We start from the raw sequence: 57,671 nt of genomic DNA, 5'->3' as shown, positions 1-57,671 counted from the left end.
GACCCAAGTGACCGTGATGCTGCCATTGACCGGGGAGGGGGGCAGGTCGTTGAACGATATGCTCCAGTCATCGGCGAACCCAATAATGCGGTTGTCGACTCCCTCAACCCTCGCATGTACGAACGCCCGCAGGGTGCCCCGGCCGTACCAGTCCTCACGGTCCAACTCGATACTGCCAGTCCACCGGGCTGGTGCATGGGGATCCCGATTGAGCGTGACCGCCTGCCGCGAGTTGGTTGCCCCGCAGTTGAGCTGGAGTGTCACGGCGGGCTTCTCCCACGGCTGACGGCCGGTGAGCTCACGCTCAGGCCCGGTGACGGCGACCTCGATGATCGCCTCTTCCCACTTCGCTGACTCGAGCCCGGCAAAATCGATCTCTCTGAGGTCCGGGTTGATGTAGTTCGTCGACAGCATGTTGCCGTCCATGAGAACCCTTGTGACCGACAGCCGAATGTCGCCAGTGAGGACGCCGTACGGAAAGATCGTCTTCACGAGGTGCTCCCCTTGTAGACCCGCACATCGACGAGAACTCGTGCCCAACGGGCGTTCACCGGGTGTGTGGAGGCGTCGGTGACTGCGCGAAAGCGGACACTGCGCGCACCCGTTTCGGCGACGATGACGTCACCGTCGGCGGCGCAGCAGCTCAGGCCGGTGAGGGACTCCCACATCACCGAGATGCCGGATCCCGTTTCGGTTCCGAATCGGATCGTCGGGCTGAAACGCCACGGCTCCTTACGCGGTGGAAGGGTCACGGTCGCCTCGACGATCCAGCGCCCTTCGTCGTCCAAGTTCCCCATCGCCGTCTTGACCCTCAGGCGCCTGGTCGTCGCCTCCGACGGCGGCGTGATACGCAGGAGTTCCTTGAGCGCGTCCGGTCCATCCGATAGATCCCGGTTCGGGCGCCCGACGATCTCGCGGATGGTCTTGCCGACCTCGGCGTAGAAGTCGCTGAGGGCCTTGTGGTACCCGATGCTGTACGAGCGAGACAAGTCCGGGGTGACCACCCAGTGGTTGTGCTCAGGGGGTTCAGCGGCGCGCAGGAAGCGCTCGGCGGCGCGATCGGCCGGTTCCGCGCCGGCCCCCAGCCCGGCAAGCACGACCGCATGGAAGGGGCGCGAGCCCATGGACAGCGGGCGGACAGGAACCTCCCTAATGATCATCTGACTGCCGCGTGTGTAGGCGACCCGATTGATCTCGGCGCTCTCCTCGTCGGCCTCGGCCACCAGTAGTACGGCCTCGTGCTGAAGATGGTCGTGGGCCCCCTCCGCCGTCCTGCGCGGCAGGTTCAGGGGGATGCTGCGCCGGACGACATCGCCGGGCGCTTCCAAGGTATCGACGGTGAGCTCGTCGAAATGCACTCGTAGCATGGCGACCTTCGCGGGATGGTAGGCGGCCGGGTCGACGACGTCCTCCCTGAGGATCCTGCCGTTGCGCTCCGAGCGCACCAGGGCTACCATCGGGGCTTGCTCGCCCTCGCCCGGCTCGGTCATCGCGGGCCAGAAGTTGTCGGCGAGGGCTCGACAAAGGCTGTCGTGCATCTCCTCGACCGTGGTCGACTCGCCGGACGGATCGTATGCGCCGACGATCAGGAAGGAGGTGCCCGACTGACCGTCTGGGCGATCCAGTAGAGCGTCCGCCGCGAGCGCCGGATTCCCCCAGTACGATCGCGTGCACTCTTTTTCGGGATCCCACTCGCCGTACCACGCCGGGCCTGCATAGTCCTTGTCCAAGCGGTGCCACGGCAGCTCCATGCGCGCAATGAACCGTCCCTCACGGCGACCGTCTTGGGATACGGAGAGCGTGGAGTTGATGAGGACCAACCCGAACTGCGAGCACGCCCACATGACGGACTTCCCGAGCCCATAGGACCCGCCGGCGTTCTCATCCTTGAACGAGTCCAGGATGTTGCGCACGACGGCCATGTACCTGCCGTTGTCGTACTCGGGCCCCACCAGCCCATTGGCGCCGAAGTCCTCGATCTTCAAAAGCACCAGGCGCTGATCGGCGTCGAGCGTCTCCAGCCCCTTCCTGATGACGGTGGCGACCTTCTGACGGCTTTGGCTCGCGGCCTCCAGGTGGTGGCGGACTTCGTCGAACTTGATCGTCGCCAGGAAGGAATCGAGCTGCGGGCCCGACAACTCCATCACGGTGTAGGTTGCCCTGACGGCCGGCTCGCCGTCCTTGCGCTCGTCCAGAATGTTCTGCCCGGTCTCACGGGCGAGCGTCGGGATGCCCCCCTCGAAGACGAATCCCGCCGCGCTGCCCAGTTCTCGTCCCTGATCATTCGGGGCTGAGCGGTAGTACCAGATGCAGTCGCGCTGGTAGGCGGCACGGTCCTTCTCGTTCACCGGACGGCTCGGAGCAGGATCGTCGCCAAACTGGAGCCAGGCAGGCGAAATGCTCAGCCACTCGCCGATCTTGATGACGTTCGCCACGCTGGGCTTCTTGGAACCCGCCCGCCACTGGGACACCGTGGCGGGCGACACCCCCACTGCTTCTGCAAGCGCTACCTGCGTCTTCCCCTGCCGCTGTAGTTCTTGATCCAGTCGCTCGCCGAGGCTCACCGCACCTCACCTTCGTAACCATTGGTTAACTAATGGCTAAAAAGGTACGACCCAGGGCAAGCAGTGTCAACCAATGGTTAATACTCGCAGCTGGTGGCATCTATGAGGGGGTGTCAGTTTGAACGTGTGGCTACGAGGCCAGGCGAGATACTGTGCGCGCTCCTGCGTCCACCAGTGGTGCGGCCTTTGAGGAACAACTCGACGTGCTCTCAGTCACACCCGGGCCGTCGAGCGTGGCACCGCTGATGAGGATCTCCCTGCCCGCGCCGACGCCGATGTAGCCCTTCTCGTAGAGGGCGTCGCAGCCGAGGATTTCTCAGTTCTAGCGGGCTCCGGCGTTCGTCCTCACGTGGCGATCAGCCGCGGACCGACTTCGCCGGCCCTTGCCACTGAGCATGAGGGCCGAGGTCCGCGCTTGCTAACGGGCGTGCTGACAACGCTCCTGGACGACCACGGACACTGATGGGACAGCCCCAAAGGCGGGAGGACGGGTTGAAGGATGGCGCCGCCACCTGTGGCCTGCCGGCTGCAGACCGGCAGTGAGCCCTCCACCCACAGGACCGTCGATAGGCTCTCTGCTATGAAGTCTTTGGACGAACTCTTGGCCATCGCTCAAGGTCTGCGAACGGACATAGCGAACGAAGCGGTGGGCAATGCGGAGGTAGCCGAACGCCTTGTCGTGGTATCCGACGGGACGGCCTCGGTTCTCCACTCCAAGGGACTTGAGACCTACGAAGGCGGTGGTGTGATCGCCTTCGTCAACGATTCCGGCATCCCCTTTGTCGAGCAGGCAGACCAGCTCATCGATCAGGCCGCCAGTCTCAAACCCCAAGCCGTTCTGCTTGGTGGATCGGCCCTCACCGGACGTCCGGGGAAGGGGTTTCGTCGCATTCTGGCCGTGCAGATGTTCTGTGTGCGGCCGGAGATCCGGACGGCATGGATTTCCGAGGTTACCGATGACAAGCGTTTGATCAGTTCGGTGGGCCCCTGGCGAGAGAGCAAGGCGGGTCCTCGCATTTGGGTCGAGGAGATTCTGTCACGTGCTGGCTGATGAGCGGCATGTCCGCAGACCTTCAGTGCGATGCCGGACGCGGATGCCAGCGTCTCCGTATTCGGTCGTGTCCCTGATGCTCAGGACTCCGTCCAAGAGCCGTACGCCAGCGCAGGTAGCCAACTCGAAGCATGGGCAATGCCGGTCGGCATGCCCTTGACTACGGCCAAGGACGACGAGCCCGCCGCTGGCCCGCCAGCGCCACCTGATTGAAGGGCTCGTCCGGGTGTGCGGGAAGCGCGTCCTGCCGCCCAACACGAGGATGCGGCGGCCTATCAATACACCGACGACGACCGTGCCGAGACCTGCCCGCTTGGCAGCGTCCTCGTCGGGAGCGCGGTCTCCGCGGTCGAGCACTTGCAAGTGGTGTCGACGACACTGGTGCCGACGAGCGTATGGTCACCACACCTCTGTATACCACCCCGCGGACCTGCTGCCGCTCGAACGAGGTGGTCGTCTCCATCGCCAGCCAGCTCCGTGCGAACGTCAAACGCCGAACCGGCCCGTCGAGGACAAGCACTATTCATGTGGGGCGTGGACGGCCGGTCGAACCCCAGCGCCTATCTGCCCCTGTAGTCGCATGCAGCCACCTGAGCCCTGGGACCTATGGGATTTTTCAGAGCAAATCCTATCGATCGAGGAGCTTTCCCATCGAGGCTTGATGGTGATATTTGCTCCTCTCGGCTAAATTTCTTCCCCTAGCAGGGAAAAGGGTGATGAGTCTTGGGCCTGTACACCGTCTTCGCGGACTGGGCCAGACGCCACGGCGTCGAGGCAGCCGTAGCCAGCTTCTCGGACTTGCCCGAGGGGACCGTGGACAAGTTCCGGCGTCAGTTCGAGGCGGATAAGGCGAAAGTACAGGCCGGCGGTCCACCGATCATCACGGCCGGCTCGGACGACTGGTACAGCGGCCCGGGAGAGTCCGACCGTTACTGGTTGGCTCTGAAGGACCAGTTCAAGGCCGAGAGGTGGCCGGACGAACGTATCGACTCCGTGGACCACTCGTCCAGCACCGTGGTCGCCCATACCCCACGACCGGACCGTTCCACATGGGACTCGAAAGGTCTCGTGGTGGGGTACGTGCAGAGTGGGAAGACCACCAACTTCACCGCGGTCATCGCCAAGATGGCGGACGTGCGGTACCGCCTGGTCATCGTCCTCTCCGGCATCCACAACGGGCTGCGCCGCCAGACTCAGGTACGGCTGGACCTGTACCTCAAGGACCTCAATCCCGACCGCTGGATGACGCTGACCGGCGAGTCCCGCGACTTCGTCGAACAGACCCTCGAGGCGTCGGCCGCGCTCAGCGAGGAGAAGACGGTCCTGGCGGTCGTCAAGAAGAACGCGGCCGTGCTGGACAAACTCATCAGATGGCTAGGCAAGCCGAACAGCCGTAAGGCACTCGCGTCCGCACCGGTACTGATCATCGACGACGAGGCGGACCAAGCCTCGGTGGCTACGGGTCGGATCAACCCGCTCATCCGGAAGCTCCTGGGCCTGATGCCGCGGTGCACGTACGTCGGCTACACCGCGACCCCCTTCGCCAACGTCTTCATCGACCCCACGCAGGAAGACCTGTATCCGAGGTCGTTCATCCTCAACCTGCCGCGTCCCGACGGCTACTTCGGTCCTGAGAAGATCTTCGGCCGCGACGCCGTCGAGTGGGAGGCCGCCGACGAGCAGGGCCCACCGGACGGTTACGACATGGTGCGCCTGGTCGCCGAGGAGGACGTCCCCCTGCTGCGTCCCGGCAGCAAGGAGCCCGCGGACGGATTCGCCCCAACCGTGATCGGAGAGCTGGTGACGGCCGTTCACTGGTTCTGGCTTGCCACAGCTGCGCGGCGGGCACGTGGCGACATCGGCCACAGCACGATGCTGATCCACACGTCTGTGAAGATCGCGGTTCACGAAAGCTACCGAGCTCCTTTGCAGGCGCTGCAGAAGCACGCCATGTCCGGCCTCGCCTCCGGACGCTCCGAGGTCCTCGACGAGTGGCGGAACCTCTGGGAGAAGGAGTCGTCGCGGGTGCCGGCCGAGGACTTCGACCGGACGCAGAACACGTTCGACCAGGTCCTGCCACACCTGAGCAAGGTCATCGCCGACACGCGCGTCGTCCTCGACAACTACCGCAGCCAGGACCGGCTCGACTACTCCGACCCCTCCGTGGTCGCCATCGCCGTGGGCGGCAACACCTTCTCCCGAGGACTGACGCTGGAAGGGCTCGTCGTCAGCTTCTTCGTCCGAGCGGCGACGGCTTACGACACACTGCTCCAGATGGGCCGCTGGTTCGGGTACCGGACGGGGTACGAGGACCTGCCCAGGATCTGGATGACACCGAGCCTCGCCGCGGCGTTCCGCCACCTCGCCACCGTCGAGCACGAGATGCGCGACGACATCGACCGTTACCAGCGGGAGAACCTGACGCCGTCCCAGGTCGCGGTGCGGATTCGGACGCACCCGTCGCTCCGGATCACCGCCAAGATGGGCGCCGCCCAGCCGGCCTTCATCTCCTACGCAGGACGCCGGTTGCAGACCCGGTATTTCAAGCACCGAGACGTCGATTGGTTGGACAGCAACCGCCAGGCCGCAGAGAACCTCGTCCAAGAGTCGGTCCGGCACGGCCAGGTCGAGGACTTGGGGGCCGCCCGACTGATCCGCGACGTCCCCGTGTCACTCGTGAAGACCTTTCTGTCTCTGTCCCGGTACCAGGTGCACGAGGACTCTCCGGATCTGGAGCCGTCGCTCATGGTCAAGTACATCGACCAACAGCTCACCAGCGACCCACCGAGCCTGGCGATGTGGTCCGTCGCCGTCGTCACGGGCGAGGGTGAGGACGCGAGACTGGGCGGCCTGGACATCAAGTACTCGATCCGATCCCGGCTGAACGACCACAACGCCGAACGCGCCGACATCAAGACACTGATGAGCAAGCAGGACCGCGCACTGGACCTCGGCCTGACGGCCGCGCAGGCGAGGGCGAAGAGCGAGAGCGAACTCGTCGCCCTGCGCAACAACCACCCGGTCTACCACGACCGTGGCCTGGTCGTCCTTTACCTGATCGACCCGACGAGCGAACCTGTCAACCCGCAGCAGAGCGCCGACGCCGCACATCCGCCGCGCACTGCGCTCGGCGCGGCACAGGCGGTGGTCGGTCTGGGCATCACCTTCCCCGGCGACGTCCGGACGAAGAGCATCCAGGCCACCCACGTCGCAGTGGACCTTACCGATGTGGAGAGCGAGAACGTCGACGAGGTCCTCGGCGTCGATACCGAGGACATGGCGTGACGGACATCGAACCGACCATGCTGGAGCGTGCGTGGGCGGTCCTGACCCGGCCGCGTGCGAAGGAACTCGCCGCCTTCCCGCTGGAGGTGATATGCCACGCGGAACCGTGCCGCGTGGCGATCGATGGCACGGGTGCCCGTCACCTACTCGTTCCCGCAGGTGACGAGGCCGTATCCGCCGATCCCAGGCCTACGGTGCTAGGGACAGTGATCCGCAAGCTCCGCTTCGGCGGTCCTGCGATCACCTACGTCGACGTGTCGTGCGCCGAGTCCGACCTGTTCCCCGAGTTCGACGAGGTCGTGACCGACGTACTGGAGGCCGTGGCGGATGCGCGGCGACCAGCAGCGGCGGCGGTCGACGCCATCACACGATGGCGGCGCCTCTTCCGGAGCAGTCTGCTGCGTGGACTGTCGCGTCAGGCCAAACTGGGCCTCTTCGCGGAACTCACCGTTCTCATGTCCCTCGTCGAGGCGGATCCCAGGTTCCCTGTGGATGCATGGCGAGGGCCGCTGAACGAACCGCACGACTTCGAGGCAGCCGTCCGATGCCTTGAGGTGAAAGGCCTGAGCGCCGCAAGCGACAGCATCATCGTCCACGGCTTGGAGCAGCTGAACACCCACGGCGGACGACCATTGGACCTCATACTTCTGCGCGTGGTAGAAGGCCCCGACGGACGCACCCTGAGCGACCTCGTCGAGCAGCTCCGCGGCGCAGTCGCGTCACGGGCGGACCTGCGTGCGCGGCTCTCGGCGGCAGGATGGTCGGAGCTGCCGGATCGGTCCGACCTGGACACGTTCGCGATCGAGGAAGTACGCAGGATCGTGGTCGGTCCCGACACTCCTCGCGTCGTCCCGTCGTCTCTCGTCACGGGCTCGTTGCCGGACGGCGTCAAAGGCCTCGGCTATCAGGTCGACCTCGCCGCCCTGCTTCCGTTCAGCGCTGGGGCGTCGCTGGGAGAAATCGCCGAGGAGGCGGTCCGTTGAGCATACGTTGGTGGTCACAGCCGTTCGCTCCGGAGGGCTCCGCCGCGGCTGAGGGCATCGTCAAACAGTTGGGGCGACCCGCGCTCGACCCGTTGACCGTCCTGGTACGGGAGGCGGCGCAGAACAGCTGGGACGCACACCTGCCCGACGGCATGGTCGAGTTCCGCGTCGACATCCGCGTGCTCGGCGACGACGCCGACACCTGGCGTGAGGTACTGCTGCCGGGACCGCCGGGCGAGTCGAAAGTCGATCTTGACAAGGCTCTCCGTCCTGAGGCCGTCGTGCTGGTGGTCTCGGACCGGAACACCAGAGGGCTGGGCGGTCCACTCCGCGCCGGAGAGCGCGCGCACGGCGAGGAGACACCGGACTTCGTGCAGTTCCTCCGGAACGTAGGAGAACCCAGCGACCACCGCTTCGGCGGAGGAACGTACGGATTCGGCAAGGGCATCTTCTATCGACTCAGCCGGGCGGGCGCGATCCTCGTGGACACCCAAACCGCCGCGGACGGCCCCGCTGCCCGCCGACTGATGGGTGCGGCGCTCGGCCACAGTTGGTACCTCGGCGAGCAACGTTTCACCGGCCGCCACTGGTGGGGCCTTGTGGCGCCGGACGACGTACCGGACCCGATGCTCGCCGCACAGGCCGACACGATCTCCAAGGCCCTGCGATTGCCGGGGTTCGACGACGGCAGCACGGGCACGGACGTCGTCATCCTGGCAGCTGACCTGGGATCCATCGGATCCGAGTCGGACGCACGTGGCCGCACTCCCGAGGAGGCCGCGACCTTCATCTCGTCCTCAGTCCTGTGGAACCTGTGGCCGAAGATGGTTCCCGACCAGCACGGGCGACACATGCGCTTCGTCGTGGGCGTCAACGGATCGGCCGTTCCGGTTCCCGAACCCCACACCTTCGACGAGTTGGCGCCCTTCGTGGAAGCTCTGCAGGACGTCAGAGCGGGGGACGGAGTCGCATTCTCGCGGACCGTCCCGCCCAAGCACGCCGGCACCTTCGCCATGGCCCTGGGTGCCGCCGACAGTGCGAGCACCCGCCTCCTGATCGGAGCGGCGAAGCCGTTCGACGGTCCCTCCCATCACGTCGCCCGCATGCGCGTGGCCGAACTCGTGGTCGACTACCTTCCCGGTCCACCCCGCCCCGACCCCCGCCTCGCCTACGCCGGCGTGTTCAAGGCATCCGAGGACGCCGACGTATTGTTCGCGTCCGCCGAGCCGCCCACACACGACGACTGGATCTCCAAGGGCCTGACCGGAACCGCACGAGGAGTCGTCCAGGGAGCACGCACGTTCGTGCAGAAGCAACTGGACGAACGACTCGGACTCGGACCCCAGGCCGGTGGCACAGGAGGCCAGGGACTAGGGCAGCTGTCGGCGCTGCTCGCCGGCATCGTCCCCGCTCGGTTGAGCCGAGGGCCGAATGACGGTGATACTGGCGACGACTTCGGTGGTCGCGGGGGAGCTGGGGGAACCGACACCAACGGCGGCGGCTCCGGCGGCGGAGGCGGCTGGGGTGGTGGCAGCGGCCACGGAGGCGGTTCGACACTCCGACGAGGAGGAAGACCCCGATTGCAGGGAAGTCCGTTGCTGCAGGTCCACGAGGGAAGGCCATACCTGGTCGCTCACATCAAGGTCCCTGCCGGGGACGCCAAGAGAGTTCTGTCCGCAGACGTCGAGGTCGTGGTGGAAGGAGGCGGCCGCGAGAGCGAGCCGCCGCTCGGTGCCGCCATTCCGCAGATCATGCAATGGCAATCCGCCGGCGGAACCGTCGCACGCGGAAGGACCGTCACCATACCTGCCGGCGAGGAATCGGACTGGTACGTCTACGCCACGCACGTACCCGACGCCGTCGTGCGCTTCCGGGTGAGCCAGGAGGCGTCCGATGCCGGCTGACGTCCGCCCCTATCTGGTACCGCGTCCGGGAACCGTCGTGTGGGAACCGTGGTACCTGCTCGACGCGGACAAGTGGAGTCTCTTACCGGATGAGATCGACGGCTGGGATCCGGGCACGGATCTGCGAGCAGCACGAAGAGTGAGGGTCGACGTCGCGCGCTTCGTCCAGGAGACAGGACTCGACCTCGCGGACGTCGTGCTGGTCGTCTCCTGGACCAGCTCGACCACCGACATGACCGAAGCCGCGTCGGCGGTGAGGTTCGATTCGAACGGCATGGCCTCGGTCGACGCGACACTCGTCGGCGAACGCCTGTCCGGAACCCTGTCGCTCCGCAGCACCATCAGCCTCGCAGGCACCGCCGTGGGGCAAGGCGTCGGCGTGGCCTCCGTCCCCGGCTCAGTGCTCGCGGAGCATGTCCAGCGGGTAGTGCTGGAGACCATGTCCTCCATGTTCCCAGTGCACGAGATCGACTTCGCTTACACACGGCTCTCCCCTACGGCCAGTTGGCATCTGGAGGCGAGCACAGACCTGACCGCACCCTTCTACGGAACGTTCCGTGTGCTCATCAACAAACGCGACCGTGAGTTGCGCGCAGCGGTCGCCCGCGGCGCCAAGGACAGACGTCAACAGGCTCTGCTCGACGAACTCCAGGCAGGCGTCGCCGCGTTGCTGTTGGAACTCGGCCTGCATCTCCGCGCAGAACTCGCGGAACGTGATGAATGGCCGCCCGACAGCGTCGGGGACGTGCTGGCGAGAACCATCTCCGTGTCGCCGTTGCATCTCGTCACACCGCCCTCGCCAGTGGATCTTGCTGAGTTCAGGACCCAGATCTCAGGTGCAGTGAGGAACCTCGGTAGGGGGCGGATCTTCCAGTGAGCGAACTGTGGCCCCATCTACCCGCCGTCGTGGGCGCAGCCGAGTACGCCGAGGTCGCCGCGGGACGACCTCCCGCCCCACGCGACAGTCATCCGGAACAGACGTGGGCCCCTGTCGGAGGTCGTGTCGCGCCGAAGCGCATACGGGAGTTGATCGACGCGGTCTCGACTTTGGCCGGCGAGTACGGTTTCCCGGAGCTGGCGGGCAACGACGCGCGGATCTCCTTCGACCGAGACGCGGCCAAGGTGGTCCGCGGCCATTTGGATCTGTCATGGGCGGAAGCCGGTAACCGAGACCTTTGGTCCTTTCTCTCCCTCGTTGCCCTACCACATGTGACGATGTGGCGTTTCGGGCCGGGCAACAAGGAACGGTGGGTTGCCACTGACCTGACCCGGCACACCTGGGCTCGATTGTGGTGGCAGGCCGTTGTGTTCGCCGGTCATGAGCACATCCTGGCTGCCCTGAGCGAGAGCGACCTCAACCAGCTCCTGGAACGTCGTAGCATCGGCGGTGATCCCCGCCTCGTACGGGAGATCGCCCGAGCTGTCACCGAGCTCACCGCAGACGCCGCCCGCAGAGCAGTGATCCGCGACGTCACGGCCCGGCTGCGTCGGTACCTGGCGTTCCTCGACGTGCGGGCCTTGTCCGACCAGCAGGTCCGAGAGATGTGTAATGCGTTGACGAATGAGACGGTCACGCGACTCAGGACAGATGCACCCTGGCAACCAGGGGGATCCCAGGCCTGATCCGAGGGAGAGTACTGGCTCCGGATGACGCCCGTTCATCAAGCCACCTTGCCAATCACCCACCTCTGGTTCTGCGTAGGTTCACTAGCGGAACGCGCTGCGTGAAGTCACGGAATCAACCCCGCAAGAGGTCGTATATGGCCCCGGCAATGGCCCGACCAAGCGGGATTGGGACAGCATTTCCGATCTGCTTTGCGATCTCAACCTTCGACCCGCACCACCTGAAGTCGACGGAGAAACCCTGTATGCGGGCGGCTTCGTAGTGGGTTATCGGTCGATGCCTGGTCGGGTGGAGATATCTCCCCTTTTCGGGTTTGAAGAATTCCGTCCTGATGGTGACTGAAGGCTCACCCAGGCGAAGCCGCCCCATAACATCACCGGTACCCGTCCTGTGATTATCCCAACTCTCCGTCGACAGGTACTCCACATGAGTACTTACGCCTTCGGGCTTCGGTTCTGCAAAGATTCGAATCCTGCCGTTTCCGTCCATTGTGTACCACTTGCCATAGAGATCGTTCCTGTTGCCTCCGGGTGGGATCGCACGGTAACGAGCCCGGGAGAGAGGCTGAGGGTTTCGGCGGATGTGCAGATCTCGTGTGGTGAAAACACCCGGTACGTAGTCGTCAATTTCTGAAAACCGTACGCGACGTGACGGAAGTTCGGTCCCGCGGACTCTCATGGCTCCCGATTCAATGAATACGCCGTCAACGGGAAGCCAGTAGGCAGGCTGCGAGGAATCGAACAAATTTTGCTGGTCGGAGGACTGGCCCCTCTTCCCCCCCTTCGCCTTTGGAAGCGGGACATGCGATGCGGTCGGGTATCGGAAATCCCTGACCTCGCCGACATCCTTGCGCACGCCGATTACCACTGCTCGTCGCCGCGCTTGAACGGCACCGTAGTCGGCAGAATTCAGCAGGAACCGGTCGGCCCATCCGTGCGGCGAGTCATTCGGATCTGCTCCCGGGGGAGCCGCCAAACGGTAGTGCTCCAGTAGTCCACCCGGTTGGATGACCTTGAGGAGGTCTTGGAACTCGTCCGATTTCAAGAAGCGATCGACGTTCTCGATGACAAAAATTTTGGGCCGGATTTCCGCCACAATGCGTACGAATTCCTCCCACAGCCGGTTGCGTTCCAGGCCGAACTTTTTCCGGTTCAAAGCCGAAAAGCCTTGGCATGGAGGGCCTCCGATGATCACGTCCGCGTGGAGATCCTCTTCGGTGGGTTCCCACTTCTCGATGTCGCCGACATGGATTCGTGTGTCGGGTCCTACCGGATTGGTGCGGAGGCTACCGAAGTTGGCAGCGTACGTGGCCGCTGCGGCGGGGTTGTGCTCCACCGCCGTGATGCTGCGGAATACCGGACCGAGGCTCTCCGCTCCGTTAGGACGGAACTCGTGGAACCCCTGCGTAAAGCCGCCGCAGCCAGCGAAGAGATCGACGACTGTGATGGGATCAGTGGTTCCGGTGTTGTGCATAGGCCGATCTTAGCTGCGGAGGGCCGTCGCGATGCTACAGTGGGCGGTTTGCGGTCGGGTGCCCGACTCTTCAATACGGAACGTATCCATGTAGATCCGATAAGTGGCGAGGATTCCCGGAAGCGGTGGGATCGATAGCGGCCCGTCGACTGTCCTGGAGCGGTGACGACGCGCTCGCATGCGGTGGTGGACGAGAAGGCTACGCTCTGGACGAATGCCGTCGCGCCCGCACAACTACGACAATGCTCTTGGCTGCCTCCGCCGGATCCTCGTGTTCCCAGACACGGATGGGCAACCAGCCGACATCGATCAGCTTTTGGTCAGTGTCCCGGTCACGTTCCCGGTTGCGGTTGATCTTCTCGCGCCAGAAGTCGGCATTCGTTTTGGGCCATGTCGCATGCTCAGGGCAGCCATGCCAGTAGCACCCGTCGACGAAGACGGCCACACGTGCGGGGCCGAATACGACATCCGCCTCACGGCGTAGACCGGGTACGGGTCGCCGATGCACGCGGAAGCGGAGGCCGGCGCGGTGGAGCTCCTGGCGAAGCAGAACTTCAACCTGCGTGTTCCGACTGCGCTGACGACTCATGCGGCGACTAACCGCAGGCGTCGTGGTCAGTAGTCGCATCAGAGCGTGCCCTCCTCCGTGAGGCAGTGTATGACGTTCTCGGTGCGACGCAGCGAGATGAGTACGTCCCCTGCGATGTAGGCCACGACCGAGCTTCCCCGAGAAGTAGACTCAGCTAGCGTCCATGGGAGCTCTTATGTACTGTAGGGGCTCTGCTCACCGGTCGACCGCCTGGCGGTAACGAGGTTTCCGTTTCACAGGCGAAAGACCGGATCTTCTCTTCCTGCACCGGTCGCCTGGCGTACCTCTGCCAGAACTCCGTCCAAGAAGCCGACGACGCCTCCTCCTCCAAGCAGCAGTTGACGATCGAGCAACCTGTTGCCCGTCTCGCACGAAGTCTCGCTCACAAGGGAGCAGCCGTGGCATGCAGACAGGTTGAGTTGCGACGAACCCTGCTTGTCCCTCTCGATGCATACCGGGTCGTTCGAGCAGACATCCGCGTCGTCGAGCGCTGAGACGAGTAGCGGGATCAGCTTCTCGGGTCGGCCCAGCCGAACGAGTCCTCCAAGAGTTCCCTGAACATCTCCTGCCGCGGTGAAGATCAGAATCCCGGCGGTCTTGTCCTTGCGATCGGAGTTCGCGTAGATCCGTTCCTGAAGGGAGGCTGACGCGTAGCCACTGGCGTATGCAAGGCGACGGATGAGCAGGTGCGACAACGTGTGCAGAGCGATGTAGCGCGGCTCGGGGACGTCGAGGCGGTCAGCCCATGCGATGCCCGCGCGGCGCTTCAGGAGGATGCCTGCCCGCGCCTGGACGCCTGGTTGCGTCTCCCATTGCGCGAGTTTGTCCTCATCGAACCTCAGGAAGATCCCTTCGCCGAACATCTCCATGGCGGGATAGGTGGGAAACTTTTGGTGGTTGACTCCGAGGTCGGCTGTGATGCGATCGGCTTCCGCGCTGTAGCGCCTGAACCCGCGAAGAGCAGTCACCTCGCGTACCCGATGTACCTGTCCGACGCCGGCGATCCGGCTGACGAGGCTCTCGGGGCCCGAGGTTGTCTTGAGGCTCCATCCGTCGACGACAAAGTCGCCACCGGTACGGTCTCGTCCACTGTCGAGCTTCTTCAGGAAGGCGGCCCACTCCCCGTCCTTGAGGTCGAGGAGCACATCGTCGTCGTCCGGAACATCGCCCCCTGCCGCGATCTCGAGCACGGTCTTCGGAGCGACTCCGAGCTCGTCGGCAATCCATCCCGCGATCATCTCCGCCTGAGGGCCACCGTTGTCCGCGACGAGTCTCTTGAAGTAGTCATGACCGCGTACTTTGTCAGCGATCTCCGCTGACTGAGGACGTTCCTCAGGGATGTCGAGCGCAGAGATCCGTTCGGCGATGTAGTTTCCCGTCGCTCCTCTCTGGACCGCGACAAGACGATGGTTGCACGGCTTCTTCGTCGGGTCTTTCGGCTCCCAGGGCTGCCGGCCCGCGCAGTGGAGGCCGTCGCGCTGCAGGGCGTCTTTCGTCACGAGCTCTGCCAGTGATCTGGCGTGTCCGCACCCGTAACACTTGACCCGGAGGGAGGCCAGGCCCTCGCCCTGACCGGACAACCTCTCGAAACGGAGCTCCTTGTAGGACTGACAGAAGCGAACGGCATCATCGAGAGCCGCCTCGCGGCCCCTGTGCGCCCACTGGAACCATGGGACATCCTGGGCGTGGCTGCCCTGTTCACAGATCGCGATGTAGCGCATCGGGACAAGAAGCCCTCCACACTCACAGGTGTTGCTCCACTTGCCGTGCCTCTTGCCGGTCATCTTTGAGAGCTTCGAGCACCTCTCGCAGAATCGCCAGGCGGGAAAGCGCCAGTAGAGCAATGCGGCTGTGTCCTTGCCCGCATGGCCGGCATGGGTCGGTGGCTGCCTGAGGGTACCCGGACCGAGCCTGGCGAGGAGTCGCTCACAGCTGATCTCCGGACAGTACTTCTTGTCCCACCAGGAGGTGTCGGGCGCGATCAGGGACTCACCTCGGACGTCCACGATCGCTCCGACCCCGAAGGGTGTGATCGTCTCCGACAACCGCAGGTCATGCCTAATCTTCTCCACGGTGTGCCTCCTCCTGGGGTTCCTGGACGTTCACGGCCACACTTGGCTCCACCGACCTCATCGAGTCACCGACGAGCCACCCTTCCCCCATCTGCCCGAACCTCTTGAGCAGCGCGGTGTCGATCTTCCCCAGTCGCTCGTAGCCCAACGTCTCGTCCGCGTCGCGGGCCGAGTGCGCTCGGCGGTCCCAGTCGCGCAAGAGGCTCCAGGCGGCCCGTCGTGTCTCCTCCACCTCGAGGTCGTCGGCTCGTGCCACGTATGTGAGGAAACGATCGAGAAGACCCGTCACTGCGTTACTGAGTGCCATGTCGTCGAGGTCAAACCGGCCTGCTGTGTCGTTCTCGGCCAGCTGGTTGAACGATTGCCGCACCAGTGCCACGAGTGCTCCGGCCAGTGAGCGCTTCCTCGACGCCAGCGACCATGGTGTGACGCTCGTGGGTTCGACGCTGCGGTAGAGCGCCTCGTGGTATCCGCGGAAGGTTTCGAAGTGCGACCGGTCCCGGGCACGACTCGATCTGAAGAGCGTCACCACGATGCCCCTGGTGTCGCCGCGCCCGACGCGGCTCGTGGCCTGGATGTACTCCGCGGTCGTCTTCGGCTGCCCGACCATGAGCATCAGGGCGAGCCGGGGAATGTCGATGCCGACGGAGAGCATGTTCGACGACAGGACCACGTCGATCGCTGCCGGGGACTCGTCCACTCGGACCCGAAGGGCCCGCAGATCGCTCGGAAGCTGCTCCGCTCCCCGCCGGCTCGTCAGCTCCAGCACACGCTCCGCTCTGACCGTCCTTGGCGGCAGCCCCAGACGCTCTGCACGGGGCTCGAGTCGCGCCCGTACGTCGTCGACGACGAGCGTTCCGGTACGTCCGAGCTCGCGCAGGGAGTTGTGGTACATGACCAGAGTCCAGTAGGCATCCCTGGGAACGACGGCCTCCCCACCGGTAGAGAGGACATCGGGTATCTCGATGAGCGGAGTGACCGCGGAGATGACCGCCGAGGGCTGGGACACCGACTGAGGCATGAGTCCGACGTAGAGCCGTCCTTCGCCGTTCTGGACGGGTCGGGAGAAGAAAGTCCGGTCGTCGTCCAGCCCTGATGGCGGATAGAGCGCCACCTTGCGCCCGTAGAGCCCTTGCACCTGTTCGTCCGAGGCGCGGATGGTCGCCGTGGAGGCGACGATTTTAGGGCTGGTACCCATTCGGCTCAGCAGCACCTGAATCACGGCGTCGAACACGGCGACGGTGGTGCCCAGCGGCCCGGACAGAAGATGTAGCTCGTCCTGAATGACCATGGAGGGCTGCTTGAACGGGGTTCCGAGGCCCAAAAGCCTTCCCGCAGCGGGCTTGAACTGGAGCCGGGCGAACTTGTCGACGGTCGCCAAGAGGATCGTGGGCGGCTCGTCATACAGGACCTCGTCGACGACGGCGAGCGGCAGCTCGTCGCTGAATCGACACGAGGTGTCGACACAATGCAGTACGACGTCCTTGCCGAGCAGACGCATGCCGTAGTCCTTCGGCCGTGGGCTTCTGGACTTGGGCACCATCGGTGTCAGGCACCAGGGGCAGCTCTCCACCTGGAACTCGTTGGCCTCTTCAGGTCGCGCCGCCTTCATCAGTCGATCCAGCGCCGCCTTCGCCGCGAGGCGGTTGTTCGGGGTGACTTCCTTGCCCACCCACAGGCCGATCGTGAAGGGTGTCATGCCCTTCACTCGAGGATCTGTGCGACGCAGCACCTCCATGGCACAGATCAGCGCTGCTGCTCGCTGGAACTGTTGAGACGTCAGGAGCCGGAGGGTGTACCTGGTGATCACAGCGGTGCCGCCCCCCGCCGTGCCGTGAAGCAGTCGCCGGTGGAAGATCTCGATCGCTGCGAGGCCCAGGTATGCCTCGGTCTTGCCACCGCCGGTCGGGAACCAGATCAGATCGACGAGGTCACGGTCGCCGTGCTTCTCCTCGACTGTGGAGGCGAGCGAGACGAGGAGGAACCCGAGCTGGAAAGGCCTCCAATGTGGTTCCTTCGAACCGGCCCCAGGCCCACCCCTGTTGATCGAGGATTGACGCATCTGCAGACGCATCGCCGCCATGCCCAGAGCGAATGCTGTACGAAGGCGTCCCTGAGCCGGATCACGAAGCAGCGCCACGCCGGCCCGCATTCGTTCGAGCGCATCCTGGGAGCGGCCGGCAATTCGTCGGGCGACCTCCGCCTCGTCACCGAATCCTTCGGCCCGCCACGTCTGTTCGTCCACCCATTCGGCGAACGCATCGGTGAACGCATCCAGAGACTGCAGCACCGGCTCGGGATCCGAGTCCATCCTCATGAGGTGTGCGAGTTCCAGGGACTGCGCTTCGGGGGTGTTCTCCGGGAAACCCGTGGTCTCGACAGCAGGCACGACGAAAGCCGGCACCGGTTCGAGGAACACCGTAGTACAGCGACCGTCAGTGACCTCCCAGGCGGCGGCCATCCCGTGACCGACGGCGTAGACCTTGCGGTTGCGGTACCTGAGCCGAAGCTCGGCGGTCTCCTGATCGCCGCCGGACAGCCGGGTGGTGTCGTACTCCATGAACTGGGCGCCCGCGGCCGGACTGACGGACAGCCCAACCTGGAAGAGCATTTGAGGGATGTCGAGACGCTCGTCTCCGGTGGACTCCGACAGCACCCTGACGTGCACGGTGACCAGGAAGTTCCCTCTGAAGTCGCGCCAGCGTGACCCGATCTCGACGGGCACGTCGCCCACTGTGAGAAGTTCCGGGCGCCGGCCCTTGGCCAGTGAGATCTTGTCCGAGGCGAACGGCCTACGACGCCACTTGGGCGGCCCTTCGACCAACTCCTGCGTGTATGTACCGCACGAGAGGCTTGCTTCCACGAAAGCACCGTCGGTGACGAAGGAGATCGCTACCGACGAGGGACGCCAGTCCTCGGCCAGTGGAACAGCCGCCCCGTCCTCTTCGAGATCTCCCTCGGGTACGTCCGCCGAGATCTCGTCCTCGGGTTCTGTCTGAGCCTGACCGTCGGCCTCCGGCGCAGCGGGGAACAGCATCCCGACGGCGTACTGCCGATGTGGGAGGTTGCGTGTCACTTCTTCCGGTCCCGCGTCCGGGCCGACGTAGGTGTCCCGGAGGTGCCGCAGCGCGGCACGCTGTGCCTCGGTGAGGTTCACTTCCCGACCTGCTTCCGGACGAGTTCCTGGAGCCGCTGCTTGTCGCCCTTGGACGCAACGACATGAAGCGTGACCCGTGGTCTGGTGACGGCGACGTAGAACCCGGCGAGCCCGAGCTCGTCATAATGCTCGGGCAGGTCGCAGACGATCACATGCTCCGCCTCCAACCCCTTCGCGAAGCGCGGGCTCGTCACGGTGAAACCTGCGGCGCTCGCAACAGGAGCAGCGTCGGACGTGGCTCTGATGATCCAGATGCCTTCGCGACGGACACCGTCGTCGACAAGCTGACGTGCAACGCTCTCCGCGGCGGCTACATCGGCCTCCGCGTCGGCCCATCTCCAGTGCACTCGCTCACCATTGACGATTCCCGGATCTCCGATGTCGGCCCCCAGGTACTCCTGGACCACGTGGACGATCGCCCTCGTGTTGCGGACATTGCGGTTGAGGTCGAGGAGCAACGCCTCTTCGGACACGAGTTCGTAGACGTCCGGGTCGAAGGAGCCGTCCACGTGTGCCTGGTTGTTGGGGTCCAGGAACATCCGCCACCGACCTTTCGCCCGCCCTCCATTGATGACGGCGTCCAGCGCGTCCATTCCCTTGGCGTTCATGAGATCCTGTGCCTCGTCGACGAGAACGACGTCGTACTTCCTCTCTCCGTCGAGTTCGGAGAAGGGGCGTAGGTCGATCTCACGGCCTTTGATCCGCGGCGAGAAGAAGCCGACCAACGCCGGCGAGTGGAACGTGATCAGAACGGATCTGCCCTCGCCGGCCTCTTGTTTCGCGGCCTCCGCCAGCACGAGGGACTTCCCGGTACCGGCGCCTCCGACCACCATCATTCGCTGGTTGCGTGAGAGTGCGGCCAGCACACGCGCCTGGTCGTCCGTCGCGCGGTTCTGCTCCTCGATCACGGCCCCGCGCTGAGCATCGACGACCGGCATCCGGGTGAACTCACCGAAGAGACGTGCCCGTAAGAGGTCGGTACGCGCGATCTTCACCCCATGCGGCGGCGTCCTCGTCCCGTCGGCAACGGCCTTGAAGGCTGCCGTCATGGCAGCAACGCTCATCTCCTCCTTGGCCCACCAGTGGCTGCCCTTCCACTCGACCGTCGGAGGAGGGGCGTCGATGTCAGGCGTGATGACGACTGCCTCGCTTGCGTACCAGCCGATGCCGTCCTCGTTGAAGATCGCTCGTAGCGCGTGCATCGCCGACTGGGCCTGCCGCATCGGGGATTCACGGAGCCTCTTCCAGTCGCCGCGTCGGTCGACGGTGTACCAGAGGCCGTCGTGCTTGCTCACGCCTCCGCCCTTGACCTCGACCACGATGACGATGTTCTCCCACAGGACGACGAAGTCGGCCTCCGCCTGCTGCTTGGTCCCGTGAGTACGGAGAGACACCGAGTGGAACGCGACAGCGCCTTCTGGTCCCTCGATCGCACTCAGGATACGTGCGACCCGGCGCTCGGCACCGCTCGTCGCTGTCGCCTCGATGTCCGCGAGGTCCGGAACAAGAATCATGTGCGGTGCTCCTGCCAGAGCTGTTCGTACTCTCGGTAGCCGAGAAAGTCGTTGACCGCACCGAAGTTGTCGGCGATGTCCACGATCAGGCACTCCTCCTTGCCGCCGTTCTCCAGACCGCGAAGACCACGACCGGCCATCTGGATGTAGGCACTCGGGCTGAACGTCGGGCGGGCGATGTAAAGAGCACGGACACCAGGAGCGTCAAATCCCTGGATAAGCAGGTCGCAGTTCGCGAGCACATGGATCTCTCCCGACTTGAACTGCTCGATGACATCTCGACGTTCCTGCCGACCGGTCTGACCGCTCACAGCGGCGGCCTCGACCTTCCGATAGCGCAGGGTCGCCGCGAGCACCTGTGCTGACAGCACGTTCGGGGTGAACACGAGGATCGGCCATTCCGGATCCTGCTGCATGATGTGGTCCACGAGGATCGCCATACGTGCTTGGTCTCGACCGATCCGATCGAGAACCTGTGGTTCGAGCTTGCGCTGTTTCCGGATGTTCGCCAACTCGCCATCTTTCAGGCTGACGTCCATCCCCGGAAGCACTTCGTGTCGGACCCGAGCGAGCACCCCCATCCGGGACAGCTTCCGGTAGGCATCGCCCCCTTCGAATGCCTTGATCATGTGGCGTCCGAAGCGCGCAGCCAACTCCTTCGTCTGAGTGTCGTTGCCCAGCGAACCCTTGAACGGCGTTGCGGAAAGTCCGACAAGAGGTCGCTCCCAGCTGCGCCCGTCCACACCGAGCCATCTGAGGATCTTCGTGTACCTGGGGGAGCTACCCGCTCGGTGAGCCTCGTCGACAATGACCGCCGACGCATTGCTCAACCACGCGTATTCCGGGCTATCGATGATCACAGCCAGCTTCGCGTCCGTGGCCACGACGACGCCGAACTCCGTGTCAGGCTCGTGCACCGAATTGTTCTCCCAAAGCCTGCCGATCGTTAGTGGTCGTTCGTCGGCCAGGCCGCGCCATACCATGCTGAAGGTCTGCACCGCCTGTTCGCAGAGCTCGGCGGACTGCGCGATCCAGAGCACGGTTCCGCTCAGGGCACCGTCGATGAACAGCCGCAGCACCGTCTCTGTCGCCACGCGAGTCTTCCCTGCACCGGTAGGGAGCTCGACCATGGCCTTTTGCGAGTTGCCGTTCGGCTCCTTGCTGATCAGGACGTCCCTCAGGCGGGTGCTGAGGTCTTGCTGGAAATCGTGCAGGGGGTTCAGCTTGACGGCTCCAGGAACGACGAACTCGTCGTCTTGACGCTCGTTCCGTTGACCGGCGTACTCAGCACCGAACCCCATCTTGCGAAGCCACGTGATGGTCGGCGCCCCGCCGGCCCACGTCGTGGGAACGTCCGTGTAGCCCTCGCCGCGGAACTGGTCGGCAAGCAATCTGATCGAATCGCTTCTGTAGACAGTGAGAAAGAGTTCCGCGACAGACGTCGCGTTGTTCACCAGGCCTTGTCTCTCAAGTGCCGACCAGAGGCCCTTGGGCAACGCCTCCCGGAGGGTGTCGTCCCCGAAGAACACCTCCAGACGCTCCACGTCGGTGAGGGCTGCCTTGGCGGCTTGGCGCTGCTCCTCGAGACGCTGGTCCAGCCCTGCCTTGAGCACTTCGCTCAGTTGGGCGTTGTCCAACCCCAGGTCGAATGCCTGGTTGATGACCTCCAGGACTTCCCGCTCGCCGAGGTCTGCCTGGACGATCAACGCATGTCCGTCGACATACCTGTCGAGCGACTGGTCCTCCACACCGTCCTCGGTGGTCACGCGCTTGGCGATGTGCACAGCCCTCGCCACCGTGGCGTTCATGACCTTGTCCACCGTGTAGGTCGAGCGGAGTCCGGTGTACAGGTCGATGATGCGTTCGCCGTCCTGCTGCCCCTCGATCAGCATGGAGAAGGAGAAACTGTCCTCGAACCTACGGCATCCCACGGCCTCGACCAGAGCTACGGCCTCGTCACCGCCTGCTCGGAGGTAGGGCTTCTGCCGAGACGCCAGGAAGCGCAGCTCCTCGTCGGTGGTAGCGATGTAGACCGTGTCCGGCCGCCGTGATTCGATCCCCTGCCCAATACGAGCCGGGATCCGGGACGGGTGTCCTTGCGAGAACGCGAGTCTGCTCGCGGCAATGATGAACTTCGTCAGGGTGTGATCCTTGACGCGTGGCGGGAAGAGCTCTGCCTCGAGAGCTTCCCGCAGCACGTCCGACGGCACCTGAGACAGCTCACGGGGCAGGTTCAGCTTGGGCTCGATGTTTCGAGGCCCTCGGTACAGCGGAAGCAGGTCCTCGTACTCGACCATGGCTGCCGACACGATCTTCTGTAGAGATCTGCGGCCCCGGGTCGAGGGGAGCACGCCTGCTCGGTCGACCGCCCATCGAAGCGGTGAGGTCACCCGGTAGGTCTGACGGGAATCGAGATCCTCGACGGTCCAGGATTCATCGTCGAACCCCAACAGCTGCGTCGTCCATCTCTCTCGCAGCTGCTCGGGCGCGCCTGCGTCTCGCAGCATGAGAAGGACCGAGAAGGGGCCAGGGCCCGTATGCTCGACGAACTCGATGCGCTCGATCTCTCGTTCGCCCGGCCCTCGCCTGGCGTTGAGGAAGTCCCTCACCCATCTGTAGTAGTCCCCGAAGAAGACCTCGTCCTCGGTGGGGTACTCCTTCACGGGATCGTGGACGACGCCCACCGCGTGAGCGACCTGTGGGACACATCGGGATCGGTCCAGCAGGCGCCCGCCGAACTCATCCCCCAGTCCGTCCATGTCCATGACCTGGCTGGGCCACGACCACCTTCCGTCAACGGTAGGCACCTTGATGTGTCCCGACGTGTCCTTCGACAGCAACCTCGCGGCATCTGACGGCGAAACGTTGACGACCGCGTCCCAGAACCTAGTCAGCGCCTCGTCGTCGGAGTCGACAGAAAGCTTGTTGAGACGTGCTCGCAGAATGGCGAGGGGGTCCAGGTCGCGGAACCCCTGACGGCGTAGATGCTCCTCGATCTTCGGGATCGCGAGAAAGTCTTCGGCGACGAACCGTGCGCCCTCGATGTCGACGTCGTCGACCCGCCTCAGGAAGACGTTGCTCCGGTCCTTCAAGGCGCACAAACCATCCGTGGTCGGGATCACCCGCGCGGTCTGAATCCCCTCAATGGCCGCATGGTTGACGACAAAGGCGAAGGCTCTCGCTGCCGAACCAGGATCCGTGCCCTCGGCCCACTCCCGCAGCCACGAGAGGATGCCGCGTTTCGGCATGGCCTCAAGAGCTCGCTTCTCGTCTCGCGGGTTGATCTCCAAGCTCTCGGCGACACTGAAGACGCAGAGCTGCCGCAGACGGGCGATTCGCTGTTGGATGGCATAGCAGCGCCAATGCGGGACGTCGTTGCCCGTGTTCGGAGAACTGATCCAGTTCCTGTGGTCCTGCTCAGAGACACCACTGACCATGAAGTCGAGCGGGCGGAGCTCTCCGGCGAGCCTCAGCCTGCCTGTCGCATCTGGAACGATCTCGCGCTGCGCCGCGATGCTGGGCACGTGAGTGGAGAGAATGTCGTCCCCGAACGAGAGCACCTCACGACCACGCGCAGGCATGTACTCAAGGTGGGCGGCAGGGTCGTCACTCGACGCAACCTTGGGAAGCATCCCTACGAACATGTCGGAGAGAGTCTTCAGAATCTCTCGGTTGTAGGTGTTCGCGAGCAGCGTCGTCCGGTCGTCGTTGACGCTCCAAGGAGCGTTGAACAGCGCCGAGGCGGTGGTCTTGTCCTGCAGAGGGAAGTATGACCAGAACTCGCCGACCCTGAGCTGAGCCTGGCGGGACGGCATCGCGACCGTGACCTTGACCTGATCCCGCGAAACAGCCTCTCCGACCTCGAGCCGAGCCTCATGGGACGGAGAGTGCATCCGATGCTCCACGACCCACTCGTCGCCGGACCCGTTCGGGCGCTCGATCCTGAAGACGCCGTCGCCGAGGTCTCTCGACATGTGGCTCGTACTGTAGGACTCCTCCACGGACCCGACGACACGAAGCCGCACTTCGCGTACCTCGGTGACGAACAGGAGGAACTCCGACCGGAACCTACGGATTTCCCGATTCAAACGTTCCATGTTGGAAGCTCGTGGCAGCTTCACGATCGTGGTCGCCCACTCGGCCAACTCGGCGAGCAGGGGGTCTTCCTCGAACGCCGCCTCAGCATCGATCAGCGTGGCGGTCCGCAGCGCAGGCAGCCTCTTCACAGGCGCTCGGACAGCATTGATCGCCGCCTTTGCCTTGTCCGAGTTGAACTCGAAGGACACCGATCGGCTGTACACCTGGGGAGCATCGGTCACCGCCAGGACCGATTTGAAGCCCAGACCGAAGCGCCCGATCTCGTCACCGCGCTTGCCACTGAGATGGGCGTGTGCGATCGACGTCAAGCCGCTCTTCGAGAACGGACGTCCGGCATTGGCGCAGTACAGCGTCGCGGACCGCAGGTCGAGGACGATCTCCACCCGCCCTGCACCGAAATGATCGGGAGACCCGCCGGACATGGCGTCCGCCGCGTTCTGCACCAGTTCAAGGAGCGTACGGTTGGCGTACCCACCGACCCGGATCGACTCTTCGTGGTTCGCATGCTCAGTGATGAGGTTGGGATTTGCTTCGTACGATGCGACAGCTCGCTCGAACTGCTTCTCGACTTCTTGCGTGAGTCCGACATCCGGGGTCCAGTCCTGCCGCCTCGCCATTACGCCCTCGTGCCTCTCTCGTCCGGCCCTGAAAGGCTGCCGCCACTCTCGGCATCACAAAGTGCTTGTGGCACACCCACTGCCACATACACGCCTTATCGTGCATAAAACAGTCAGACCAGACATATGGCCGCGAGGGGGTGTCACCGGTATCACCGGCGTAATGATAGACCCGGGTACCTCTGTCATGGCAAACACGAAAATTCCTCCCGTACTGACGGGAGGAATCAGGCGTCCGGGGCAGCACGACCGCCATCGACGATGCGCTGTCCACGGCTCTCGACACTCTCCGCAGCCAGCCTCACGCACAGCAGACACGTCACCGTTTCCAGTCCTCAGGTGTGCACCCGTCAATCAGGCCTGATGGGGCCGGGGAACACCGAGATCAGGTTGACATAAATTTCCGGATTAGCCTGCTCGCTGAAATCCTTTCGAAGTATTGGTCGACTCTTCCTATATCATCCGAAGACAGCTGGCCGCATGTAACAAATCTCCCGCCCTCCGGCTCGCCCACTCCTTTATTGCGATCAGCGCTCCCGTGGACGCTCTCCCCCAGTCACACCCACTGTCCGCGCCCTGCGATTCTTGTCGAGAAACATTCGGACGTGCAGCCCCTGCGACACAAGTCATTCTCCAAGGCCATAGCGGGGCGTCACGGGCTGAGAATCCTCGTCATCGCGTGCATGAACGCAATAACTTCCCTGGAGCAGGACGGCAGGGCGAGTGTTCCCAAGAGGGTGAGGCACTACGCACGTACTGATCCACTTGCTCTGGCGGGGAACCGCACGTCCAAGAGCGCGCAATCTCGGGGTGGTCGTCACGGTAGCCCAGAACGATGATTCCCTGACCGGCCAGCGCCAGTCTGGCATCGCACACACGCTTCGGGCCGTCCTACTGTTGCGCTACGGTCGTCACAGTCCGCCTGTGGATGATTTTGCCCTGCACGAGACGGAAAAGCTGATTGACACGTTCCTGCTTGGACAGGACTGGATCGAAGATCGGGCGCAGGACGGTCGACGGCAGCCGCAGCAGTTGATTCTCCGACAGCTTTCCTTTGTGCACCAACCACCGAACACGAGAACGGCCGATCGCGCTGGCGGTTTTCTTTCCGTCCTGGTTCGACGATGTATTAAGAATCTCCGGCGTCACATACACGAGCCCGACAGAGAATTCTGCAGTTCAGAGCCCATGCGGCGGCCGTTCTGTTCTCGCTCTCCTACCGCGGGTATCCCAAGTCAGGCCGTCACAGCCGTGGAAGTAGTGCACGTTCGCGGTCACCGCTCAAGCCAACGATGGGGAGCATAACGGCGGACGGCCTATCCGGGTTCGTGGAAGACGGCCTGATCCGCGGTGAGCATGTTGGTGGCGGTGCCGAGGGGCGCACCGGTTCCTGGGCTGCGGGCCAGCCGGGGGTACGCGCCGCTGCACACGTGAAGCCGGACACAGTGACCGGCGCGGAAACGGGGCCGGCCGGCCGGAGGTCCACGTCGACCCGCCGCACGCCGTCACCGTCCAGCTCGGCGTACCTGGTGCGCGACCCGCCGACCGGAGGAACCCCCGTCCCCAGTCCTAGGAGATGACCCCTGCAGATAGAGGAACTGCAGCAGGGAGCGCATCCGCCACGTGCCCCCTTGACCGACCGAGCCGAGACTCGATCGCACTCGCGTAACAGGAAGGCGTTGATGTCGGCGCCCGTCAGGGCCTCAGGTGCGAAGACGTCCCGGTCGTCACCTGCTCCTGAAGGAAGCGGCGGGCGGTTTTCCCATAGCGCAGCATCGTGGCCGCGGCTAATTAGATCGCGCAACAAGGGGACGCAGGGCAGATTGAGTGCTTGTCGAAGTGGTGGCTGTCCGGCGCTGGACAGCGTCTGGGCGCTCGGTCGATAGCGGGCTACGCTTAATGGATGGTGCCCTCGGCGCTGCTGAGCGTGGTTTCACCCATCGTGGCCATTGCCATCGCGGTCTGGGGATTCCGCCGTTCCACGAAGGCGGACAGATTACGCGCTTTCTTCGAGGTCCAGGACCGGTACCTCGCCCCATCGGTCAGGGACGGGAGAAGGGTCCTGCACCAGGATGTCGCGGACCTCAGACCCCACGAGGTCGCCGCCCTGGACAAGGCCTCACTCAGCAGCGCGGGATACGCGCTGGCAGTGATGAATTCGGTGGCCATCGCCTGCGAGGGCGGCTACGTGGAACGCGAACTGATCTTGCGTAGCATGGGTCATTCGTTCGTCAGGACACTGAACGCCGCCCGGCCACTTATCGATCACGTTGAGAAGCTCCGCGGCTACCGCCCCTACCCGGCGGCGGAGCGCCTCGCTCAGCAACTTGCCTTAACGCTGGAAGTTCCGGTACCGAAGTCCACAGCATCCGCTCGAACGGTAGAGGGTCGTGTCGACGGCGGCAGCTAATTAGCATTCGGCTGCGTCTAGCGGTCGTCCAACTCGATCGCATCCCGCGCTGCTTTACCACTCAACGACTCTGGATGCCGGCTGAGCCGCTTACTGGTCCGTACACACCCGACGTGAGCGAGCGTTACCTTCCCGACCAGTCGGTGAATCGACTTTTCGCGATACGGCATGCCGTGGTTCACCGTGAGATGGAGTCCATGGCCGTCGAGGCGGCGGTGGACAGCCTGCGTGAAGTGCTCGATTTCCTCACGGGCCAGCGGGTGGACGTCGCGGTCTTCCCCGAATATCTGCAGCCTGCTGCATGTCTGCAGGACCTGGTGAAATTCTCCAACGGGCGTGTCGTCGTGGCAGGACTGGAGGAGGTCCGTAACAGGACGGTGGCGGAGGAACTTGCCCAGGCCGACGCGGACTCAAGTGCTAACATGTTACTCAACCGGAATGTCTCCGCCCTGGTCGCACAGGGGCGGGTGCGCCTCATTACCAAGCGCTTCCGGGCCGATCCCGAGTCGGTAGCCCCGGGCACCGGGCCGGACACGGTGGAGGTCGTCGTGCGCGGCCGGGCTGTACGCATCGGGGTGGCCGTCTGCCTGGACTACCTGCGGGCAGAAGAGATGGTACGGGATGCGAATGCCGAGATTCTCTGCGTACCTGCCTACACCCCGAAATTGAATGATTTCTACCCTACGGAGCCTCGCGACCACGTGCGCTTGCTCGCTAACTCCGCCAGGCACGGTGGATCTACGATCATGCTGCCAAGCTTGCGTGGCACGCTGGTGAACAGGCTGGGCGTCCAGCCGCTACCCGTAGGCGTCGAAGGGATAGTGATCGTCGATTACGACCGTTATCCCAGCCGCCCGTCGGGCCTGAAGTCTCCGGACAATGCGCTCCGCCTCCGGGCCGAGCTCATCGAGAGTTCCGATCGGGTCTGCTTGGACCTCATTGAGGAGTTGCGGGGCGAACCGTCAGTCGAACAGCTCACGGAACTGATCGAACGGATCCCGCGTTCAGGCCCCCTGCACGACCTCCTGCTGGAATATCGGCTTACCGTCGCCGGGGAGGCCCCCGAGCCTAACCTACTCAGGATGGCGCGCGAGCACCCGGTGGTTGAACCAGGGGCTCGCTGCGCCACCGTCCGCTACCGTCAGGCCAAGCGGGTCGCGGATGTGTTGTCGAACCTGCCGCCGGATGGGGAAACCTCGATCGGTGCGGCAACCGACGCATACCGCGGGTTGGTCGCTCGCCTGCACCCCGGCCCCGAACCCGTGGCACCTATGGAGGACCCGGACGAGCAGGAGGAGCTAATGCTTCGGCCGGAGGCCGCGATCCCGAGTCTGGAGAGAGAGCTACTTGACGATCTGATCGACAAGGCTGTCACCTTGCAGTCGCGGATACGTACGGTAAGCGGGGCTCCCACGCCGCACGATCTGCTTCGTCGATCGTTCTCCGCCCTGGATACTCTGGCCGAACTCGCCGACTTGCTGGACATCCTCGGCCGAGTGTCAGAGTCTCATTCCGGCTTCAGCTGGCACAACGACCTGGGACACGCGAAAGACCAGCTCGGCGTTCTACGCGGTGGCCTGCCAAAAGACCTCCGTGCCGCTCGGTCGACCATGAACCACGTGAGTCGTACGAGCCTGGCCGAGGCGGCCCAGGTATTGCACAACGCGCTGACCCGCCTGCGGGGGCGCACGTCGTGACCAGGAGCGGGCCTGAGGTGGCCCGTTCGCTCACGTCTCTGGACTCCGAGCTGGAATCCGCCCACGACAACATTGTCGCCCGCGAAATCACCGTCGCTGGAATAAAGGAGGTGCGGAAACGCTGTAATGAGGTGCATCAGCGGCTTTACCGGTTCAAGCAGGGCGAACTTGATTTAACCACGACAGACCATGACGAAATTCTGCTCGCACGAATCACCGCCGCGCTCGACCTGTTGAAACGGACGCGTGAGGCAATGGGACGGCTGATCGAGGTTCTGGAGATTCGTGATCGTCGACCCAACCAGAAGCTGCCCGCGGACTTCGAACGCCGGCACGGCGCAGTCGAGAGCGAGATCGAGGACCTGCGCCCTGCGCTGGGCAATCTAGCCAAGAGCCTCAACCCAGGGCAATCGAGCAGTGGAGCGCACATCGACACTCGCCCCAGGGTGTCGCTCAAAATCGTCCCACGAAACGGGCAGGTGCGCTGAGTGTCTCGACACGGATGGCTCGCAAGCAAGGGATATAAGGAGCGCTGTTGAGCTGACGGCGTTCGCGCGCTAATTAGTACTTACCCTGGTTCACGTCGCAATCACGAACACGATCGCTGCGCTGCCGTCGCGAACCAGGTGCGCACGCAGAACGGGTGGGACATACGCGGGATGATCTTAAGCGGTCCACGCGCCGCGGAGAACCTCTGCCCAGCTCAAGGTGCCTAAATGGGCGAAGGAGCCACCACACTCCTAAAGCGGGTGCCGCAGGTTCGAATCCTGCCGGGGGCACCAGTCTCTACCAGCAGCAAAACGCCCTTGACCAGCAACAACGCTAGTCAAGGGCTTCTTGATGTGTCCGGTGCTGTACGGCTGACACTGAGCGTTTGCGGCTGATCCTTCCCAACGCCTTCCCAACCTGCAGCATGATCGTCCGATCCAAGGCAGATAGAAAGCCCGCCGCTTCGTCACGAGCGCTTCGGTGGCGCCTTCGGAAGACTGATCAGCACATCAAGGTCCAGATGTTCCCTGCAAAGGTACTTGAGCTCTTCGCACTCGATGATCCGCATGCGCCCATGACGAGCAGCGAAATCACGACTATCCGTGCCCACCCATGACGTAGTGACAAGGATGCCCTTCGTCGCACGTTTGTCCTCCATGACGCCGGCCAGCGCCCGCACGGCCTCGATGCCGACCGCCTTGCTGTAGCGCTTGGCCTGGATGATGCAGAGCCCTCCGAACATCGGGTCCTCGTTGATCGCAACCGCGTCCACGCCGTCATCGCGCGAAGCCTGGGTGACCCAGGACTTCATTCCCATCGCCTCGAAGAGCTGGCGCACGAAGTGCTCGAACTCGGCCGGCGTCAGCCCGAGCAGATCGCGCCTGCTGTCCAGCCCCGCCACCGCGTCGATCCCCTCGACGAACTTGTACTGCGCGAGCAGCGCCTCGAAGTCGACCACCGGCCGCACCGCTTCCAGGTCATAGGGGTGCGGAGAGACGAGCGCGTTCAGCTTCTTGAGGGTGTAGACCGGGTCGAGATCAGCGAGTACGAAGGTGGAGAAGAGTTCGCGCTCGGCGCTGACGTCGATCAAGTACGGACGCTCGGGCAAGCCGGTGGCCTTGTCCTTGACCGAGACGCGGCCCTTGAACGTGGCAACCGTAACAAGCTCAGCCGGGTCTGCGGTGAAGATCTCGTGCAGAGTTCGAACGGCAACTTGGGCGATCAATCTCGCATAGCGCGCGTCGATCTCTTTCTTGGACGCCGGGATGGCATCCATCTCATCCCTTGTTTGTACGTGCTTGTATCCCCGCACCGTCGGAACGATTTTCAGCGGCGGAAGCTCATAGTCCACAACCAGTTCCCGCGCCTCAGGCCGATAGATGGCACGCGTCTGGTGAGGGAAGTCATCGGGATAGACCGAGGCGTCGAGGCCCATCGTGAAGTACTGCGCGACCGGCTCTGGCTCCCCTGCACGAACGGCACGCTCGAACTCGTCGATCTCGCGGTTGTGGCGATCTACCTGGGCCTTCTCCTGGGCAATCCTCTGCTGGTGGGCACGGTAGCGCTCATCCAGACGGCGATGCCGCTCAGCATCACGAATGTCGTATTCAGCACATGCTTGCTCATAGAGGCGACGCTGCTCCGCCTCCTTCTGCTCGTATCGGGCGTCCCCACCGAGAAGACGTCGGAGCATGCCTGGCGGCCGTGGCGCGAATTGTGCCCAGGAAGGCCGTGGATCTGGCTGGTCGAGGCCACCAGGATCAAATGGCGGGGCGTCATATGTACGCCTCAAGGAGCTGAACGTCACGGAAATCCGCTGGCCGATGCCGGCGATCAACACCGAATCCAACGTCTTGATCGTCTCGGCGACGTCTGCCGTCATCTCGGCCGCTTCAGCCTTGCGGCCTTCGACGTACAGGCGCTTGCGCTCTCGTTCCGTGGCTGCGGCCTTTTGCGCGGCGGCTCGTTCGGCGCGCTGCCGTTCCCGCTGCGCCTTGAGCGCGGCTTGCGCTCGCGCTCGTCTTGCCTGCTCCTCCAGACGCAACCGCCTGGCACGCTCCCTCTGCCTGTCCGTAAGTTGCCCGCGGCGCTTGGCCATAGCTTCCTCCAGACGGTAGGGAGCTGAAGCATCCAAGACGAAGCTCTACTGCACGTGATCGTAAATCGAGTGGGCAGCTCTCTGCTAATGGACTGAACAGATCTCGGGCAGTAGGCCGTCCCAATCACGTCAGCCTTCGAGACGCAGTAGGGCGGGACCAGAAGCACTCGACTGGGATGCCGCCTGAGGATCTGCATCGACGCGCACGTATCCCCATCGGCGACGTAGCAATCCGCACACCTCATGCAAGTTTGGCGCGTAGGCCGTTTACGCATGACGCTTCATCGTCTATCGTCGATGCTCGATGAATGAAGCGATGGGGCCTCTGCCGCGTGCCGAGGCCGAGGAGTATGCGAGCTGGTTCAAGGCCCTGGCCGACGCGACCCGCATCCAGATCGTGTCGTTGCTGGCCCGGCGGCGTGAGCCGATGAGCGTGGGCGAGATCGTGGCCGCTTCCGGAGTGGGGCAGTCCACGGTGTCGCACCACCTGAAGATCCTGTCCGAGGTGCGGTTCGTCCTGGTGGAGCGGCAGGGGACGTCGAGCCTGTACCGCATCAACGAGAACTGCGTGAGCTGCTTCCCCACCGCCGCCGACGTGGTGATGGGCAACCCGGCGCCAGCCGCGCCGACCTGTGACTGAGGAGATCTCATGGCGCACGACGAGATCGTCGACCACTACTCCGCCCTGGCTCGCAGCGCGCTGAGCGGGCAGCGCATCGCCGACTGTGATCCTGTCGCCTTCACCGATGGCGGCTTCGGGCCGGCGAGTTACGACGACACCGCCGCGCTCCCCGACGGGGCGCTCCGGGCCAGCCTGGGGTGTGGCAACCCGGTCGCCGTCGCGGAGTTGCGTACCGGTGAGACGGTGCTGGATCTGGGCTCTGGTGGTGGCATCGACGTGCTGCTGTCAGCTCGCCGCGTCGGCCCGCACGGCGCTGTCTTCGGCCTGGATGCCAGCCCTGCCATGGTGGAACTGGCTCGGCGCAACGCGGAACAGGCGGGCGTTCACAACGTGCAGTTCCTGCACGGCACGATCGAGGCGGTCCCGCTGCCCGGCCACACGGTCGACGTGGTCATCTCCAACTGTGTGATCAACCTGTCCGACGACAAGGCGGCAGTGCTGGCCGAAGCGTTCCGGGTGCTGCGGCCTGGCGGACGGTTCGGCGTCAGCGACGTCGTCACCGCCCAGGTGCTCGACGAGCAGGGGCGACAGCGGGCCGAGCAGCGCATCGGCTGCGCCGCCGGGTCGCTCAGCGTGCAGGAGTACCGGGACCTGCTCGTCGCGGCCGGCTTCGTCCAGATCGTCATCACGTTGACCGCCGATCACGGCGACGGGGTCCACTCGGCCATCGTCCAGGCGGTGAAACCCGCCATCGGGCCCGGCCTGGAGATCCGGCCGATGCGTGAGGGCGACGCCGCCGAGGTGCTGGCGATCTACCAGGCCGGGCTGGACACCGGCCAAGCCAGTTTCGAGACCACTGCGCCCAGTTGGGAGGGGTTCACCGCGAGCCGGTTGCCGCACCTGCGGTACGTGGCGGTGGATGCCGATTCCGGCGAGGTGCTCGGCTGGGTGGCGGCTTCGGCGGTGTCGTCTCGTCCGGTGTATGCGGGGGTGGTCGAGCACAGCATCTACGTTCACCCCGGCTGCCAGGCTCACGGCATCGGTCGCGCGCTGCTGGCGGCGTTCATCGCCGCCACCGAGGACGCCGGCGTCTGGACGATCCAGTCGGGCGTCTTCCCGGAGAACGCCGCCAGCCTGAGCCTGCACCAGGCGCTCGGTTTCCGCGTCGTGGGCACCCGCGAGCGCATCGGCTGTCACCACGGTCTCTGGCGGGACGTGCTGATGATCGAGCGCCGTAGCACCTTGACCGGGGCCTGAGTCGCCGCTCGGGACGGTGGCCGGGAACAGGGATGGCCGTCTGATGGTTACATCCGTCGTGGCCGGTGTGCCCAGTGTCCCCGGGCCTCACCTATCGCCTTCGCGGACTACCGTTCGGCTGGAGCCGCGTTGTGCCCTTCGCCGAGAGGCGACACGCACACCGGTACGCACACGTGGCTGAAGGCCCTCGCCGAGTCGGCGAGGGCCTTCATCGTTACGAATCTCACCCAAGCTCCGCGGGCTCCTTCTGGCTTTGATGTGTGTCAATATAGAGAGACATCGATTTCGATGGCTGTCTATACGGAGTAGATGTGGAATCTCTGGAGCTCTTGGAGTGCAGCCCGCCGCTGATGCGCGAGCCTCTGGACGCCGAGCAGGCGGCCGGGGTGGCGCGGGTGTTCAAGGCGCTGGGTGACCCTGTGCGGCTGCGCATCCTGTCCATCGTGGCCAGCCGCGCCGGCGGCGAGGTGTGCGTGTGTGACATCACCGGCGCGTTCGAGCTGTCCCAGCCGACCATCAGCCACCACCTGAAGGTGCTCAAGGAGGTCGGGCTGCTGACCTCGGAGCGGCGCGCCTCCTGGGTGTACTACCGGCTGGTGCCCGAGACGCTGGGTGAGCTGTCGGCCCTGCTCGACGTGCCCGCCACCGTCTGAGGATCAGCGCGATGTCCTCTTCCACGTCCCCGGCTTCATCGGCCTCGCCGGCCGCCGCGCCCGCGCAGGGAGTCATCGCCGGCCTGTCCACGCTCGATCGGTTCCTGCCGGTGTGGATCATTGCGGCGATGGCCGCCGGGCTGCTGCTCGGTCGGCTGGTACCGGGGCTGAACACCGCGCTGGAGGCGGTGAAGTTCGGCGAGATCTCGCTGCCGATCGCGCTCGGGCTGTTGCTGATGATGTACCCGGTGCTGGCCAAGGTCCGCTACGACCGTCTGGGCGCCGTCACCGGTGACCGCCGCTTGCTGGTCTCCTCCTTGGTGCTGAACTGGGTCCTCGGCCCGGCCGTCATGTTCGCGCTGGCCTGGATCTTCCTGCCGGACCTGCCCGAGTACCGCACCGGCCTGATCATCGTCGGGCTCGCGCGGTGCATCGCCATGGTCCTCATCTGGAACGACCTGGCGTGTGGCGACCGTGAGGCCGCCGCCGTGCTGGTGTCGCTCAACTCGGTCTTCCAGGTGGTCGCGTTCGGCGCGCTGGGCTGGTTCTACCTGCAGGTGCTGCCCGGCTGGCTCGGCCTCGCGCAGTCCGCGCTTCAGGTCTCGGCCTGGGACATCGCCCAGTACGTGCTCATCTTCCTCGGCATCCCGCTGGCCGCCGGCTACCTGTCCCGCCGACTCGGCGAACGCACTCGCGGCCGAGACTGGTACGAAGGCCGTTTCCTGCCCCGCGTCGGCCCACTGGCCCTGTACGGGCTGCTGTTCACCATCGTCATCCTGTTCGCCCTGCAAGGCGGCACGATCACCTCCCAGCCCGGCGACGTCGCGCGCATCGCGCTGCCGCTGCTGGCCTACTTCGCGCTCATGTGGGGCGGATCGTTCCTGGCCGGCAAGCTGATCGGCCTGGGCTACGAGCGCTCCACCACGCTGGCCTTCACCGCCGCCGGCAACAACTTCGAGCTGGCCATCGCCGTGGCGGTCGGCGTCTTCGGCGTCACCTCCGGCCAGGCCCTGGCCGGAGTGGTCGGCCCGCTCATCGAGGTTCCCGTCCTGGTTGCCCTGGTCTACGTCAGCCTGGCCGGCCGCCGCCTGTTCACCGCCAAGGAGGCCGCCCGTGCCTGAGTCCGTCCCCGACAAGCCGAGCGTCCTGTTCGTGTGCGTGCACAACGCCGGACGCTCCCAGATGGCCGCCGGCTGGCTCACCCACCTGGCAGGCGACCGCGTCGAAGTCCGCTCGGCCGGTTCGGCCCCGGCCGAGCAGGTCAACCCGGTCGCCGTGCAGGCCATGGCCGAGGTCGGCATCAACATCACCGCCGCCCACCCCAAGGTCCTGTCCGTCGACGCCGTGCAAGCCTCCGACGTGGTCATCACCATGGGCTGCGGCGACGCCTGCCCCATCTTCCCCGGCAAGCGGTACGAGGACTGGAAGCTCGACGACCCGGCCGGGCAGGGCATCGACGCCGTGCGAGTCATCCGTGACGACATCGGCTCCCGCGTGGAGAAGCTGCTCGGCGAGTTGCTGCCTGGTTGAGCCGCCCGCGCTGAACGAGCTGCGCTGAACGACGGCGATGGCCGCCTCCCGCGCAGGGGGGCGGCCATCGCCCATTTCACGCCGGTACTTACGGCAACCGGCTGGCTACCCTGTCGGGATGCAGATCCGCAGCCAGGTCCTCAAACTGATGGCCACCCCGCACGCTGACACCCGCTTCCACGACGCCTGCCTTCCTCAGGCCATCAGGGCAGCAACTGGCTGTCGATCACATGAGGCGTGGGAGACGTTATGGGCTCTGCTCGCCGACGGCCTGATCTACCTGGACCCCGAACGTCAACCGGCCAGTGATAACTGGCGGTGGAAACTGTCCGAGCGAGGCCGCAGAGCGGTCGAGGGCGGGCCGTGGGAGCCTCACGACCCCGAAGGTTACCTTCGCCGGCTGCGCCGCCAGGTGCCGAACTTGCATCCGGTCGCCTACCAGTACATGCAGGAGGCTCTGCAGTCCTTCAACGCGGGCTGCTACCTTGCCTGCTCGGTGATGCTCGGTGTCGCGGCCGAGCAGGTCTTCCTCGGCGTTGCCGAGGCCATGGTCGCCGCACTGGGCGCCTCGGCCGAGAAGCTGCGCAAGGAGCTGGACAACCCCAAGAGCTCCCAGAACGCTCGCTTCCAGGCGTTGCGCGCGCGGCTGGAGCCGATGCGACCCGCGTTGCCCGACGGCCTGGGCGACAACCTGACCATGGACGCGGTGGCCGACCTGCTCAGGATCACCCGGAACGAGGCGGGCCATCCGCGCGGGCGAGCCGTCGATGAGGACACGGCCTACACCCACCTGCAACTGGCCGCCCGCTACCTCGGCAAGATGACCGCCCTCGCCGAGCACTTCACCCAGCAAGCCGCCGCCCGATCATCGACCGGCGGCACCTGAGCACAGCACCCTACGCGTGGGTAGGCCATCGTGAGCTGGTCAGACCGAGGTCTGGACGGCCAGCAGTCCGACCGAGGCGACCAGCAGTCGCGCGGCCGCCACGAGGGTGCCTGCCTCGACGCGGTCGGGGGTTTCGGCGGGGGTCTGGTAGCCGGGCATGCCCATGCCGATGCCGATCGCGGCCACGCCGGCGGCGGCGTAGCGGCGGTTGTCGGAGGCCATCGCGCCCGCTCGCAGCGGCACGCCGGTCAGGCGTGCGGCCTGGTCGAGAGTGGCCAGCAGGGCGTGGGCGGGTCCGCCGGCCTCGACGGAGGCGGCCTGGTGCAGCTGCGCGGCGCCGTCGAGGTTGATCACCAACGTGTCGGACGGCAGGGCGGCTGCGTGGTGGGCCGAGCCCCATGCCCCAGTCTCCTCGGCGTCCACGAAGGCCACCGACAGGTCGGCCCGGGTGGCCGGGTCTGCTGCCAGGACGCGGGCGGCCTCCAGGACAGCGGCCACGCCGGAGGCGTTGTCGGCGGCTGCGGGCAGCCGCATGCCGGGGTCGTCGCCGACGCCGTCGTAGTGCGCGGTCAGCAGTACCCGCGGCCCGGTCCCCGTGCCCCTGGCGTGGGCGGAGGCGGGGAAGCGGGCGTGGACGTTGTGGCCCTGCGTGGAGATCTGCCGGAGCGGCATCGATCCGGTGACCTGCACCGGGCTGATGGCCAGGGCGTCGGCCAGGCGGGCGTGCTGGTCGGTGCGCAGGGCGATGATCGGCACGGCTCGGGTGGCCGGTCCGGCGATCATCTTGGGCATCCACCCCTCGGCGTCGGTGCCGCGCGCGGTCAGTACTCCGGCCGCGCCGTGGGCCTCGGCTCGTTCGCACGCCTGCGCCCAGTCTCCGGCCTCGGCCAGCACCCATCGGCCGTGCAGGTCGGCCTCGGAGGCGGCGGCCAGCGGCGCGGTGCGCGGCTCCGGCAACTCAGCCGAGGCGAGGTGCTCGACGAAGTCCCGGCGGTGCTCCAGGCGCAGCGCCTGGCCGCCTGCGCTCCATTCCAGCACCGGGGTGGCATACAGCTCCCGCACGTCGGCGACGGGGAAGGAGTCGAGTTCGACCTCGGCACCCAGTTCGCGCAGCCGCTCGGCGAGCCATGCGGCGGCGGCCCGGCCTCCGGGCGTACCCACGCGCCGCCCCGCGTAGTGGTCGCGGGCCAGCTCATGCACCGTGGCCAGCATCCGCGCCGCCGACACCCGCTCCACGACGGCGGCCAGGCCGGGCGCCCGAGGGAGGTCCGGCATGGTGGAGGTCATCCGCAGCAGCCGGTGGAGGCTGCCTCGGCGGCCGGGGCCGGTGCCTGACCGCAGCAGCCGGCCTGGGCGGCCTGCTGGGCGGCGGACGTGCTGCCGCAGCAGGCGGTGGCGGCTGCATCTGCTTGCGAGGCTGTGTCACTGGCCGGGGAGGGAGAGGCAGGAGCTCCGCAGCAGCCGCCGGCGGCGGGCGGTGCGAAAGCCTCGGCCAGGTCGCCGATGAAGCCGCCGCTGGTCTGGTTCGTCGTCATGGTGGTTGCCCTTCTGCCGGTGCGAGGTCGAGGCCATCAACACTTAGATGCATGTCGAATCAGGAGTCACGATCTCATGTTGTTTAGATGTTCGTCAAGATAGACGTGGGTCGAATCAAAGCGTGAATGTCACCGAAGTGCGTGCGCCTAGAGCTGGGCGATGACCTCTGCGGCCAGCTGGCGGGCAGTGCGGCCGGCGCCGATGAGGGTGGCCGAGGCCGCGCCGGTCCAATCGCCATAGCCGAGCAGATGCAGGCGCGGTTCGGCCAGGGCGCGGGTGCCGTCGGTGCCGATCACGCCGCCGGGGCCGCGCAGCCGTAGCGGGGCCAGGTGAGCCAGTGCAGGACGGAAGCCGGTGCACCACACGATCGCGTCGAATGCCGCTGTGCTGCCGTCGGCCCACGCCACCCCGTCGGGGGTGAGGCGGGAGAACATGGGCTCGGCCTTGAGCGCGCCCCGGTCGCGGGCCTCGCGTACGGGCGCGACGGCGACGATGTCGCCCAGGTCGCCGATGCTGTCGGCGTTCTGTCCGGCCTGGGCGGCCTGGTGGCGGCTGGTGGCCAGGTCGAACAGGGCGCGGCCGTCGATCTCGTCGGGCAGCAGCCGGGGCGGGCGCAGTGTCGCCCAGGTGGTCTGGGCGACCTGGGAGAGCTCGGCGAGGATCTGCGCGGCGGAGTTGCCGCCGCCCACGACCAGCACCCGGCGGCCGTGGAAGGGGGTGGGGCCACGGTAGCCGGCGGTGTGCAGCTGCTCCCCGCGGAAGTCACCGATGCCCGGGTAGTGCGGGACGTAGGGACGCCACCAGGTGCCCGTGGCGCTGACGACGATGCGGGCGTGCCAGGTGCCGGCGCTGCTTTCCACGGCGAGGCGGTCATCGGCACGTCGCACGGCTCGCACGGCGGCGGGGCGGACGATCGGCAGCCGGTAACGCTGTTCGTAGTCGGTCAGGTAGGCGACGACGTGGGCGGCGTCCGGGTAGCCGCCGTCGGCTGGGATCGGCATCATGCGGCCGGGCAGGGAGCTGTATTGCGCGGGCGAGAACAGCCGCAGCGATGGCCAGGCGTGCTGCCAGGCGCCGCCGGGCGTCTGCTGGGCGTCCAGGATGACGAAGTCGGCGCCTGCCCGCCGCAGGTAGTAGCCGGCCGCCAGCCCGGCCTGTCCGGCGCCGATGACCACGACATCGGCCAGGCGGGCCGTGTCGGTCATGCGTTGAGGAGTTCTACGTCCACAGGGCCGTTCTGCGCCTTGGCGGGGGCGGCGAGCGGTGCGAACAGCGCCCCCAGCTTGTTCACCACCTCGGGGATGATCCGGTAGTAGACCCAGGTACCACGGCGTTCACCGTCGATGAGCCCGGCGGTGCGCAGCACCTTCAGGTGGTGGGAGATGGTGGGGGCGGTCAGGTCGAAGACGCCGGTCAGGTCGCACACGCACGCCTCGCCGCCGGGGTGGGAGCCGATCATCGACAGCAGGCGCAGCCGTACCGGGTCGGCCACGGCCTTGAGCAGCGTGGCCAGTTCAGCGGCGTCGGCCTCGCTGAGCGGCTCGCGGGCGATCGGCGCGCAGCACTGGATCGTCACGGCGGTCATCCGCGTCTCCTTAATTCGACATTCGTCTAAATTATACGCGATGGTAGGCGACCAAGGACAAGGCGGCGGTGACGCAGACGGCGGCCACCGCGCTCATCACCCAGGTGTAGCCGACGGCCTGAGCCAGGGCGACCGCACCGAGCGGAGCCAGGGCCTTGTCGGCGACGGAGAAGAGCGCGATGCGGCCCGACAAGGTGGCGTAGGCGGCGGTGCCGTACCGCTGCACGAGCAGGTGTGGCAGCGTGATGGAGCCGATGCCGAAGCCGAGCCCGAAGAGCAGGACGCAGCAGATCGCGCCCGCGACGCTCGCTCCCAGGACCGGCAGGAGCAGCGCCGCGACGCCTTGCAGCGCATAGATCGCGGCGGCGATGAGAGCGGCGGGCAGACGGGTCTGCAGACCGGTGGTGACCAGCCGCCCGGTGACCGACAGGACGCCGAGCAGTCCGGCGAGCGTGGCGGCCAGGACCGGGCTGTGGCCGAGGTGGATGAGGTAGGTGACCAGCACGACGGCGATGACGGCGATCGCGCCGCCGCTGGCGGTGAAGGCGATCACCAGCAGCCAGAACGGGCGGCGGCGCACGGCGGCCCTGACCAGGTCGGCGCGTTCCCCGGCGGCCTCGGGTGTGCGGGCGTGGGCCGGGCGGCGGCGGATCACCAGCGCGTGCAGCGGGATCGCCGCCAGGCCGTAGACGAGACCGAGGACCACCAGGGCCTGGCGCCAGCCGTAGGCGTCGACCAGCAGGCCGGTGAGCGGGATGAAGATCGAGGAGGCGAACCCGGCGACGATGGTCAGGGCCAGGATGCCTCGCGCACGGCCTCGCGCGTCGGCGCCGTACCAGGCGATGATGACGGCGAACGCGGCCTCGTACAGCACCATCGAGCAGGCGATGCCGATGGCGGCGAAGACCAGGTAGAGCTGCCACAGCGCGGTGACCTGCGACCAGGCCAGCACCGCCCCTGTGCCGAGCAGCGAACCGAGCGTCATCAGGGCGCGCCCGCCGTGGGCGTCCAGCCACCGCCCGGCGAGCGGGGCACAGACGGCGGTGATCAGCACGGACACCGTGAGCGCGGCGGCGACCTGGGCGTTGGTGGCGTGCAGGTCATGGGCCATCGGGACGAGGAAGACCGAGAAGGCGTAGTAGAGCACGCCGTAGCCGATGGTCTGGGTGACGGCCAGCGCGGCCACGACCCGCCGGCTGTGCCGGGAACGCGGCGGACCGCCGCCCTGCTGTTGGAGGGCGGCGGTCTCGGCGGGGGAACTCATGCTGGACAGGCGATCAGCGCGCGGCCCTCAGTCGTGGTCGCCCAGTCGCCCGCGAGGGTTTCGGCGATGAAGCCCTGGGCCTGCAGCCGCCAGGCGAGCGTTCCTGCCATCCGGGCGATCGCCGGGCCGTAGCCGGGGTTGGTGCTGGGCTTGCGGGCGGCGACCAGTTCGTCGGCCAGCCGGTGGGCGGGCATCGGCTCGTGGTCGCAGATGAGGCGCAGCGCTTTCTTCTGGGCGGCGGTGGGATAGCCGTCAGACATCAGGGTGCTTCCTTTCAGCCGCAGCAGCCGCCGCCGGACTCGGCCGACGCCCCGATGGTGGTGTGCGGGAGCGGGGCCGCCAGCAGGCCACCGCTGATGCCGGTGGCCAGGCCGACGCGCTGCTCCTGGGCCTCGACCAGGCTGGAGGAGCACACGCCGGTCTCGGGCAGGTCGAGCTGCACGTCGCGGGCCGCCTGCCAGTCGCCGGCCAGCGCCGCCACAACCGAGCGGACCTGCTCATACCCGGTGGCCATCAGGAAGGTCGGGGCGCGGCCGTAGCTCTTGACCCCGACCGCGTAGTAGCCGGTCTCGGGGTGGGCGAGTTCGTCCACGCCGTGGGCCGGGACGGTGCCGCAGGAGTGCTGGTTCGGGTCGATCAGCGGGGCCAGGGCGCGGGTGGAGCCGAGCACCGGGTCCAGGTCCAGACGCAGTTCGGAGGCGATGGAGTGGTCGGGGCGGTAGCCGGTCGCGCTCACGACCTGGTCCACGGTGACGCTCTGCTCGTGGCCGGCAGGGTCGCGGCTGATCACCTGGATGCCCTGGTCGGTGGCGTTGACGCGGTGGGTGAAGAAGCCGGTCAACAACTGAATGCGGCCGGATTCGACGTGGACGCGCAGCCGGGTGCCGAGCGCGCCGCGGGCCGGGAGAGCGTCGGCCTCGCCGCCGCCGTAGGTGCGGGTGGCGTCGCCGGCGCGGATCGCCCAGGTGATCGGCGTGTCCGGCAGCTCGGCCAGCGCGAGCAGGGTGGTGGCGGCCGAGTGACCGGCGCCGACGACCAGCACGCGCTTGCCCTCGTAGCGGTCACGGTCTGTGCCGAGCACGTCGGGCAGGGCATGGTCGACGAGCACCTCGTGCTCGCCGTGGGCGGGCAGGCCGCTGGCGCCGAGCACGTTCGGGCTGGTGTAGGTGCCGGAGGCATCGATGATCGCTCGCGCCTGCAGCTCGGTGCCATCGGCCAGGCGGATGAGGAACGGCACCTGCTCGCGGCCTGTCGTGCGCACGCGGTCGTAGCCGAGGCGGCTGATCGCGGTGACCTTCGCGCCGAGCCGCACCTTGTCGCCGAACAGCTTGGCCAGCGGGGCGAGGTAGTCGTCGATGAGTTCAGCGCCTGTCGGCAGCCAGTCGGAGTCCGGGGCCGTCCAGCCGTCGGCCTCCAGGAGGCGGCGGGCGGCGGCGTCGATGTTGTACTTCCACGGGCTGAACACCCGTACGTGCCCCCACTGCGCCACCGAGGCGGCAACCCGGTCACCGGCCTCCAGGACCGTGAAGTCGAGGCCACGCTCGGCCAGGTGGGCGGCGGCGGCCAGCCCGACCGGGCCGGCGCCGATCACGATGACGGGCAGATCGTTCGCCGGCCCGGAGGCGGCCTGCTGAGGGGTGGCGAACTGCTCGATCTCGACGGCAACGGTGCCGCAGCAACTGTCACTCATGACGGCTCTCCTGATGGTGCGCGAGTTAGCGGAAGGACAGGGACGACAGTGCGGAGGCGCGGGCGCGCTCGATGGCGGCGTCGGCGCGGCAGGTGCGGTCGCACACCTCCGAGGTCGCCTCGTTGAAAGTGAAACCCGAGACGTCGGCGGGGCGGCGCAGGCGGATGAGCAGAGCGCGCATCGCGCACCTCCTGAATAGAAACTCATCTAAACAGCTCAGATTCTGAACCCTGATTAGAGGGATGTCAAATTAGATGAGCGCCTAAGCCGAGGGGTGCGGCCCAGCTCCTGCCCAGTCAGCCACACCCACCGACTGAGGGTGCATCGCCTGGCGGGCAGCACGCGGCCAAGGCGGCCTGCAGGTCCGCCAGCGCCCGCCGCGCCCCGTCGGGGTTGGCGCGGTAGTAGACGGTCTTCCATTCACGTCGAGAGGTGAGCACCCCGCCGTCGCGCAGCGTCGCCAGGTGCGTGGAGGTGGCCGACTGGGCCAGCGACAAGCGCTCGGCCACCTGGCTCACGGTCAGCTCCACCCCGCCCTCGAACAGGAACAGGATCTGCTGGCGGGTGTCGCTGGCCAGGGCCTTGAGGAAGCCGCGTGCCGCGTCGGTGAGCCGGATGCCGCTGCCTTCCGTCTGCATGGCACGACTCTACCGTATTGTCATTTCTGGATATGAGGATATGATTCGGCGACATGGACACCCTCGTCATCGGCGCGGGCCAGTCCGGCCTGACCGCCGCTCGCGCCCTGCTCGACGCCCGGCCGCACCTCCGTCATCCTCGAAGCCGGGCACACGTCCACCGGCTCGTGGAGCAGCTACTACGACAGCCTCACCCTGTTCTCGCCCGCCCGGTACAGCGCCCTGCCCGGCCAGGACTTCCCCGGCGACGGCGACCACTACCCCACCCGCGACGAAGTCGTCGCCTACCTGCAGCGCTACGCCGATGGCCTGGACGTCGAGATCCGCACCGGCACCCGCGTCACAGCGGTGGAAGCCGACGGCGCGGGCGGCTTCCACGTCCACACCGCCGCCGGGGACACCCTGCACACCATGGGTGTCATCGCAGCCAGCGGCTCCTTCGGCAACCCCTACGTCCCCGCCCTTCCCGGCCAGGACGGCTACACGGGACAAGCGCTGCACGTGGCCGATTACCTGCCCGAGTGAGCACGGGAGTGCTCCCCGCACACACGCAAATGGCCTTGGGCCGCCATGTGCTCATCGGTGCTGTACCAGTGCTCCCGCACAGACGGGGATCGTCAGGCTAAGTCTCGATGATCACCCCTACTTGGCGACCAGGGGCCCGCTATACAGGCCGATCAGGTTCCGACGGGCCCAGATGCCAGCAGCGCAGCAATCAGCATTCCGCCGCTACCGCCGCCGCCGTGCGCAGCTCTGCCTCCCTACCGAACACGACGCCATATGTCGTCACTTCTGTTAGTTGAATACATCTCGACGTAGAGAATGGGGCCAAGATGCACAATTTCCCGACCGGCTGGCACAACTCCATGCCAAGTGACCGCACGGACCGCAGCAGAAGCAGCTCTCGAAAAATGCCAGGGAAGATCTTTAAGTCTTCTCCTGACCAACCGTTGAACGACCCACCACACTGAGGATCGTGACACTCGATCTCGCCGACGTGCGGGACCGCCTGGTCCCTCTCCATCGGCTTCACCAGGTGGCGACTCTGCTCAACATGCCGCACCTGGGCGGGACCGCCCTTCACGGCGACACCCCGCAGATCAAACAGCAGGTGGCTCTCTATGCCGCCATCGCCGACTGGTCGTGGCTGTCGGCGCAGGCAGCCGGCCGGCTCGGCGAGCCGGACGGCGCGTCCGAGGGCACAGCCCGGTTCGTCTATCGTGTCGAATACACCGACCAGTACGCCAGGGGCTGGTGTGAGGCTCCCGGTGAGCAGTCCGATGGGGCCATCCTGGCCGAGAGAGCCGAGACGGTCGCGCAGACGGTACTGACCGGCTACATCGCCCATCTGGCCGAGCATCGTGAGGACTACGAGCTGTGGCTGGTGGATTCGTTGTCCTTGCGTGCGAGCGTGTGGCATGTGGACACCGCCGAGGCGCACCGACGTCGCCGCCTCCCCAACTGGCCCTCTTCGGCGCACACGTTTCAGAAGACGAATGTTCCCCCTCACGCCGTTGAGATCCGCACGCCTGTTCAGATACGCCAATTCATGGATCAACGCATCAGCTCGTGAGCGCGAGGCAGCAAGTCGTCAGGACTGGTGGTGAGGGCGGCTCAGCGATGGCAACGGTCTGCCGCCGGCCTCGATGACCGCGACGGCGCGTTCCTCTCTCCGGCGAGGGCCCCGCTGAGGTTGATGGTCGTCGCCTCGATCACGATCGTCCGCGCCGGCGTCGGCCTGGCCACGAGGCGACCGGGCCGGATGTGATCGGCCCCTGGTGTGGGGCGAGATGACGGTGGCCAGGGCAGCGGAGTCGATCGCTGGATTGTGCCTCACCGTGCCCGCAAGGGCGGTGGGAGGAGGGCCTTGAGCCGGGTCCGCGAAGCTGTGAGCACACCGGACAACGACCGGGCCGCACGGCCCAGCAGGAGGACCACCATGGGGACGATCGCCGCCAGCCTGTTCATCTCCCTCGACGGCGGTCGAAGAGGCGTTCGCCCTTGCGTACGGCGATGGGGTGGACGAGCAGGTGGAGTTCGTCGATCAGTCCGGCGTGCAGGAGTTGGCGGATGACGGAGACGGAGCCGCTGATGGCGATGCGGCCGCCGGGTTCGTTCTTCAGTGCGGTGACGGCTTGGATGAGGTCGCCGTGGAGGAGTTCGGAGTTGCGCCAGGTGAAGTGGAGGTTCTGGCGGGAGACGACGATCTTGCGGGCGTCGCCGAGGGTCTTGGCGTAGCCGGCGTCCTCGCCTCCTTCGGCTTCGATGGCGGGCCATGCTCCGGCGAAGCTGTCGCAGCCCCTGTCGGCTGCCGGGTCTGCGTCAGGGGAGATCAGCAGCCGTCGACCATGGGATCCGGCTCAGTTTCTCCTTCACCCGCTCCACCTCGGCCAGGCGATGCTGGGAACCGTACAGATCCAGCGCCTCCGACCAGGCCGCCCTGGCCTCCGGCTCGTTCCCCAGCGCGCGGTGAGCGTCCCCAAGTCCCACCAGCGTGTCGGCGCCCTGATAGGCGTTGCCGGTGCCCTTGCGGAGATCGGCGGACTGTCCGTAGTACTCCAGCGCACGCGCATGCTCCCCCTCACGCAGGGCCAGCATGCCGAGACTGTCCAGCGTGGCCGCCTCACCGCCACGGTCCTGGTGGCGGCGGAAGAGCGCGAGGGCCTGCTCGCACGCGGAGCTCGCCGCCGAGTGATCGCCGAGTTGCAGGTGGATCCAGCCCAGGGCGCTGAGGGCGTTGGCCTCCCAGATGGGGTCGCCCGCCTCTCGCTGGAGCAGGAGCGCCGCCTGCGCGTGGCCGAGCCCGTGCCGCAACTGCCCATGGCTGCTCCACACCCACCCGAGCGTGTGGTGCACCTGGGCCAGCCGGGAGCGGTCCCGCAGGTTCTCGAACAACGCCAGGGCCTGGTCAAGATGGTGGATCGCCGCCTCGTGATCGCCGGCGGCCGCGTGGGCGTACCCCGTGTGCCAGAGGACTACGGCGGTCGTGTGCGGGTCGTCGAGCCGCCGCGCGGACGCGAGCGCGATCTTCCAGGAGTCGAGCCGCTCCCGGTTGTAGGAGCGGCGTAGCAGGAAGGAGTTCGTGCTCCACGCGAGCTGCCAGGCCGCCGTGTCCAGGCCCAGCCCGGAGGCCAGGAGCTGGGCGGCCAGCAGGCATGGCAGCTCGGTCTCGAACCAGGTCATCGCGGTGGCGGTGTCCTCGGGCTCCGGCAGGTTCCCCTCCCAGGGGGCGACCGTGATGGACGGGCGGTGCGGGAAGAGCGCCCGGTCCGTGGTGAAGGCCATGGCGGTGTACGCCTCGACCAGGCGTATCAGGGCCTGTTGCCGAACGTCGGCGGGAAGGTCGGCTTCGGCCCGTTCGGCGGCGTACAGCCGGACGAGGTCGTGCATCCGGTAGCGGCCGGGCGTGAGCTGCCGGACGAGGTTGGCGGTCTCGAGCGTGGAGAGGTGGGTGCGGGTCTCGGCGGGCGGGAGCCCCGCGAGGGCGGACGCGGCAGGCAGGCCGATCTCAGGGCCGGGGACCGTTCCCAGTAAGAGGAAGAGGCGGGCGGCGGGCTGATGCAACGCCGCGTACGAGGAGGCGAACACGGCGCGCAGGCCGGCGCCCGGATCGCCGGTCTGGAGGGCGTCCAGCCTGGTCGCGGGGTCGAGCAGCTCTTGCGCGAGGACGGCCAGGGGAAAGCCGGGCTGCGCGACGGCGCGGGCGGCCAGCACTCCGAGGGCCAGAGGCAGGCCGCCACTGTGCTCCAGCAGCACGGCGACGGAGGCGGGGTCCGCGGCCATGGTCTCGGGGCCGAAGTGGCGGGAGAGCAGCCGGCGGGCCTCCTCGTCGGTGAAGGCGCCGACCTCCAGCAGCCCGGCGGAGTGGGTGGCGTTCAGGCTCACGAGGCGGTTCCGGCTGGTGACCAGTACGGCGCAGCCCGGCCTTCCGGGGATGAGCGGAGTCACCTGGGCGCTGTCCCTGGCGTTGTCCAGGACGATGAGCAGCCGGCGCTCCGCCAGGACGGACCGGTACAACGCGGCCTGCGCCTCCTGGTCCGCCGGGATGATCTCGGGAGGCACGCCCAGCGCTCCCAGGAAGTGGCGCAGGACGGTGGCCGGCTGCACCGGCTCCTGGATGTCGTCGAAGCCGCGGAGGTTCGCGTACAACTGCCCGTCCGGGTAGCGGTCGCGGTGCCGGTGCGCCCAGTGGAGTGCCAGCCAGGTCTTGCCGATGCCGCCGGGCCCGCTGATCACCGCGACGCCGACGTCGTCCGTTCCAGAGGTCAGGTGCCGGTCGAGCTCGCTCAGCTCGCGTTCCCTGCTCGTGAACGATGCGGGCGGGGCGGGGAGCTGGACGGGCACGGGCAGGGACGTCCGGTGCGCGTCCGGCCGCTGCCGCGGGGGCGGGTCAGACCGGAGGATCCGTTGCTGCGCCTGCCGGATCTCGTCGGACCGGAGGATCCGCTGCTGCACCTGCCGGATCTCGTTCGTGGGCTCCAGCCCCAGCTCCTCGACCGTCCGGTTCCTGAACTGCCGGTACACCTCCAGGGCCTCGCTGCGCCGGCCGCTCTCGTGCAGCGCCTCCATGAGGTGCCCGTGCAGGCGTTCCCTGAGCGGGGCCTCGCCGGCCAGGACGCGCGCCTCCGTGACCACGTCGGTGTTCCTGCCCAGCGCCAGCAACACGGACAGCCGCTCCTCCAGCGCGTCGAGTCTCAGCCCTTCCAGCCAGTCGGCCCGCGCCTGGGCGAACGAGCTGCGGATCCCGCCGAGCGGGGCACCCTGCCACCAGCTCAGCGCGTCGTCATAGTGGCCCAGCGCCTCTTCGTACCGGCCGGCGGTCACGGCCTCGCGGGCCAGCGCCGCCTGGGAGTTGAAGCAGGAGAGGTCGGTCGTGGCGGCGGCCGGCTTCAGGACGTAGCCCGGCCGCTGGGTGTGGATGACGTCGGCGCCCAGAGCGGCGCAGGCCCGGCGTACCTCGGAGATCAGCGTCCTGACCCTGGAGGCCGAGGCGCTGTGCCAGGGCCGGTCCCAGACCGCCTCCGCCAGCCGCTGGGTCGAGACCACCCGATCGGCGTGGAGCAGCAACGCCGCGAGAACGGCTCCCTGGTTGCCCGAGAAGGTGATCCGCTCGGCCCCCGCCTGCAGCTGGACGGGGCCGAGGAGGCGGAACAAGACCGCCGGCGCGGTGCCGTCGCCACTCTCCATCAGCGGTTCCCAGCCCCTTCCGCGTCTGACTGCGGACGAGTGTACTTCGCGGACGATCACCAGACTCGGCACCCCTGGCCATCACCGCCGGGCCAGGGGCAGGGCGGAAAACAGGCGGAAATCGGGCGCCCGCTACATAAGGTCGGACCGTAATCCCGCAGACGGAGGGCCGAATGAACGCGGCATTCCCTGCGGCCGAGACACCGTTCCTGGAAAGGATTGGCGTATGAAGACCGCGATCAGGCGTTTGTCTCTCGGGATGTCGACCGCCATCGCCGCCGCCGCCATGGCCGTCACCCTCGCGCCGGCGCCCGCCTCGGCGCAGACGATCCTCAGGTGGTACTCGTACACCACCGCCGGCGCGAAGGCGTGCAACAGCGCCGCCAACAGCGGGGGTCCGGAGTACTACTGCACCACTGTCACGGTCGGCGGCGTGCGGATGTACGCCCTCGCCATTCCGTAAACAGGCCCCCTCGATCGAAGGCCCGGGCCGATTGGCCTGGGCTTTCATGTGAGCGTCCCTGGCTCGGCCGCCGAGTGCGATCGGGCCGAGGACGCCGCTGATCACTGCGACCGGAGTCGCGTTCGGCGAGAGAAGCCGGGCCGGGAGCGCGCCGGACGCAAGGGGCCTGGCGACGCTGCGGGCGCTGTCGCTCGGCCTCAGCCGCGGGCGGGCGTGCGGAACACCTGGTGGCTGTGCCAGTCGATGTGATCCTGTTCGACCGCGTCCAGTCCGGGCTGGGGAGGTCGAGCGGGCCGGCCCGCCAAGGAGAGCACCATGTCCCTGGCTGACTGCGAGCGGCCGACGAACCTGGCCGAGACGGTGATGGCGCGCTCCGCGGTCAGCCCGAGGACGCCCTTGTCGAACAGTTTGTGGTGGATCGCGCACAGGCACAGCCCGTTCGCCACGTCGTCGGGCCCGTCGAAGGCCCACCAGCGCACGTGCGCGGCATCCAGGCCCACTGCCACGCCGTCCAGCCAGCCGTCGTAGGCGCAGAACGCGCAGCAGTACTCGTACGCCATGAGCACCCGGTCACGGAAGCGCCGGTCGCGCTGCTTCTTCGTCTCCGTGATGGTTTCCAGCGTCTCCAGGTCCAGGCCGGCCAGCAGGCACAGGTCGGCGTGCAGGGACGGCGCGAAGTTGGCGTCCAGAAGGTAGCGGGCCATCCGCCCCAGCAGACCGGGCTCCTCCGCCAGCGCACGGGCCAGGTCGGGATGCAGCCGGCCGGCGGCCCGGCTCTCGCGCAGGCGGCCCAGCTCCGGGCCCGGGCTGCCGGGGCCGTGGCGGGTGTCGACCAGCCACAGGCCGTCGTTCGTCAGGTGATGGAACGGGTAGCCGGGGCTGGTGTCACGCGGCGGGCCGTACTCCTTGAGCAGTTTCCTCAGCTCGGCCTCGGCGGCGCTGAACGGGATGGGGCCGTTGCCGTTCCGCTGGAAGTGGCCCAGGGCGTAGAGCAGGAGGAGCGGCTTGTGCGGGGCGCGCTCGCCGCCCCGGCTCCAGCGTCGGATCTCGGCGACCCGCTCGATCCAGTCCACGGTCGGCCAGTGTAGGGCGATCTTCCGGTCGCGGCATAGGCAGGCCGGACACCGCCCTGGCGGGGCCCGGAGGCGCGGTCGTGACGGCCGGCGCGGGCGCCTGGCCGCTGCTGGCTCATCTGGCATCGGCCGCCGAGGGACGAGGGCGCGGCGAGTTGCAGGACGCCCTCGGGATCGACGCCGCCACCGCGCCCGAGGCGACCCGAGCCGTGCTGTCGATGACCATGCTCCGCGTCATGGGCACAGGTGAGATCGACTTCAGCCGTCCCTTCGGATTCCTCACGGCCGACCGCCGAAGCCACCTCGTCCTGACCGCGGGCTGGGTCGCCGAAGCCGGAGCCTGGTCCGAGCAACGCCTCGACTGGGCATGTCCGGCTGAACTTCTCAACGGGACGGTCCGGTCAGGGTTTCGAGTTCTCCCCGGTACAACATCTGGTTGGCGAACATCACGTTCGTGGTGTCGCTCAACGTCAGAACGGCCCTCAGCGCGGTGTGGTCGTCCGAGCTGATCCGATCGTGCACGATCTCCGGGGCGTACTTCCCGTACGTCCCGCCATCGCGCGTGTTTCCCGAGGGAGTGAGGCGGGTCGTCAGCGCGCGTTCGACGTCGGTGGCGGAGGAGGCGGCAGGCACCACGCAGATGACGTTGACCGGCCGATCGGTCAGGCCGGCCGGTCGGCGCAGCCCCACGCCGTACAGCGTGACGGCGCCGGGTCGGGAGGGGGCCATGATGGTGGCCGCGGCGACGTCGCCGAGGCAGGCGGCCATGGCGGCGTGCGGCGGGTTGTCGGCCAGCGTGGACTCGCCGCCGAGCACGGCCGCGAGCGGCTCGGGGGCCGAGGCCGCCGCCACCAGGGTGTCGGTGGTGACCACCTGGTTGAGCTGGTTCGTCACGCCTGGGACGATCATGCGGGACAGGTCGATCTCGTTGCCGGGCGCGAAGGAGAGCCCTTCGTGCTCCCCGAACCGGCGGGGCTTGGCGCCGAGGGTGGTCAGCTTCGTCCGTACGGTGTCCGCTTCGACGTCGCCGTCCCACCGGAGCGCCTGCTGCGGAGGCACGCCGATCGAGATCGCCCGCCGGCCGGCCGCCGGGGTCATGCCCGTGGCCTTGGGCAGGGCCTCCGCGGCGGCAGCCAGAGGGCCGAGGCCGGAGCTCACCGCGGGTAACCAGCGGCGGGCCTCGCCGGAGCCGGCCTTGACGCCGAGGTCGCGCCACCAGCCCGGCTCGCCGTACTCGAAGTACGCGGCGGCGGGGCCCTGCGCCGAGACGGTGGCCATCGCGTCCAGCAGCCCGCCTTCGCCGGGCTGCTGCGTGCACCCGGTCAGGACCAGCAGGGCCGTCAGCGCCACGCTCACTTTTCGCATGGGGGCGAGCGTAGACCGCGAGGCTTGCAGCTGACTGGTGAACGCGGCTTCGACCTGCGGCTCCCATATCCCAGGAGAGCGCTTTCTCTTATCCTGGCCCAATGGAACTAGCGGAGATCCGCACGTATCCCATCAAGTCCACCCAAGGCATCTCCCGCGCATCCGCCCGAATCCTCCCGTGGGGTCTGGAAGGCGACCGCCGCTGGGCCGTGGTGGACCCGCGGGGAGAACTGATCTGGGTAGGCGAACACCCCCAGCTCCTCTCGGTCTCGGCCGCCGAAACGTCCGACGGCCACCTCCTGCTGTCGGCGAGCGGCATGGGCGAGCTCAAGGTTCCCCCGGCCACCGGCGACACGGTTCCCGTGAGTTTCGCCAACTTCGGCCGGGGCGTCCTCGCCGACGACGACGCCCATGAATGGTTCACCCGGCTGCTCGGCAGGCCGGCCCGCCTCGTCTGGCAGGACGACCCGCGGCGCCGCACCGCCGCGGAGGAACCCGAGGCGCTCACCTTCGCCTGGGACGCCGCCTTCCACCTGGTCTCCCTGAGCTCGCTGAGCCGGCTGGAGGACTGGATCGCCGAAGGCGCCATGGCTCGCCAGGAGCTCCCCCCGGATCCCCTCGACGTCGCCCGCTTCCGTCCCAACTTCATCGTCGACGGCGGGGAGCCCTTCGCGGAGGACTCCTGGACGTCGGTCCGCATCGGTGAGATCGGTTTCCGCGTCTCGGAGCTCTGCGACCGCTGCGCCGCCACCACCTGGGACCCGGTCACCCAGGCCGGCGGCAAGGAGCCCCTGAGAACCCTGGCCAAGCACCGCCGCTGGGACGGTGCGTCCTGGTTCGGCATCCGCCTGATCCCCGGGAACCTCGGCGAGCTGAAGGTCGGCGACGAAGTCCGGCCAGGCGCTTGAGGGCGGTCCGCACCGTACGAGCGATGTGATCCGCCTCTCATCGCGTCACTTCTCCGGGCCGGCGTCTCTCTTGTGCGTGTCGGCCGGGCCAGTGACGCGAGGAGGTGAAGCACATGTACGTCCTCATCAACATCTGGTTCTAGGCGAGAGCGGCGGCGGAGCTCACGCAAGAGGTGAGCCCCGCCGCCCTTCGCCCGGGCGGCCCGACCAGGCCCGCATGATCAGCATGACGCTCCCGCCGAACAGCAGCACGCCGAGGGGCACGTGCAGCTCGGGCACGTGGGCGTCGCCGAGCGCCGCCGCGGCCAGGGACAGGACCAGCATGAACGCGCTGTTGGCGATGAACCCCGGCGAGCCGCCACCCGGACGCCACACCAGGATCGCGACGAGGAGCTGGACCGCCGCGGTGCCCACGACGACCAGCGCCGTGAGACCGTGCAGCATCCGGCCGTCAGGAGAGGACAGCAGCGTCCCGGCCGTGACCGCCTGGACCAGCAGGGTCAGCGCCTGGAGGATCACCGTGACCCGCATCGCCGGGAGGAACCGCGGCACGGTGGCACGCCGTGCGACGGTGCCCTCGGTCATGGGGTGCTCCCGATGAAGCTCGCGATGGTCTCGGCCAGTTGCCGGGGCTGGTCCTCCTGAAGGAAGTGCCCGGCGTCGGCGAGCGTGACATGCGGCTGTCCCTTCGCGCCGGGGATCCGCTCGGCCATGCGCTCGCCGTGGACGCGGCTCACCGGATCGTGCTCGCCGAACGCGCACAGGAACGGCAGGTCGAGCGTCTCCAGCACGCGCCACGCCGCGCGGTTGCCCTCGGCGGCCTCGTCCCGGGCCGAGATCGGCACGAGCAGCGGGAACTGCCGCGCACCCTGGAGGTACGGCTCGCCGGGGAACGGCGCGTCGTAGGCGGCCAGCACGGCGGGGTCGGCGCCGGCGCGCAGGTTGCGCGCCAGGACGGCGGCCACGCTGAACGGGTTGGAGCGCTGGCTGGACTGCAGCCAGTAGAGGAAGAACGGGCCCATGTCCTGGTCGCCCTCGGGCAACATCGTGTTGGTGGCGACGGCACGGCGGAAGCGGCCGGGGTGCTCGGCGAGCAGCCGCAGGCCGAGCAGCCCGCCCCAGTCGTGGCAGACGAGCGTGAGCCCGTCGAGGTCGAGCGTGTCGAACAGCAGGCCGCGCAGCCAGTCGAGGTGCGATCGGTAGGTGTAGTCGAAGCGGTCGGCGGGCTTGTCCGAGCGGCCGAACCCGACCAGGTCCGGCGCGACGCACCGGTGGCCGGCGGCCACCAGGGGCGGGATGATCTCGCGCCAGAGGTAGCTCCAGGTCGGCTCGCCGTGCAGGAGGAGGACGGTCTCTCCCGACGGCCGCTCGGCGGGGCGTTCGTCGAGGTAGTGCACGCGCAGGGCGGTGCCGTGGCCGTCGCCGGAGTCGATCTCGGCGTAGTGCGGCTCGAAGGGGTAGCCGGGGAGGCCGGCGAAGCGCTCGTCCGGCGTTCTCAGCACCCGCATGGGCTCGTTGCTCGTCATGCCCCTAAGAGCTCGGGCGGGCTGGGAAGGTGACGCGTCGCCGGCGATGTGACCTGTTTCACCGACGGTGGCGTCACGGGTCCGGGGAGAGAGGGGCGCGGCTCGTACGGTTCGCGCCGTGGGCGGTGAGGGCGCCGAGCCCGCAGATGCCGTGATCGAGGAGCTGTGGTGCGTGTGAACCCGTCACGGGACTGCGGCCCGGCCGGTGTCCTGGCGAAAATCATTTGCCCCGGGTCGGGGAGCTCCGGGAACGTGGTGTCCATGATGCGCTGACGGACTGCACCCGCCCCTTTCGAGCACCTGCTCGCCGCCGTGATTCCGCATGCCCACCTCCTGTTCAGCGAAGAGAGCGTCCTTGTCTCAGCAACACTCCCGGGCGTCCACGGTCACCGTGTTCGCCTCCCCCACGAGCTGGATCGAGTCCGATGCCGTCGCGCAGTGCCACCAGGTGGCCGCCCTCGACGGCATGATGCACGTCGCCGCCATGCCGGACCTGCACCCCGGCAAGGGCGCCCCCATCGGCGCCGCCATGACCTCGGCCGTCCTGTACCCGTTCCTGGTGGGCTCCGACATCGGCTGCGGCATCGCGGTGTTCCCCGTGAAGCTCAGGCGGGCCGTGCCGGAGAAGCTCGCCGCGCGGTTCCCCGACCTCGATCGTGCGCTGGACCCTGAGCGGGACGCCGGCGATCCCGCCTGGGACGTGGTGAAGGACGAGATCCCCGCAGGCTACGTCGAGGGGCTCGGGACGGTCGGGCGGGGCAACCACTTCGTCGAGCTGGCGCGGATCGGGACGGTCTTCGAGCCTGGCCACGCCGGCCGGCTCGGGCTGGACGCCGACGACCTGGTGCTGATCGTCCACAGCGGTTCGCGGGGGCTCGGCGAGCGGATCCTGCGGGCGCACACCGAGGTCCACGGCGCGGGCCCCGCCCCTGATCCCGACGCCTACCTGGCCGTGCACGACGAAGCCGTCCGCTGGGGGGCGCTCAACCGGCGGCTGCTGGCCGCGCGGGTGGCGCACGCGCTGGGGTTCGAGCCGACCGAGCCGATCGTCGACCAGTGCCACAACCTGGTGGAGGTCCGCGACGGGGTCTACCTGCACCGCAAGGGGGCCGCGCCGGGTGACGGCCGTGACGTGCTCATCGCCGGTACGCGAGGCACCCCCTCCTACCTGGTGGCCGGGCACGCGGGGCCGGAGGCCGGTCATTCGGTGGCGCACGGCGCGGGGCGCAAGATGTCGCGTGCGGACGCGCTGCGCCGGGGGAAGGCCAAGCACACGGTCGAGGAGCTGCGCCGCACCCCGGTCGGATCGCTGGTGGTGTGCGGGGACCGGCAGTTGCTCTTCGAGGAGGCGCCGACGGCGTACAAGCGCATCGAGCAGGTGATCGACGACCTCGTCCGGCACGAGCTGGCCACGCCGGTGGCCACGACGATCCCGCTGGTCACGTACAAGACGCCTGATCAGAAGGAGCAGCGCCGCAGGAGGGGGCGGTCGTGAGCGTGCACCTGCTGCTGTCGGCGGGGCGCGGCCCGCAGGAGTGCGCGTGGGCCCTGGCCCGGCTGCTGCACCGGCTGGAGGGCGAGGCCACCCGGCTGAAGCTGGAGACCCGTCGGGTGGAGACCGTTCCCGGCGAGCGGCCCGGCACCTTCCGATCGGTGCTGGTGCGCATCGCGGGCGAGGGCGCCGAGGCGTTCGCCGGCTCGTGGACCGGGACCCTGTGCTGGCAGGCTCCCAGCCCGTACCGGGCCGGCGCCGGGCGCAAGAACTGGTACGTCATCGCCCGGCCGTGCCAGGTCGGCTCGCCGCGCACGACGTTCGCCGAGGCGGACGTGGACGTGGTCGCCTGCCGCACCGGCGGGCCCGGCGGGCAGCATCGCAACAAGGCGAGCACGGCCGTGCGGGCCACCCACCGGCCCACGGGGATCGTCGTCGTGGTCGACACCGAGCGCCAGTTCAGCCTGAACCGCCGCACCGCCATGCGGTTGCTGCGGGAGCGCATCGAGCACGGCGACGAGGCGGCGGAGCGGGCCGTCGACACCGCCCGCCGGCGCATCCACGACGAGCTCGTACGCGGCAACCCCATCCGCGTCGAACGCCCGGTCCGGGCACCGCGCTGATGGGGCTGCTCCCACGAGGTCGTCCTCCTCACGCGCTCGGCGGCGAGCCGGTCGCCGCCGAGCCGGCGTCATCGCGTCAGACGCGCTTCCACAGGGCGGCCACGTTCGGCGGCTCCCAGCCGGTGAGCGCCGTGTGCGCCTGCGTGCATTCGTAGCTCAGCCCGTTGTACGTCACCCTGTCCCCTACGCGGTAGGCCGTGCCCGCGCTCCAGGTGCCGCCCGGCTGGGTGACGGTCGGCGTCGGGGTCGGAGTCGGCGTCGGGGTGGGGGTCGGAGTGGGCGTGGGCGTGGGGGTCGGGGTGGACGTGCCGCCGCCGAAGTCCACGTCCGAGCAGGTGTAGAACGCCTCGTTGCTGCCGACCACGCGCTGCCAGATCGAGTAGAGGATGTGGCGGCCGGAGCGCTGCGGGAGGTTGATGGTCCAGTTGGTGAACGTCGTCGGGTTCTGGCCGTTGAACGTCTTGATGTGGACCAGGTCGGACCACTTGAGGGGCATGGTCGGGTTCCAGCCCTCGCGGGTGATGTAGAACTCGAAGTTGCTGTTGGCGTGCGGGGCGGACGCGTGGTAGGTGAGCGTGAAGTTGCCGGGGCTCACCCTGGTCGCGGGCCAGTCGGCGCGCTGCAGGTCGAGGCCGCGGTACTTCTCCCGCCCGGCGCTGCAGAGCTTGCCGTCGGGGATGAGCTCGCGGTGCCGTCCGCCCGCCTCCAGGAGGGAGACCTCGTTCCAGTCGTAGTAGGCCTGCGTGCCGCCGGCCGCCACGGCCGCCTTGCAGGCGGCGGACTTCGGCGTCTCGGGGCCCTCGTTCTTGCAGACGTAGACCCGGCTGGGCGGGTTGGACATGGTGCCGTGGGCGTTGGCGGCGGACGCCGGCAGCAGGGCCAGCAGTCCGGAGGCCGCCACCGTGGCGGCGATCGTGCTCTTGCGCATCTCGTACTCCTGGGGGTGGGAGGAGTTCGTACGGGCCGCAGAATTAAAAAGGAAACTTTCCTAAGATTTAGCTGTTTCGGACGGCATCCGCAAGCGGTTCGGGACAGAAGTCAGCAGGAGAGGTTGCCGCCCGGGCTCACGCCCAGGATCTGGGTGAACCGCTGGTAGGCGTTCACGCGGCTCTGGACCTGGGCGGGGTTCCTGCCACCGCACTCCAGGGAGCCGTTGATGCTGCGGATCGTCTCGCCGAAGCCGCGGCTGTTGACCATGGCGTTGTGCGCGGTCATGGTTCCCGGGCCGTTCTGGGTCATCCAGTACCACAGCGCGGTCTTCCACGCGACCGCGGAGTCGCGCTCCACCTTCCACGGGTCGGCCAGCAGGTTGATGCCGAGGGCGTCGCCCGCCGCCTTGTAGTTGAAGTTCCAGCTCAGCTGGATCGGCCCGCGCCCGTAGTAGGCGGCCTGTCCCGCGGGGCAGCCGTAGGGCTGGCCGGAGTCGCAGTAGTGCGGGTAGTTGGCGGTGTTCTGCTCGACGATGTGGACGAGGCCGCCCGTCTCGTGGTTGACGTTGGCCAGGAAGGCGGCGGCCTCCTGCTTCCTGATCGTGTCGCTGCCGGTGTTCGCGAACGCGGGGTAGGCGGACATGGCGGCCCTCAGGCCGCTGTAGCTGTAGAAGGCGTTGCGGCTCGGGAACATCTGGTTGAACTGGGCCTCGCTCACCACGAACCCGCCCGGATTGGGCGGATCGGTCGGGGTCGTCCCGCCGCAGGTGTACGGGTCCCAGTACCAGTGGGAGATCACCGGGTCGTAGCCGGGATTCT

The 57,671-nt window shown here is 67.1% G+C and carries 47 protein-coding genes and 1 pseudogene (2 of these 48 only partly in view); 21 read left to right on the top strand and 27 right to left on the bottom strand.

The features are described 5' to 3' along the window. Positions 1-492 carry the beginning of a hypothetical protein gene (locus HD597_RS55755; RefSeq protein WP_253756416.1) on the bottom strand. Its footprint begins 513 nt before the window's first position, so the window shows 492 of its 1,005 coding nt (coding positions 1-492); it begins with the start codon at positions 490-492; its stop codon lies off the left edge, out of view. Beyond that, complete coding sequence (locus tag HD597_RS55750; RefSeq protein ID WP_253756414.1) at positions 489-2,564, bottom strand: helix-turn-helix domain-containing protein; 2,076 nt, start codon at positions 2,562-2,564, stop codon at positions 489-491. The genes HD597_RS55755 and HD597_RS55750 overlap by 4 nt, the downstream gene beginning before the upstream one ends. Positions 2,565-3,144: 580 nt before the next feature. Between HD597_RS55750 and HD597_RS55745 the strand changes: the two genes are divergently transcribed. From HD597_RS55745 to HD597_RS55720, 6 genes are all read left to right on the top strand, one after another. Continuing rightward, positions 3,145-3,615, top strand: coding sequence for a hypothetical protein (locus HD597_RS55745; RefSeq protein ID WP_253756412.1), 471 nt, complete (start codon positions 3,145-3,147; stop codon positions 3,613-3,615). Positions 3,616-4,413: 798 nt separating this feature from the next. After that, positions 4,414-6,900 (top strand): Z1 domain-containing protein, encoded by a 2,487-nt coding sequence (locus HD597_RS55740; protein ID WP_253756410.1) that lies wholly within the window; start codon positions 4,414-4,416, stop codon positions 6,898-6,900. Then, the gene (locus HD597_RS55735) at positions 6,897-7,883 is read left to right on the top strand and encodes a PD-(D/E)XK motif protein (RefSeq protein ID WP_253756408.1); all 987 of its coding nucleotides are present in this window, start codon (positions 6,897-6,899) and stop codon (positions 7,881-7,883) included. The genes HD597_RS55740 and HD597_RS55735 overlap by 4 nt, the downstream gene beginning before the upstream one ends. After that, the gene (locus tag HD597_RS55730; RefSeq protein WP_253756406.1) at positions 7,880-9,787 is read left to right on the top strand and encodes a type 2 periplasmic-binding domain-containing protein; all 1,908 of its coding nucleotides are present in this window, start codon (positions 7,880-7,882) and stop codon (positions 9,785-9,787) included. The genes HD597_RS55735 and HD597_RS55730 overlap by 4 nt, the downstream gene beginning before the upstream one ends. Further along, on the top strand, positions 9,777-10,664 hold the full coding sequence (locus HD597_RS55725) for a hypothetical protein (protein ID WP_253756404.1): 888 nt from the start codon (positions 9,777-9,779) through the stop codon (positions 10,662-10,664). Before HD597_RS55730 ends, HD597_RS55725 begins: the two co-directional genes overlap by 11 nt. Next, entirely contained in the window at positions 10,661-11,410 is a 750-nt protein-coding gene (locus HD597_RS55720; protein ID WP_486348744.1) for a DUF6339 family protein, read from the top strand. Before HD597_RS55725 ends, HD597_RS55720 begins: the two co-directional genes overlap by 4 nt. A 115-nt stretch (positions 11,411-11,525) precedes the next feature. Here HD597_RS55720 and HD597_RS55715 read toward each other — a convergent pair whose 3' ends face one another. The 7 genes and pseudogenes from HD597_RS55715 to HD597_RS55685 form a co-directional block, all read right to left on the bottom strand. Further along, positions 11,526-12,884 carry a DNA cytosine methyltransferase gene (locus tag HD597_RS55715; protein ID WP_253756400.1) on the bottom strand — a complete coding sequence of 453 codons (1,359 nt, stop codon included), beginning with the start codon at positions 12,882-12,884 and terminating at the stop codon, positions 11,526-11,528. A 199-nt stretch (positions 12,885-13,083) separates the two neighbouring features. Beyond that, positions 13,084-13,473: a very short patch repair endonuclease gene (locus HD597_RS55710; protein WP_253759889.1), complete on the bottom strand. Its 390-nt coding sequence runs from the start codon at positions 13,471-13,473 to the stop codon at positions 13,084-13,086. Positions 13,474-13,706: 233 nt separating this feature from the next. Further along, complete coding sequence (drmB, locus tag HD597_RS55705) at positions 13,707-15,545, bottom strand: MrfA Zn-binding domain-containing protein (RefSeq protein ID WP_253756398.1); 1,839 nt, start codon at positions 15,543-15,545, stop codon at positions 13,707-13,709. Next, positions 15,532-18,702 carry a helicase-related protein gene (locus HD597_RS66330; protein WP_253756396.1) on the bottom strand — a complete coding sequence of 1,057 codons (3,171 nt, stop codon included), beginning with the start codon at positions 18,700-18,702 and terminating at the stop codon, positions 15,532-15,534. Before HD597_RS66330 ends, drmB begins: the two co-directional genes overlap by 14 nt. Next, positions 18,699-20,216 carry an NERD domain-containing protein gene (locus HD597_RS55695; protein ID WP_253756394.1) on the bottom strand — a complete coding sequence of 506 codons (1,518 nt, stop codon included), beginning with the start codon at positions 20,214-20,216 and terminating at the stop codon, positions 18,699-18,701. Before HD597_RS55695 ends, HD597_RS66330 begins: the two co-directional genes overlap by 4 nt. After that, positions 20,213-24,931, bottom strand: a complete 4,719-nt coding sequence (locus HD597_RS55690; RefSeq protein WP_253756392.1) for a DEAD/DEAH box helicase — start codon at positions 24,929-24,931, stop codon at positions 20,213-20,215. Before HD597_RS55690 ends, HD597_RS55695 begins: the two co-directional genes overlap by 4 nt. A gap of 891 nt (positions 24,932-25,822) precedes the next feature. After that, a pseudogene (locus HD597_RS55685) lies at positions 25,823-26,095 on the bottom strand (NaeI family type II restriction endonuclease); the annotation flags it as partial. A 739-nt stretch (positions 26,096-26,834) separates the two neighbouring features. Between HD597_RS55685 and HD597_RS55680 the strand changes: the two are divergent. From HD597_RS55680 to HD597_RS55670, 3 genes are all read left to right on the top strand, one after another. Beyond that, positions 26,835-27,341, top strand: coding sequence for a DUF4760 domain-containing protein (locus tag HD597_RS55680; protein ID WP_253756388.1), 507 nt, complete (start codon positions 26,835-26,837; stop codon positions 27,339-27,341). A 113-nt stretch (positions 27,342-27,454) separates the two neighbouring features. Continuing rightward, entirely contained in the window at positions 27,455-29,038 is a 1,584-nt protein-coding gene (locus HD597_RS55675) for a hypothetical protein (protein ID WP_253756386.1), read from the top strand. A 17-nt stretch (positions 29,039-29,055) separates the two neighbouring features. Then, positions 29,056-29,526 carry a hypothetical protein gene (locus HD597_RS55670; RefSeq protein ID WP_253756384.1) on the top strand — a complete coding sequence of 157 codons (471 nt, stop codon included), beginning with the start codon at positions 29,056-29,058 and terminating at the stop codon, positions 29,524-29,526. Positions 29,527-29,993: 467 nt separating this feature from the next. Here the strand turns inward: HD597_RS55670 and HD597_RS55665 are convergent, their stop codons facing one another. Further along, positions 29,994-31,625, bottom strand: a complete 1,632-nt coding sequence (locus HD597_RS55665; protein WP_253756382.1) for a restriction endonuclease — start codon at positions 31,623-31,625, stop codon at positions 29,994-29,996. Positions 31,626-31,929: 304 nt separating this feature from the next. Between HD597_RS55665 and HD597_RS55660 the strand changes: the two genes are divergently transcribed. The 6 genes from HD597_RS55660 (at position 31,930) to HD597_RS55635 (ending at position 36,573) form a co-directional block, all read left to right on the top strand. Further along, complete coding sequence (locus HD597_RS55660; RefSeq protein WP_253756380.1) at positions 31,930-32,265, top strand: ArsR/SmtB family transcription factor; 336 nt, start codon at positions 31,930-31,932, stop codon at positions 32,263-32,265. 9 nt (positions 32,266-32,274) lie between these two features. Continuing rightward, a complete protein-coding gene (locus HD597_RS55655) occupies positions 32,275-33,504 on the top strand; it encodes a GNAT family N-acetyltransferase (RefSeq protein WP_253756378.1) in 1,230 nt (409 codons plus the stop codon). 311 nt (positions 33,505-33,815) lie between these two features. Then, positions 33,816-34,157: an ArsR/SmtB family transcription factor gene (locus tag HD597_RS55650; RefSeq protein WP_253756376.1), complete on the top strand. Its 342-nt coding sequence runs from the start codon at positions 33,816-33,818 to the stop codon at positions 34,155-34,157. An 11-nt stretch (positions 34,158-34,168) separates the two neighbouring features. Beyond that, the gene (gene arsB, locus HD597_RS55645) at positions 34,169-35,278 is read left to right on the top strand and encodes an ACR3 family arsenite efflux transporter (protein ID WP_276083276.1); all 1,110 of its coding nucleotides are present in this window, start codon (positions 34,169-34,171) and stop codon (positions 35,276-35,278) included. After that, a complete protein-coding gene (locus HD597_RS55640) occupies positions 35,271-35,687 on the top strand; it encodes an arsenate reductase ArsC (protein ID WP_308210902.1) in 417 nt (138 codons plus the stop codon). The genes arsB and HD597_RS55640 overlap by 8 nt, the downstream gene beginning before the upstream one ends. Before the next feature lie 118 nt (positions 35,688-35,805). Then, positions 35,806-36,573 (top strand): hypothetical protein, encoded by a 768-nt coding sequence (locus HD597_RS55635; RefSeq protein WP_253756374.1) that lies wholly within the window; start codon positions 35,806-35,808, stop codon positions 36,571-36,573. A gap of 39 nt (positions 36,574-36,612) precedes the next feature. Here the strand turns inward: HD597_RS55635 and HD597_RS55630 are convergent, their stop codons facing one another. From HD597_RS55630 to HD597_RS55590, 9 genes are all read right to left on the bottom strand, one after another. Further along, positions 36,613-37,848 carry a M28 family metallopeptidase gene (locus tag HD597_RS55630; protein WP_253756372.1) on the bottom strand — a complete coding sequence of 412 codons (1,236 nt, stop codon included), beginning with the start codon at positions 37,846-37,848 and terminating at the stop codon, positions 36,613-36,615. A gap of 8 nt (positions 37,849-37,856) precedes the next feature. Continuing rightward, a complete protein-coding gene (locus tag HD597_RS55625; protein ID WP_253756370.1) occupies positions 37,857-38,108 on the bottom strand; it encodes a hypothetical protein in 252 nt (83 codons plus the stop codon). Positions 38,109-38,255: 147 nt separating this feature from the next. Further along, entirely contained in the window at positions 38,256-39,314 is a 1,059-nt protein-coding gene (locus HD597_RS55620) for an ArsO family NAD(P)H-dependent flavin-containing monooxygenase (protein ID WP_253756368.1), read from the bottom strand. Continuing rightward, positions 39,311-39,694, bottom strand: coding sequence for an ArsR/SmtB family transcription factor (locus HD597_RS55615; protein WP_253756366.1), 384 nt, complete (start codon positions 39,692-39,694; stop codon positions 39,311-39,313). Before HD597_RS55615 ends, HD597_RS55620 begins: the two co-directional genes overlap by 4 nt. Before the next feature lie 31 nt (positions 39,695-39,725). Next, the gene (locus HD597_RS55610) at positions 39,726-40,958 is read right to left on the bottom strand and encodes an MFS transporter (RefSeq protein WP_253756364.1); all 1,233 of its coding nucleotides are present in this window, start codon (positions 40,956-40,958) and stop codon (positions 39,726-39,728) included. Further along, positions 40,955-41,218, bottom strand: a complete 264-nt coding sequence (locus HD597_RS55605) for a hypothetical protein (RefSeq protein WP_253756362.1) — start codon at positions 41,216-41,218, stop codon at positions 40,955-40,957. Before HD597_RS55605 ends, HD597_RS55610 begins: the two co-directional genes overlap by 4 nt. Before the next feature lie 14 nt (positions 41,219-41,232). After that, positions 41,233-42,648: an FAD-dependent oxidoreductase gene (locus HD597_RS55600; RefSeq protein WP_253756360.1), complete on the bottom strand. Its 1,416-nt coding sequence runs from the start codon at positions 42,646-42,648 to the stop codon at positions 41,233-41,235. A gap of 25 nt (positions 42,649-42,673) precedes the next feature. Then, the gene (locus tag HD597_RS55595) at positions 42,674-42,829 is read right to left on the bottom strand and encodes a hypothetical protein (protein ID WP_253756358.1); all 156 of its coding nucleotides are present in this window, start codon (positions 42,827-42,829) and stop codon (positions 42,674-42,676) included. Positions 42,830-42,944: 115 nt separating this feature from the next. After that, positions 42,945-43,286, bottom strand: coding sequence for an ArsR/SmtB family transcription factor (locus HD597_RS55590; protein ID WP_253756356.1), 342 nt, complete (start codon positions 43,284-43,286; stop codon positions 42,945-42,947). Positions 43,287-43,421: 135 nt separating this feature from the next. Here HD597_RS55590 and HD597_RS55585 point away from each other — a divergent pair, with 135 nt between their 5' ends. Together HD597_RS55585 and HD597_RS55580 are read left to right on the top strand one after the other, a co-directional pair. Continuing rightward, complete coding sequence (locus HD597_RS55585; RefSeq protein WP_253759883.1) at positions 43,422-43,811, top strand: NAD(P)-binding domain-containing protein; 390 nt, start codon at positions 43,422-43,424, stop codon at positions 43,809-43,811. Positions 43,812-44,262: 451 nt separating this feature from the next. Continuing rightward, complete coding sequence (locus HD597_RS55580) at positions 44,263-44,859, top strand: hypothetical protein (protein ID WP_253756354.1); 597 nt, start codon at positions 44,263-44,265, stop codon at positions 44,857-44,859. 391 nt (positions 44,860-45,250) lie between these two features. Here the strand turns inward: HD597_RS55580 and HD597_RS55575 are convergent, their stop codons facing one another. Both HD597_RS55575 and HD597_RS55570 read right to left on the bottom strand, forming a co-directional pair. Further along, positions 45,251-45,493, bottom strand: a complete 243-nt coding sequence (locus HD597_RS55575; protein ID WP_345694371.1) for a dihydrofolate reductase family protein — start codon at positions 45,491-45,493, stop codon at positions 45,251-45,253. 115 nt (positions 45,494-45,608) lie between these two features. Beyond that, on the bottom strand, positions 45,609-48,473 hold the full coding sequence (locus HD597_RS55570; protein WP_253756352.1) for an AfsR/SARP family transcriptional regulator: 2,865 nt from the start codon (positions 48,471-48,473) through the stop codon (positions 45,609-45,611). Positions 48,474-48,699: 226 nt separating this feature from the next. Between HD597_RS55570 and HD597_RS55565 the strand changes: the two genes are divergently transcribed. Further along, positions 48,700-48,936, top strand: a complete 237-nt coding sequence (locus HD597_RS55565; protein ID WP_253756350.1) for a hypothetical protein — start codon at positions 48,700-48,702, stop codon at positions 48,934-48,936. A 197-nt stretch (positions 48,937-49,133) separates the two neighbouring features. Here the strand turns inward: HD597_RS55565 and HD597_RS55560 are convergent, their stop codons facing one another. Then, positions 49,134-50,009, bottom strand: coding sequence for a phosphorothioated DNA-binding restriction endonuclease (locus HD597_RS55560; RefSeq protein WP_253756348.1), 876 nt, complete (start codon positions 50,007-50,009; stop codon positions 49,134-49,136). A 384-nt stretch (positions 50,010-50,393) separates the two neighbouring features. Further along, positions 50,394-51,374, bottom strand: a complete 981-nt coding sequence (locus HD597_RS55555; RefSeq protein ID WP_253756346.1) for a hypothetical protein — start codon at positions 51,372-51,374, stop codon at positions 50,394-50,396. A 101-nt stretch (positions 51,375-51,475) separates the two neighbouring features. On the opposite strand from HD597_RS55555, the gene HD597_RS55550 reads away from it, so the two are divergent. Next, positions 51,476-52,282 carry an MOSC domain-containing protein gene (locus HD597_RS55550; protein WP_253756343.1) on the top strand — a complete coding sequence of 269 codons (807 nt, stop codon included), beginning with the start codon at positions 51,476-51,478 and terminating at the stop codon, positions 52,280-52,282. A 162-nt stretch (positions 52,283-52,444) separates the two neighbouring features. On the opposite strand, the gene HD597_RS55545 is transcribed toward HD597_RS55550, so the two are convergent. Continuing rightward, positions 52,445-52,867, bottom strand: coding sequence for a hypothetical protein (locus HD597_RS55545; RefSeq protein ID WP_253756342.1), 423 nt, complete (start codon positions 52,865-52,867; stop codon positions 52,445-52,447). Then, positions 52,864-53,808: a haloalkane dehalogenase gene (locus tag HD597_RS55540; RefSeq protein ID WP_253756340.1), complete on the bottom strand. Its 945-nt coding sequence runs from the start codon at positions 53,806-53,808 to the stop codon at positions 52,864-52,866. The genes HD597_RS55545 and HD597_RS55540 overlap by 4 nt, the downstream gene beginning before the upstream one ends. Before the next feature lie 355 nt (positions 53,809-54,163). Here HD597_RS55540 and HD597_RS55535 point away from each other — a divergent pair, with 355 nt between their 5' ends. Together HD597_RS55535 and prfH are read left to right on the top strand one after the other, a co-directional pair. Further along, complete coding sequence (locus HD597_RS55535) at positions 54,164-55,303, top strand: RNA ligase RtcB family protein (RefSeq protein ID WP_253756337.1); 1,140 nt, start codon at positions 54,164-54,166, stop codon at positions 55,301-55,303. Further along, positions 55,300-55,923 carry a peptide chain release factor H gene (prfH, locus tag HD597_RS55530; RefSeq protein WP_253756335.1) on the top strand — a complete coding sequence of 208 codons (624 nt, stop codon included), beginning with the start codon at positions 55,300-55,302 and terminating at the stop codon, positions 55,921-55,923. Before HD597_RS55535 ends, prfH begins: the two co-directional genes overlap by 4 nt. Positions 55,924-55,999: 76 nt before the next feature. Here the strand turns inward: prfH and HD597_RS55525 are convergent, their stop codons facing one another. Both HD597_RS55525 and HD597_RS55520 read right to left on the bottom strand, forming a co-directional pair. Then, positions 56,000-56,851 carry a lytic polysaccharide monooxygenase auxiliary activity family 9 protein gene (locus tag HD597_RS55525; protein WP_253756333.1) on the bottom strand — a complete coding sequence of 284 codons (852 nt, stop codon included), beginning with the start codon at positions 56,849-56,851 and terminating at the stop codon, positions 56,000-56,002. Between the two features lie 110 nt (positions 56,852-56,961). Further along, positions 56,962-57,671, bottom strand: partial view of a glycoside hydrolase family 19 protein gene (locus tag HD597_RS55520; RefSeq protein ID WP_253756331.1) — the 3' portion only. It continues 352 nt past the right edge of the window; the window shows 710 of its 1,062 coding nt (coding positions 353-1,062); its start codon lies off the right edge, out of view — the gene reads right to left on this strand; its stop codon occupies positions 56,962-56,964.

The organism is Nonomuraea thailandensis (assembly GCF_024172165.1).
Taxonomy (GTDB): Bacteria; Actinomycetota; Actinomycetes; order Streptosporangiales; family Streptosporangiaceae; genus Nonomuraea; species Nonomuraea thailandensis.
The sequence above is the reverse complement of the archived record's forward strand: the minus strand, read 5'-3'. Positions and strand labels throughout refer to the sequence as shown.

Excerpts from the sequence above, each read along its gene's own strand:
- HD597_RS55660 (WP_253756380.1), top strand. The coding sequence starts at position 31,930 with ATGAATGAAGCGATGGGGCCTCTGCCGCGTGCCGAGGCCGAGGAGTAT.
- HD597_RS55565 (WP_253756350.1), top strand. The coding sequence starts at position 48,700 with ATGAAGACCGCGATCAGGCGTTTGTCTCTCGGGATGTCGACCGCCATC.
- arsB (WP_276083276.1), top strand. The coding sequence starts at position 34,169 with ATGTCCTCTTCCACGTCCCCGGCTTCATCGGCCTCGCCGGCCGCCGCG.
- HD597_RS55625 (WP_253756370.1), bottom strand. The coding sequence starts at position 38,108 with ATGACGACGAACCAGACCAGCGGCGGCTTCATCGGCGACCTGGCCGAG.
- HD597_RS55600 (WP_253756360.1), bottom strand. The coding sequence starts at position 42,648 with ATGAGTGACAGTTGCTGCGGCACCGTTGCCGTCGAGATCGAGCAGTTC.
- HD597_RS55690 (WP_253756392.1), bottom strand. The coding sequence starts at position 24,931 with ATGGCGAGGCGGCAGGACTGGACCCCGGATGTCGGACTCACGCAAGAA.
- HD597_RS55545 (WP_253756342.1), bottom strand. The coding sequence starts at position 52,867 with ATGACCGAGGGCACCGTCGCACGGCGTGCCACCGTGCCGCGGTTCCTC.
- HD597_RS55540 (WP_253756340.1), bottom strand. The coding sequence starts at position 53,808 with ATGACGAGCAACGAGCCCATGCGGGTGCTGAGAACGCCGGACGAGCGC.
- HD597_RS55610 (WP_253756364.1), bottom strand. The coding sequence starts at position 40,958 with ATGAGTTCCCCCGCCGAGACCGCCGCCCTCCAACAGCAGGGCGGCGGT.
- HD597_RS55715 (WP_253756400.1), bottom strand. The coding sequence starts at position 12,884 with ATGCACAACACCGGAACCACTGATCCCATCACAGTCGTCGATCTCTTC.
- HD597_RS55725 (WP_253756404.1), top strand. The coding sequence starts at position 9,777 with ATGCCGGCTGACGTCCGCCCCTATCTGGTACCGCGTCCGGGAACCGTC.
- HD597_RS55655 (WP_253756378.1), top strand. The coding sequence starts at position 32,275 with ATGGCGCACGACGAGATCGTCGACCACTACTCCGCCCTGGCTCGCAGC.
- HD597_RS55665 (WP_253756382.1), bottom strand. The coding sequence starts at position 31,625 with ATGGCCAAGCGCCGCGGGCAACTTACGGACAGGCAGAGGGAGCGTGCC.
- HD597_RS55695 (WP_253756394.1), bottom strand. The coding sequence starts at position 20,216 with ATGATTCTTGTTCCGGACCTCGCGGACATCGAGGCGACAGCGACGAGC.
- HD597_RS55605 (WP_253756362.1), bottom strand. The coding sequence starts at position 41,218 with ATGTCTGACGGCTATCCCACCGCCGCCCAGAAGAAAGCGCTGCGCCTC.
- HD597_RS55590 (WP_253756356.1), bottom strand. The coding sequence starts at position 43,286 with ATGCAGACGGAAGGCAGCGGCATCCGGCTCACCGACGCGGCACGCGGC.
- HD597_RS55680 (WP_253756388.1), top strand. The coding sequence starts at position 26,835 with ATGGTGCCCTCGGCGCTGCTGAGCGTGGTTTCACCCATCGTGGCCATT.
- HD597_RS55620 (WP_253756368.1), bottom strand. The coding sequence starts at position 39,314 with ATGACCGACACGGCCCGCCTGGCCGATGTCGTGGTCATCGGCGCCGGA.
- HD597_RS55595 (WP_253756358.1), bottom strand. The coding sequence starts at position 42,829 with ATGCGCGCTCTGCTCATCCGCCTGCGCCGCCCCGCCGACGTCTCGGGT.
- HD597_RS55570 (WP_253756352.1), bottom strand. The coding sequence starts at position 48,473 with ATGGAGAGTGGCGACGGCACCGCGCCGGCGGTCTTGTTCCGCCTCCTC.
- HD597_RS55745 (WP_253756412.1), top strand. The coding sequence starts at position 3,145 with ATGAAGTCTTTGGACGAACTCTTGGCCATCGCTCAAGGTCTGCGAACG.
- HD597_RS55710 (WP_253759889.1), bottom strand. The coding sequence starts at position 13,473 with ATGAGTCGTCAGCGCAGTCGGAACACGCAGGTTGAAGTTCTGCTTCGC.
- HD597_RS55555 (WP_253756346.1), bottom strand. The coding sequence starts at position 51,374 with ATGCGAAAAGTGAGCGTGGCGCTGACGGCCCTGCTGGTCCTGACCGGG.
- HD597_RS55525 (WP_253756333.1), bottom strand. The coding sequence starts at position 56,851 with ATGCGCAAGAGCACGATCGCCGCCACGGTGGCGGCCTCCGGACTGCTG.
- HD597_RS55615 (WP_253756366.1), bottom strand. The coding sequence starts at position 39,694 with ATGACCGCCGTGACGATCCAGTGCTGCGCGCCGATCGCCCGCGAGCCG.
- HD597_RS55630 (WP_253756372.1), bottom strand. The coding sequence starts at position 37,848 with ATGCCGGACCTCCCTCGGGCGCCCGGCCTGGCCGCCGTCGTGGAGCGG.
- HD597_RS55635 (WP_253756374.1), top strand. The coding sequence starts at position 35,806 with ATGCAGATCCGCAGCCAGGTCCTCAAACTGATGGCCACCCCGCACGCT.
- HD597_RS55550 (WP_253756343.1), top strand. The coding sequence starts at position 51,476 with ATGGAACTAGCGGAGATCCGCACGTATCCCATCAAGTCCACCCAAGGC.